Origin of the sequence: Brachybacterium atlanticum (assembly GCF_025669985.1) — a bacterium.
In the GTDB taxonomy this organism is placed as follows: domain Bacteria; phylum Actinomycetota; class Actinomycetes; order Actinomycetales; family Dermabacteraceae; genus Brachybacterium; species Brachybacterium conglomeratum.
In genome coordinates this window covers 1-56,340 of record NZ_JAKJJW010000008.1, presented here as the reverse complement: position 1 = coordinate 56,340, position 56,340 = coordinate 1, and the positions used below count along the sequence as shown (strand labels likewise).

The 56,340-nt window shown below is 72.7% G+C and carries 49 protein-coding genes, 1 tRNA gene and 1 riboswitch (1 of these 51 only partly in view); of the genes, 15 read left to right on the top strand and 35 right to left on the bottom strand.

All coding sequences use genetic code 11. The features are described from left to right. The 9 genes from L3K22_RS05715 to L3K22_RS05675 all read right to left on the bottom strand — a co-directional run. Positions 1–3,868: the 5' portion of a DNA-directed RNA polymerase subunit beta' gene (locus L3K22_RS05715; protein ID WP_263310548.1), read on the bottom strand. Its footprint begins 17 nt before the window's first position; only the first 3,868 of its 3,885 coding nucleotides appear in the window; it begins with the start codon at positions 3,866–3,868; its stop codon lies off the left edge, out of view. A 117-nt stretch (positions 3,869–3,985) separates the two neighbouring features. Beyond that, positions 3,986–7,474: a DNA-directed RNA polymerase subunit beta gene (rpoB, locus tag L3K22_RS05710; protein ID WP_263310547.1), complete on the bottom strand. Its 3,489-nt coding sequence runs from the start codon at positions 7,472–7,474 to the stop codon at positions 3,986–3,988. A 584-nt stretch (positions 7,475–8,058) separates the two neighbouring features. Next, positions 8,059–8,448, bottom strand: coding sequence for a 50S ribosomal protein L7/L12 (gene rplL / locus L3K22_RS05705; protein ID WP_062947591.1), 390 nt, complete (start codon positions 8,446–8,448; stop codon positions 8,059–8,061). 146 nt (positions 8,449–8,594) lie between these two features. Then, the gene (gene rplJ, locus L3K22_RS05700; protein ID WP_263310546.1) at positions 8,595–9,113 is read right to left on the bottom strand and encodes a 50S ribosomal protein L10; all 519 of its coding nucleotides are present in this window, start codon (positions 9,111–9,113) and stop codon (positions 8,595–8,597) included. 778 nt (positions 9,114–9,891) lie between these two features. Beyond that, positions 9,892–10,611, bottom strand: a complete 720-nt coding sequence (gene rplA, locus L3K22_RS05695) for a 50S ribosomal protein L1 (protein ID WP_263310545.1) — start codon at positions 10,609–10,611, stop codon at positions 9,892–9,894. 5 nt (positions 10,612–10,616) lie between these two features. Beyond that, the gene (gene rplK, locus L3K22_RS05690; protein ID WP_010550349.1) at positions 10,617–11,048 is read right to left on the bottom strand and encodes a 50S ribosomal protein L11; all 432 of its coding nucleotides are present in this window, start codon (positions 11,046–11,048) and stop codon (positions 10,617–10,619) included. A gap of 262 nt (positions 11,049–11,310) precedes the next feature. Beyond that, positions 11,311–12,246, bottom strand: a complete 936-nt coding sequence (gene nusG / locus L3K22_RS05685) for a transcription termination/antitermination protein NusG (RefSeq protein ID WP_263310544.1) — start codon at positions 12,244–12,246, stop codon at positions 11,311–11,313. A gap of 76 nt (positions 12,247–12,322) precedes the next feature. Continuing rightward, entirely contained in the window at positions 12,323–12,589 is a 267-nt protein-coding gene (secE, locus tag L3K22_RS05680; RefSeq protein ID WP_263310543.1) for a preprotein translocase subunit SecE, read from the bottom strand. A gap of 62 nt (positions 12,590–12,651) precedes the next feature. Further along, positions 12,652–12,724, bottom strand: a tRNA-Trp gene (locus L3K22_RS05675). 221 nt (positions 12,725–12,945) lie between these two features. On the opposite strand from L3K22_RS05675, the gene L3K22_RS05670 reads away from it, so the two are divergent. Next, a complete protein-coding gene (locus tag L3K22_RS05670) occupies positions 12,946–14,172 on the top strand; it encodes a pyridoxal phosphate-dependent aminotransferase (RefSeq protein ID WP_263310542.1) in 1,227 nt (408 codons plus the stop codon). Then, a complete protein-coding gene (locus L3K22_RS05665; RefSeq protein WP_263310541.1) occupies positions 14,169–15,218 on the top strand; it encodes an adenosine deaminase in 1,050 nt (349 codons plus the stop codon). The genes L3K22_RS05670 and L3K22_RS05665 overlap by 4 nt, the downstream gene beginning before the upstream one ends. A gap of 110 nt (positions 15,219–15,328) precedes the next feature. Here L3K22_RS05665 and galK read toward each other — a convergent pair whose 3' ends face one another. From galK to L3K22_RS05645, 4 genes are all read right to left on the bottom strand, one after another. After that, a complete protein-coding gene (galK, locus tag L3K22_RS05660; protein WP_263310540.1) occupies positions 15,329–16,570 on the bottom strand; it encodes a galactokinase in 1,242 nt (413 codons plus the stop codon). Positions 16,571–16,744: 174 nt separating this feature from the next. After that, entirely contained in the window at positions 16,745–17,821 is a 1,077-nt protein-coding gene (locus L3K22_RS05655) for a lactonase family protein (protein WP_263310539.1), read from the bottom strand. Next, a complete protein-coding gene (locus tag L3K22_RS05650) occupies positions 17,818–19,320 on the bottom strand; it encodes a threonine/serine exporter family protein (RefSeq protein WP_259881361.1) in 1,503 nt (500 codons plus the stop codon). Before L3K22_RS05650 ends, L3K22_RS05655 begins: the two co-directional genes overlap by 4 nt. A 92-nt stretch (positions 19,321–19,412) precedes the next feature. Next, positions 19,413–19,703: a DUF3017 domain-containing protein gene (locus tag L3K22_RS05645; protein WP_263310538.1), complete on the bottom strand. Its 291-nt coding sequence runs from the start codon at positions 19,701–19,703 to the stop codon at positions 19,413–19,415. Between the two features lie 84 nt (positions 19,704–19,787). On the opposite strand from L3K22_RS05645, the gene aspA reads away from it, so the two are divergent. Beyond that, entirely contained in the window at positions 19,788–21,320 is a 1,533-nt protein-coding gene (gene aspA, locus L3K22_RS05640; RefSeq protein WP_263310537.1) for an aspartate ammonia-lyase, read from the top strand. Between the two features lie 74 nt (positions 21,321–21,394). Here the strand turns inward: aspA and ppk2 are convergent, their stop codons facing one another. From ppk2 to purN, 3 genes are all read right to left on the bottom strand, one after another. Then, the gene (gene ppk2 / locus L3K22_RS05635; RefSeq protein WP_263310536.1) at positions 21,395–22,300 is read right to left on the bottom strand and encodes a polyphosphate kinase 2; all 906 of its coding nucleotides are present in this window, start codon (positions 22,298–22,300) and stop codon (positions 21,395–21,397) included. A gap of 183 nt (positions 22,301–22,483) precedes the next feature. Beyond that, positions 22,484–24,139, bottom strand: coding sequence for a bifunctional phosphoribosylaminoimidazolecarboxamide formyltransferase/IMP cyclohydrolase (gene purH, locus L3K22_RS05630; RefSeq protein WP_263310535.1), 1,656 nt, complete (start codon positions 24,137–24,139; stop codon positions 22,484–22,486). A 29-nt stretch (positions 24,140–24,168) separates the two neighbouring features. After that, positions 24,169–24,250, bottom strand: a riboswitch (ZMP/ZTP riboswitch). A 123-nt stretch (positions 24,251–24,373) separates the two neighbouring features. Further along, the gene (gene purN / locus L3K22_RS05625) at positions 24,374–24,946 is read right to left on the bottom strand and encodes a phosphoribosylglycinamide formyltransferase (RefSeq protein ID WP_259881355.1); all 573 of its coding nucleotides are present in this window, start codon (positions 24,944–24,946) and stop codon (positions 24,374–24,376) included. Positions 24,947–25,103: 157 nt separating this feature from the next. On the opposite strand from purN, the gene L3K22_RS05620 reads away from it, so the two are divergent. Beyond that, positions 25,104–25,532, top strand: coding sequence for a hypothetical protein (locus tag L3K22_RS05620; protein WP_126986329.1), 429 nt, complete (start codon positions 25,104–25,106; stop codon positions 25,530–25,532). Here L3K22_RS05620 and L3K22_RS05615 read toward each other — a convergent pair. Continuing rightward, positions 25,510–26,979, bottom strand: a complete 1,470-nt coding sequence (locus tag L3K22_RS05615; protein ID WP_263310534.1) for a cell division protein PerM — start codon at positions 26,977–26,979, stop codon at positions 25,510–25,512. The genes L3K22_RS05620 and L3K22_RS05615 overlap by 23 nt on opposite strands. Before the next feature lie 159 nt (positions 26,980–27,138). Between L3K22_RS05615 and L3K22_RS05610 the strand changes: the two genes are divergently transcribed. Next, positions 27,139–28,437, top strand: coding sequence for an isochorismate synthase (locus tag L3K22_RS05610; protein WP_263310533.1), 1,299 nt, complete (start codon positions 27,139–27,141; stop codon positions 28,435–28,437). Positions 28,438–28,549: 112 nt separating this feature from the next. Here the strand turns inward: L3K22_RS05610 and L3K22_RS05605 are convergent, their stop codons facing one another. The 3 genes from L3K22_RS05605 to L3K22_RS05595 are packed head-to-tail and all read right to left on the bottom strand — an operon-like array spanning position 28,550 to position 32,835. Then, positions 28,550–29,983: a S1C family serine protease gene (locus tag L3K22_RS05605; RefSeq protein ID WP_263310532.1), complete on the bottom strand. Its 1,434-nt coding sequence runs from the start codon at positions 29,981–29,983 to the stop codon at positions 28,550–28,552. Positions 29,984–30,005: 22 nt separating this feature from the next. Then, positions 30,006–31,823: a 2-succinyl-5-enolpyruvyl-6-hydroxy-3-cyclohexene-1-carboxylic-acid synthase gene (gene menD / locus L3K22_RS05600; protein WP_263310531.1), complete on the bottom strand. Its 1,818-nt coding sequence runs from the start codon at positions 31,821–31,823 to the stop codon at positions 30,006–30,008. Between the two features lie 34 nt (positions 31,824–31,857). Beyond that, positions 31,858–32,835: an o-succinylbenzoate synthase gene (locus L3K22_RS05595; protein ID WP_263310530.1), complete on the bottom strand. Its 978-nt coding sequence runs from the start codon at positions 32,833–32,835 to the stop codon at positions 31,858–31,860. 174 nt (positions 32,836–33,009) lie between these two features. Between L3K22_RS05595 and L3K22_RS05590 the strand changes: the two genes are divergently transcribed. From L3K22_RS05590 to L3K22_RS05575, 4 genes are all read left to right on the top strand, one after another. Then, positions 33,010–33,177: a hypothetical protein gene (locus tag L3K22_RS05590; RefSeq protein WP_263310529.1), complete on the top strand. Its 168-nt coding sequence runs from the start codon at positions 33,010–33,012 to the stop codon at positions 33,175–33,177. Then, positions 33,174–34,169, top strand: a complete 996-nt coding sequence (locus L3K22_RS05585) for a 1,4-dihydroxy-2-naphthoyl-CoA synthase (protein ID WP_263310528.1) — start codon at positions 33,174–33,176, stop codon at positions 34,167–34,169. Before L3K22_RS05590 ends, L3K22_RS05585 begins: the two co-directional genes overlap by 4 nt. Position 34,170: 1 nt before the next feature. After that, positions 34,171–35,529: an AMP-binding protein gene (locus tag L3K22_RS05580; RefSeq protein WP_263310527.1), complete on the top strand. Its 1,359-nt coding sequence runs from the start codon at positions 34,171–34,173 to the stop codon at positions 35,527–35,529. 271 nt (positions 35,530–35,800) lie between these two features. Beyond that, entirely contained in the window at positions 35,801–36,697 is an 897-nt protein-coding gene (locus L3K22_RS05575) for a 1,4-dihydroxy-2-naphthoate polyprenyltransferase (RefSeq protein ID WP_263310526.1), read from the top strand. A 95-nt stretch (positions 36,698–36,792) separates the two neighbouring features. Here L3K22_RS05575 and L3K22_RS05570 read toward each other — a convergent pair whose 3' ends face one another. Continuing rightward, the gene (locus L3K22_RS05570) at positions 36,793–37,161 is read right to left on the bottom strand and encodes a DUF4229 domain-containing protein (RefSeq protein ID WP_263310525.1); all 369 of its coding nucleotides are present in this window, start codon (positions 37,159–37,161) and stop codon (positions 36,793–36,795) included. Positions 37,162–37,372: 211 nt separating this feature from the next. Between L3K22_RS05570 and L3K22_RS05565 the strand changes: the two genes are divergently transcribed. After that, positions 37,373–37,759, top strand: coding sequence for a PLD nuclease N-terminal domain-containing protein (locus L3K22_RS05565; RefSeq protein ID WP_263310524.1), 387 nt, complete (start codon positions 37,373–37,375; stop codon positions 37,757–37,759). 453 nt (positions 37,760–38,212) lie between these two features. On the opposite strand, the gene ccsB is transcribed toward L3K22_RS05565, so the two are convergent. From ccsB to L3K22_RS05535, 6 genes are all read right to left on the bottom strand, one after another. Continuing rightward, the gene (gene ccsB, locus L3K22_RS05560) at positions 38,213–39,367 is read right to left on the bottom strand and encodes a c-type cytochrome biogenesis protein CcsB (protein WP_263310523.1); all 1,155 of its coding nucleotides are present in this window, start codon (positions 39,365–39,367) and stop codon (positions 38,213–38,215) included. Beyond that, a complete protein-coding gene (resB, locus tag L3K22_RS05555; protein WP_263310522.1) occupies positions 39,364–41,145 on the bottom strand; it encodes a cytochrome c biogenesis protein ResB in 1,782 nt (593 codons plus the stop codon). Before resB ends, ccsB begins: the two co-directional genes overlap by 4 nt. Then, complete coding sequence (locus tag L3K22_RS05550) at positions 41,145–41,966, bottom strand: cytochrome c biogenesis CcdA family protein (RefSeq protein WP_263310521.1); 822 nt, start codon at positions 41,964–41,966, stop codon at positions 41,145–41,147. The genes resB and L3K22_RS05550 overlap by 1 nt, the downstream gene beginning before the upstream one ends. Beyond that, positions 41,963–42,562, bottom strand: coding sequence for a TlpA family protein disulfide reductase (locus L3K22_RS05545; protein WP_263310520.1), 600 nt, complete (start codon positions 42,560–42,562; stop codon positions 41,963–41,965). The genes L3K22_RS05550 and L3K22_RS05545 overlap by 4 nt, the downstream gene beginning before the upstream one ends. After that, positions 42,559–43,206: a histidine phosphatase family protein gene (locus L3K22_RS05540; protein WP_263310519.1), complete on the bottom strand. Its 648-nt coding sequence runs from the start codon at positions 43,204–43,206 to the stop codon at positions 42,559–42,561. The genes L3K22_RS05545 and L3K22_RS05540 overlap by 4 nt, the downstream gene beginning before the upstream one ends. Before the next feature lie 69 nt (positions 43,207–43,275). Beyond that, entirely contained in the window at positions 43,276–43,881 is a 606-nt protein-coding gene (locus L3K22_RS05535; protein WP_263310518.1) for a MarR family winged helix-turn-helix transcriptional regulator, read from the bottom strand. A 132-nt stretch (positions 43,882–44,013) separates the two neighbouring features. Between L3K22_RS05535 and L3K22_RS05530 the strand changes: the two genes are divergently transcribed. Further along, complete coding sequence (locus L3K22_RS05530) at positions 44,014–44,544, top strand: YceI family protein (protein ID WP_263310517.1); 531 nt, start codon at positions 44,014–44,016, stop codon at positions 44,542–44,544. Between the two features lie 117 nt (positions 44,545–44,661). Next, the gene (locus L3K22_RS05525; protein ID WP_263310516.1) at positions 44,662–44,967 is read left to right on the top strand and encodes a glutaredoxin family protein; all 306 of its coding nucleotides are present in this window, start codon (positions 44,662–44,664) and stop codon (positions 44,965–44,967) included. 176 nt (positions 44,968–45,143) lie between these two features. Here L3K22_RS05525 and L3K22_RS05520 read toward each other — a convergent pair whose 3' ends face one another. The 4 genes from L3K22_RS05520 to L3K22_RS05505 form a co-directional block, all read right to left on the bottom strand. Further along, on the bottom strand, positions 45,144–45,242 hold the full coding sequence (locus L3K22_RS05520) for a 30S ribosomal protein bS22 (protein ID WP_019174583.1): 99 nt from the start codon (positions 45,240–45,242) through the stop codon (positions 45,144–45,146). A 153-nt stretch (positions 45,243–45,395) separates the two neighbouring features. Continuing rightward, positions 45,396–47,072 (bottom strand): dynamin family protein, encoded by a 1,677-nt coding sequence (locus tag L3K22_RS05515; RefSeq protein WP_263310515.1) that lies wholly within the window; start codon positions 47,070–47,072, stop codon positions 45,396–45,398. Next, a complete protein-coding gene (locus L3K22_RS05510) occupies positions 47,069–48,835 on the bottom strand; it encodes a dynamin family protein (protein WP_263310514.1) in 1,767 nt (588 codons plus the stop codon). The genes L3K22_RS05515 and L3K22_RS05510 overlap by 4 nt, the downstream gene beginning before the upstream one ends. 145 nt (positions 48,836–48,980) lie before the next feature. Beyond that, on the bottom strand, positions 48,981–50,240 hold the full coding sequence (locus L3K22_RS05505) for an acetoin utilization protein AcuC (RefSeq protein ID WP_263310513.1): 1,260 nt from the start codon (positions 50,238–50,240) through the stop codon (positions 48,981–48,983). A 101-nt stretch (positions 50,241–50,341) separates the two neighbouring features. On the opposite strand from L3K22_RS05505, the gene L3K22_RS05500 reads away from it, so the two are divergent. Further along, positions 50,342–51,757, top strand: a complete 1,416-nt coding sequence (locus tag L3K22_RS05500; protein ID WP_263310512.1) for a TrkH family potassium uptake protein — start codon at positions 50,342–50,344, stop codon at positions 51,755–51,757. Positions 51,758–51,831: 74 nt separating this feature from the next. Continuing rightward, entirely contained in the window at positions 51,832–52,497 is a 666-nt protein-coding gene (locus L3K22_RS05495; protein WP_263310511.1) for a potassium channel family protein, read from the top strand. A 478-nt stretch (positions 52,498–52,975) separates the two neighbouring features. Here the strand turns inward: L3K22_RS05495 and proC are convergent, their stop codons facing one another. Beyond that, positions 52,976–53,815 carry a pyrroline-5-carboxylate reductase gene (gene proC / locus L3K22_RS05490; RefSeq protein ID WP_263310510.1) on the bottom strand — a complete coding sequence of 280 codons (840 nt, stop codon included), beginning with the start codon at positions 53,813–53,815 and terminating at the stop codon, positions 52,976–52,978. Between the two features lie 64 nt (positions 53,816–53,879). Then, the gene (locus L3K22_RS05485; protein WP_263310509.1) at positions 53,880–54,794 is read right to left on the bottom strand and encodes a DUF368 domain-containing protein; all 915 of its coding nucleotides are present in this window, start codon (positions 54,792–54,794) and stop codon (positions 53,880–53,882) included. 48 nt (positions 54,795–54,842) lie between these two features. Here L3K22_RS05485 and L3K22_RS05480 point away from each other — a divergent pair, with 48 nt between their 5' ends. Further along, entirely contained in the window at positions 54,843–55,352 is a 510-nt protein-coding gene (locus L3K22_RS05480) for a P-loop nucleotide/nucleoside kinase family protein (RefSeq protein ID WP_263310508.1), read from the top strand. 36 nt (positions 55,353–55,388) lie between these two features. Here L3K22_RS05480 and L3K22_RS05475 read toward each other — a convergent pair whose 3' ends face one another. Together L3K22_RS05475 and L3K22_RS05470 are read right to left on the bottom strand one after the other, a co-directional pair. Next, on the bottom strand, positions 55,389–55,649 hold the full coding sequence (locus L3K22_RS05475; RefSeq protein ID WP_263310507.1) for a hypothetical protein: 261 nt from the start codon (positions 55,647–55,649) through the stop codon (positions 55,389–55,391). Beyond that, positions 55,646–56,340: PDDEXK-like endonuclease domain-containing protein (locus L3K22_RS05470; RefSeq protein WP_505661134.1), on the bottom strand; the 695-nt coding region annotated here is incomplete at its 5' end. The genes L3K22_RS05470 and L3K22_RS05475, both read right to left, overlap by 4 nt.

The following is a 56,340-nucleotide window of genomic DNA, read 5'->3' as shown; positions in this document are numbered from 1 at the left end:
GGAAGGGATCGGCGTAGTCGATGTCGTCGAGGTTGACCGCGCCGGTCTGGCCGAAGCCGGAGAAGTCCAGCTCGTCGTAGCCCGGCACCTGGTACATCTGCGCCTTCGCCTCGTCGGTGGGCTCGACCGCGATGCGGCGGAACCGCGACAGGCCGGTGCCCGCCGGGATGAGCTTGCCGATGATGACGTTCTCCTTGAGCCCCATGAGCTGATCGCTCTTGCGGTTCAGAGCGGCCTCGGTGAGCACCCGGGTGGTCTCCTGGAAGGAGGCCGCCGAGAGCCACGACTCGGTCGCGAGCGACGCCTTGGTGATGCCCATCAGCTCCGGACGACCCGAGGCCGGCTGACCGCCCTCGGAGAGGACCCTGCGGTTCTCCCGCTCGAAGGTGACGCGCTCGGCGAAGTCGCCCGGCAGCAGATCGGTGTCGCCGGACTCGATGACCGTCACGCGACGGAGCATCTGGCGCACGATGACCTCGATGTGCTTGGCGTGGATGTCCACGCCCTGGGAGATGTACACCTTCTGGACCTCGTCCACGAGGTGCTGCTGCACCTTGCGGGGGCCGAGGATGCGCAGCACCTGCTTGGGATCGACGGAGCCCTGGGTGAGCTGCTGGCCGACCTCGATGTGGTCGCCGTCGGCGATCAGCAGGGTGACGCGCTTGGAGACGGTGTAGGTGACCTCGTCCGAGCCGTCGTCCGGCGTGACCGTGATCCGGCGCTGCTTGTCGTTCTCCTCGATCGCGGCGCGACCGGAGAACTCGGAGATCGGCGCGAAGCCGGCCGGGGTGCGGGCCTCGAACAGCTCCTGCACACGCGGCAGACCGTGTGTGATGTCGCCGTCGGCGCTGGCCACACCACCGGAGTGGAAGGTACGCATGGTCAGCTGCGTGCCGGGCTCGCCGATGGACTGGGCCGCGACGATGCCGACGGCCTCGCCGATGTCGACCAGCTGGCCGGTCGCGAGCGACTTGCCGTAGCACTGGGCGCAGGTGCCCACCGCCGAGTCGCAGGTCAGCACGGAGCGGATCTTCACCTCGCGCACGCCCGCCTCGACGAGCTGCTCGATGACCACGTCGCCGAGCTCGGTGCCCGCCGGCGCCGCCTCGGTGCCGTCGGCGCCGATCGCGGCGGTCGCGAGGACACGGCCGTAGACCGTGGACTCCGCGTGCTCGTGCGTGCGCAGCACGCCGCCCTCCTCGACCGCGATCGGGAGCACGAGGCCCTTGGTGGTGCCGCAGTCGTCCTCGCGGACGATGACGTCCTGGGAGACGTCCACCAGACGACGGGTCAGGTAGCCCGACTGGGCGGTCTTCAGCGCCGTGTCCGCCAGGCCCTTGCGGGAGCCGTGCGAGGCGACGAAGTACTCCAGGACCGAGAGCCCCTCCTTGTAGTTGGACAGGATCGGGCGCGGGATGATCTCGCCCTTCGGGTTGGTGACCAGACCGCGCATGCCGGCGATCTGGCGGATCTGCATCCAGTTGCCTCGGGCGCCGGAGTCCACCATGCGGTAGATGGTGTTGGTCGACTCGAAGTTCGCCCGCATCGCCTGGTCGACCTCGTTGGTCGCCTCGGTCCAGATGTCGATGAGCTCCGCGTTGCGCTCGGACTCGGAAATGAGGCCGAGGTCGCGGTTCTCCTGGACCTGGGCGGCCTTCGTCTCGTGCTTCGCGATGATCTCCGCCTTGGCCGGCGGGGTCACCACGTCGGACAGTGCGAAGGACGCGCCCGAGCGGGTGGACCACGAGAAGCCGTAGGCCTTCAGCGCGTCGAGGGACGCGGCGACCTGGCCCTTGTCGTAGCGCTCGGCGAGGGCGTTGACGATCCCGCCCAGACGCTTCTTGCCGACCTGGCCCTGCACGAAGGGGAAATCCTCCGGCAGCGTCTCGTTGAAGTGCACCGCGCCGAGGGTGGTGGTGAGGGTGATCGGGTCGCCCTCGGTCCAGCCCTCGGGGGCCTCCCAGTCGCTCGGCGGGACGATGTCCTCGAAGCGGAGGGAGACGGGCGCGTTCAGGTGCAGCTCACCGCGGTCGAAGGCCATGATCGCCTCGGCCACGGAGGAGAAGGAGCGACCCGCGCCCTCGACGTCCTCGCGCACCGTGGTGATGTGGTACAGGCCGATGATCATGTCCTGCGCGGGCATGGTGACCGGACGGCCGTCGGACGGCTTGAGGATGTTGTTCGAGGACAGCATCAGGATGCGGGCCTCGGCCTGCGCCTCCGCCGACAGCGGCAGGTGCACGGCCATCTGGTCGCCGTCGAAGTCCGCGTTGAAGGCGGCGCACACCAGCGGGTGCAGGTGGATCGCCTTGCCCTCGACGAGCTGCGGCTCGAAGGCCTGGATGCCCAGGCGGTGCAGGGTCGGCGCACGGTTCAGCAGCACCGGGTGCTCGGTGATGACCTCCTCGAGCACGTCCCAGACCTCGGGGCGGGCGCGCTCGACCATGCGCTTGGCTGCCTTGACGTTCTGGGCGTGGCTGAGCTCGACCAGGCGCTTCATCACGAAGGGCTTGAACAGCTCCAGCGCCATTCCCTTGGGCAGACCGCACTGGTGCAGCTTCAGCTGCGGGCCGTTGACGATCACGGAGCGGGCGGAGTAGTCCACGCGCTTGCCCAGCAGGTTCTGGCGGAAGCGGCCCTGCTTGCCCTTGAGCATGTCGGAGAGCGACTTCAGCGGACGGTTGCCGGGGCCCGTGACCGGGCGGCCGCGACGGCCGTTGTCGAACAGCGAGTCGACCGACTCCTGCAGCATGCGCTTCTCGTTGTTCACGATGATCTCGGGGGCGCCGAGATCCAGCAGCCGCTTGAGGCGGTTGTTGCGGTTGATCACGCGACGGTACAGGTCGTTGAGGTCGGAGGTCGCGAAGCGGCCGCCGTCCAGCTGCACCATCGGGCGCAGGTCCGGCGGGATGACCGGGACCGCGTCCAGCACCATGCCGACGGGCGAGTTGGTGGTGGTGAGGAAGGCGGAGACGACCTTGAGGCGCTTGAGCGCACGGGCCTTCTTCTGCCCCTTGCCGGTGGCGATGACCTCGCGGAGCGTCTCCGCCTCGGCCTCGAGGTCGAAGTCGGAGAGACGGCGCTGGATCGCCTCGGCGCCCATGCCGCCCTCGAAGTAGGTGCCGTAGCGCAGCTTCATCGCGCGGTAGAGCTGCTCGTCGCCCTCGAGGTCGGCGACCTTGAGAGTCTTGAAGCGCTCCCACACGCGGGTGATGCGGTCGACCTCCGCGTCGTACTTCTTGCGGATCTGGGCCTGCTCGCGCTCGGAGGAGTCGCGGACCTTGCGCTTCGCGTCGGCCTTGGCACCCTCCTCCTCGAGCTGGGCGAGGTCCTTCTCCGCGGTGACGGCGCGCTGGTTGATCGCGGCGTCGCGCTCGTTCTCGAGCTCCTTGACCTCGAGGTCGAAGCGGGCCTGCAGATCGGGCATGTCGTCGTGGCGGGCCTGCTCGTCCACGTCGGTGATCATGTACGCCGCGAAGTAGATGATCTTCTCGAGATCCTTCGGGGCCAGGTCCAGCAGGTAGCCGAGTCGGCTCGGCACGCCCTTGAAGTACCAGATGTGGGTGACGGGGGCCGCGAGCTCCACGTGGCCCATGCGCTCACGGCGCACGGAGGACTTGGTGACCTCCACGCCGCAGCGCTCGCAGACGATGCCCTTGAAGCGGACGCGCTTGTACTTGCCGCAGTAGCACTCCCAGTCCCGGGTGGGACCGAAGATGCGCTCGCAGAACAGGCCGTCCATCTCGGGCTTCAGGGTGCGGTAGTTGATGGTCTCGGGCTTCTTGACCTCGCCGTGGGACCAGCCGCGGATGTCATCGGCGGTCGCGAGGCCGATGCGCAGCTCATCGAAGGTGTTGACGTCGAGCACAGGTGTCCTTCTCTCGATCGGAAGTCGTGGTGTCTGAGGGAACGGGGGTCGAGGGCGGGGCCGGAAGGCTCGTCGGCGGCGCGGCGCGGCCGACGGGACCTCCCGGTCCCCCGTCCGTCAGACCTCTTCGATGGAGCCGACGCCCTCGTGGGGCCGGCGGGACAGGTCGATGCCGAGCTCCTCCGCGGCGCGGAAGACCTCCTCGTCGCTCTCCTGGACCTCCTGGGCGGTGCCGTCGCTGGACAGCACCTCCACGTTCAGGCACAGCGACTGCATCTCCTTGAGCAGCACGCGGAAGGACTCCGGGATCCCGGGCTCGGGGATGTTCTCGCCCTTGACGATCGCCTCGTACACCTTCACGCGGCCCGAGATGTCGTCGGACTTGATGGTCAGCAGCTCCTGCAGGGCGTAGGCGGCGCCGTAGGCCTCCAGGGCCCACACCTCCATCTCGCCGAAGCGCTGGCCGCCGAACTGGGCCTTACCGCCCAGCGGCTGCTGCGTGATCATCGAGTACGGACCGGTCGAGCGGGCGTGCAGCTTGTCGTCCACCAGGTGGTGGAGCTTCAGCATGTACATGTAGCCCACGGAGATCGGGTCCGGGAACGGCTCGCCGGAGCGGCCGTCGAACAGGCGCGCCTTGCCGTTCTCCTTGACCATCCGCTCGCCGTCGCGGTTGGGCAGGTGGTTGGCGATCAGGCCGGTGACCTCGTCGGCGGTGAGGCCGTCGAAGACCGGGACCGCGACCGGGGTGCCGGGCTCGCCGTGCAGCGCGGCCTCGGGCAGGTCCGCGGCGGTCGGGTCCTCGGGATCGAGCTCCCAGCCGGACTTCGCGACCCAGCCGAGGTGGGTCTCCATGACCTGGCCGATGTTCATTCGGCCGGGCACGCCCATCGGGTTGAGGATGATGTCGATCGGGGTGCCGTCCTCCAGGAACGGCATGTCCTCGACCGGCAGGATCTTCGCGATGACGCCCTTGTTGCCGTGACGGCCGGCGAGCTTGTCGCCGTCGGTGATCTTGCGCTTCTGGGCCACGTAGACGCGGACCATCTCGTTGACGCCGGTGGGGAGGATGTCCCCGTCCTCGTCGTCGGTGAAGACGCGCACGCCGATGACGGTGCCGGACTCGCCGTGCGGGACGCGCAGCGAGGTGTCGCGCACCTCACGGGCCTTCTCGCCGAAGATCGCGCGCAGCAGGCGCTCCTCCGGGGTCAGCTCGGTCTCGCCCTTCGGCGTCACCTTGCCGACCAGGATGTCGCCCGGCTCGACCTCGGCGCCGATGCGGATGATGCCGCGCTCGTCGAGATCGGCCAGCACGTCGTCGCCGACGTTCGGGATGTCCCGGGTGATCTCCTCCTTGCCGAGCTTGGTGTCGCGGGCGTCGACCTCGTGCTCCTCGATGTGGATCGAGGTGAGGACGTCGTCCTGGACCATGCGCGAGGACAGGATGATGCCGTCCTCGTAGTTGTGACCCTCCCAGGACATGAACGCGACCAGCAGGTTCTTGCCGATGGCGAGCTCGCCCTGGTCGGTCGAGGGGCCGTCGGCCAGGATGGAGCCGGCCTCGACGCGGTCGCCCTCGTCGAAGAGGACGCGCTGGTTGTAGGAGTTGCCGGCGTTGGAGCGCTGGAACTTCCCGATCGGGTAGGTCTGACGGGTGCCGTCGTCGGCCATGACCATGATGAGGTCCGCCGAGAGCTCCTCGATGACGCCGCCCTTCTGCGCGACGACGACGTCGCCCGCGTCCACCGCGGCGCGACGCTCCATGCCGGTGCCGACCAGCGGCATCTCGGAGCGGAGCAGCGGCACGGCCTGGCGCTGCATGTTCGAGCCCATGAGCGCACGGTTGGCGTCGTCGTGCTCGAGGAAGGGGATCATCGCGGTCGCGACGGAGACCATCTGACGTGCGGAGACGTCCATGTAGTGCACGTCCGAGATCGGCACGAGGTCGGGCTCGCCGCCGGGGAGGCGCACGAGCACCTCGTCGGCGAGGAAGTGGCCGTCCTCGTCGATCTTCGCGTTCGCCTGGGCGATGATGTGGCGATCCTCGTCGTCCGCGGTGAGGTAGACGATCTCGTCGGTCACCACGGAGTCGACGACCTTGCGGTACGGGGTCTCCACGAAGCCGAAGGGGTTGATGCGGGCGAAGGTCGCCAGCGAGCCGATCAGGCCGATGTTCGGGCCCTCGGGGGTCTCGATCGGGCACATGCGGCCGTAGTGGCTCGGGTGGACGTCACGGACCTCCATGCCCGCACGGTCGCGGGAGAGGCCGCCCGGGCCCAGCGCCGAGAGGCGACGCTTGTGGGTCAGGCCCGACAGCGGGTTGTTCTGGTCCATGAACTGCGAGAGCTGGGAGGTTCCGAAGAACTCCTTGATCGCCGCGGTGACCGGACGGATGTTGATCAGCGTCAGCGGGGTGATCGCCTCGACGTCCTGCGTGGTCATGCGCTCGCGGACGACGCGCTCCATGCGGGACAGGCCCGTGCGGACCTGGTTCTGGATCAGCTCGCCGACGGCGCGGATGCGACGGTTGCCGAAGTGGTCGATGTCGTCGGTCTCGACGCGCACCGGACGGTCGTCGACGCTCGTGTACTCGGAGACGCCGTCGTGCAGGGCGACGATGTACTTGATGGTCGCGACGATGTCCTGCAGGCGCAGGGTCGACTCGGAGAGGCTGCCCTCGAGGCCGAGCTTCTTGCCGATCTTGTAGCGGCCGACCTTCGCCAGGTCGTAGCGCTTGGCGTTGAAGTAGAGGTTGTTCAGCATCGCCTCGCCCGCATCGCGCGTGGGCGGCTCGCCCGGACGCTGCTTGCGGTAGATGTCGATGAGGGCCTCGTCCTGGGAGGCGATGCGGTCCTTCTCGAGGGTGGAGCGCATCGACTCGAACTCGCCGAACTCCTCGAGGATGTCGCTGTGGGACATGCCGAGGGCCTGCAGCAGGGTCGTGACGGACTGCTTGCGCTTGCGGTCGATGCGCACGCCGACCTGGTCGCGCTTGTCGACCTCGAACTCGAGCCAGGCGCCGCGCGAGGGGATGACCTTGGCGGAGAAGATGTGCTTGTCCGAGGTCTTGTCGATCGACTCCTCGAAGTACACGCCCGGTGAGCGGACGAGCTGCGAGACGACGACGCGCTCGGTGCCGTTGATGATGAAGGTGCCCTTGTCGGTCATGAGCGGGAACTCGCCCATGAAGACCGTCTGGGTCTTGATCTCGCCGGTCTCGTTGTTCATGAACTCCGCGATGACGTACAGCGGAGCCGCGTAGGTGAGGTCCTTCTCCTTGCACTCCTCGACCGTGTACTTCGGGTCGTCGAAGGTGTGGTCGCGGAACGACAGCGACATGTTGCCGGCGAAGTCCTCGATCGGGGAGATCTCCTCGAGGATGTCCGCGAGACCGGAGGTCTGCGGCACGTCCTCACGGCCGGCGGCGGCGGCCTCGGCCGCACGCTCCTGCCAGCGCTCGTTGCCCAGCAACCAGTCGAACGAGGTGGTCTGCAGACTCAGCAGATCCGGGACCTCGAGAGGGTCGCCGAGCTTCGCGAAGGTGACGCGAGGGGAGGCGGTGCGAAGTGCGATGTCGGTGGTGCGATCGGTGCTCGAGGCAGCCAAAGGGGGGTCCTTCCACAGGCCGATGACGGAATCCCAGGCGCGGCGAACACCCGTCAGGAAGTGGAGAGAACGGCGTCGAGGTCAATCGACGGAACCCACGGGAGACGCGCAGCGCAAGGACCGAGCATACACAAAATCGCGGATGGAGACAAGGCCCCCGGAAGGGCTCCTCCATCCGCGTCGGCCGCTATATGCCTGGCGCGGGGTTCTCGTCGGCGCGTCCTGCCCGTCTGTCTCGACCGGCCCGGCGGTGTCCTCACACCGGGCGCATGCGGCAGGATCAGCCCCGTACGGGAAAAATTGTGGACGGAAATCGTCCCGCAGTCAAGCAGACGGGGCCCGTGGCGGGGTGTCGGGCCATGTCAGAGGCGGATCCTCGGAGCCTCGCGCAGGGATCGTGCCGGCGCTGCGCCCCGATGCCGCAGGGTCGAGAGCCGGCCGAGCGCGGGCCCGGATTGTGCCCGTGCGCGCCGCTCCCCCGCTGCGGACATGCGGAAGGGCCGCCCCGCGCGATGCGGGACGGCCCTTCCAGGGGCAGTGCGACTGCCGTCAGGTGAGGCGCACGCCGGGGCGTGCGCCGGAGATCACTTGACGGAGACGGTCGCGCCGGCCTCCTCGAGCTTCGCCTTGGCGGCCTCGGCGTCCTCCTGCTTGACACCCTCGAGGACGGGCTTGGGGGCCTCGTCGACGAGCGCCTTGGCCTCCTTCAGACCGAGGGAGGTCAGGCCGCGCACCTCCTTGATGACGGCGATCTTCGCGGAGCCGGCCGACTCGAGGATGACGTCGAACTCGGTCTTCTCCTCCTCGGCGGCGGCCTCGCCACCACCGGCGGCGGGAGCGGCACCGGCGACGGCCACGGGGGCGGCGGCGGTGACGTCGAAGACGTCCTCGAACTGCTTCACGAACTCGGAGAGCTCGATGAGGGACATCTCCTTGAAAGCTTCGATGAGCTCGTCGTTGCTGAGCTTCGCCATGAGGGCGTTCCTTCCTGTAGGCGGGACCTGCGTCCCTGCGGTGTTGAGCGGCGCTCACGCGCCGGGTCTTGCGATCCGGATGCTCCGACGGGGCAGCCGGGGGACAGCGCTGTGGCTGTGGTGCGGAAGCCGGTGAGCCGGGAGGCTCAGGCGGCTTCCTGCTTGGCCCGCAGCGCGTCCACGGTGCGCGCCGTCTTGGACAGCGGTGCAGCGAACACTGCGGCGGCCTTGGACATCGACGCCTTCATGGCGCCGGCGGCCTTGGCCAGCAGGACCTCGCGGGACTCGAGGTCCGCGAGCTTCTGGACGTCCTCCTGCGAGAGCAGCTTGCCCTCGAAGTAGCCGGACTTGACCACGAGGTTCTCGTGGGTCTTGGCGAAGTCACGCAGAGCCTTCGCAGGCTCCACCGGCTCGCCCTTGATGAAGGCGATCGCGGTCGGCCCGCTGAGCGTGCCGTCGAACACGTCGATGCCGGCCTCGCGGGCGGCGATCTCCGTGAGCGTGTTCTTCACCACGGCGTAGGTCGTCTCGGAACCCAGCGCACGACGGAGCTCCTTGAGCTCCCCCACGCTGAGCCCGCGATACTCGGTGATGACGGCGGCGTCGGACTCACGGAACATGTCCGCGATCTCCGCGACGGCGTCCACCTTCTCGGGATTCGCCATGGCCCTCCTTCCAGAGGTCTCTCGCCACCGGGTGAAGGGCCCTGGAACGGAAAAAGGCCTCGACACGCAGGTGTCGAGGCCAGCACGCACGATCCGGCTCCCCGGGAGCAGCTGCTCCTCGGAGGGCGCGACCGTGCGGGTCGCGTTCGTTCACCTGCGCAGGCCGTCCCGTGGGGACTTCTTCGGTCGCTCTCCGGGTGGAGGGCGACGACCGGCGGTCTTCGGTAGGTCCAGAGTAGTGCAGGGACGGGTGTGCGCGCCACGGTGCGGGCGGCGGTCTCCGTCACAGTTCGGCGACGAGCGGCGGGCGCCGGGTGGTGGGCGGCGGGCGCCGAGAGCTGCGCGGCTCGAGGCGCCCGGCGGCGGGAGGCCGTCGTCCTGCCCACTGCGGGACCGGGTTCACCCGATGCTCAGCCCTCTGCGTTCTCTCCCCCAGCGGCACCGGATCTCCGGACCGCGCAGCCCTCGGCGCACTTGTTCGACGAGAAGTACCAGCGAAGCGGTACCGGACGTCGATCAACTCCCTTGCCGGCGGCGATGCGCCCCGCGACGTGGCCGGTGACTGACTTGATCGACGGGAGGTACCAGTGAAGCGGTACCGGACGTCGAACAACCCGACAACCGGGGCGGCCCCGCGCATTTGTTCGACGGGACGTACCAGCAAAGCGGTACCGGGCGTCGAACAACTCCCTGCCAGTGGCGATGCGTCCCGCACAGCACGGCGCCCCGCCCACCTGAGCGGTGGGCGGGGCGCCGAGATGCGAGGATTCGAGGAGGCTCAGGCCTCGTCGGTGTCCTCGAGGAGGTTGCGGGTGCGGTTCACGTCGACCGGGATGCCGGGGCCCATGGTGGTGGACACGGTGATCTTCGTGATGTAGCGCCCCTTGGACGCGGACGGCTTGAGACGGAGGATCTCGTCCAGCGCCGCGACGTAGTTCTCGACGAGCTGCTTGTCGGTGAAGGAGACCTTGCCGACGATGTAGTGCAGGTTCGCCGCACGGTCGGTGCGGAACTCGATCTTGCCGCCCTTGATGTCGTTCACGGCCTTGGTGACGTCCATGGTCACGGTGCCGGTCTTGGGGTTCGGCATGAGGCCGCGGGGGCCGAGCACGCGGCCCAGCTTGCCGACCTTGCCCATCAGGTTCGGGGTGGCAACGGCCGCGTCGAAGTCGGTCCAGCCGCCGGCGACCTTCTCGATCAGGTCGTCGTCGCCGACCTCGTCGGCGCCCGCCGCGAGAGCGGCCTCGGCCTGCGCGCCGGACGCGAAGACGATGACGCGCGCGGTCTTGCCGGTGCCGTTGGGCAGGTTGACGGTGCCGCGCACCATCTGGTCCGCCTTGCGGGGGTCGACGCCGAGACGCATCGAGACCTCGACGGAGGCGTCGAACTTCGCCGGGCTGGACTTCTGCGCGAGGCGCAGGGCGTCCAGCGGGGAGTAGGTGCGGCCCTCTTCGATCAGAGCGGCGCCGTTCTTGTAAGCCTTGCTACGGAATGCCATCGTTCTCAGCCCTCCACCGTGATGCCCATGGAACGAGCGGTGCCCTCGACGATCTTCGCCGCGGCCTCGATGTCGTTCGCGTTCAGATCAGGCATCTTGGTCTCCGCGATCTCGCGGACCTGAGCCTGGGTGATCTTGCCGACCTTGTCGGTGTGCGGGACGGCCGAGCCCTTCTGGAGGCCGGCGGCCTTCTTGATGAGCTCCGCCGCCGGCGGGGTCTTCGTGATGAAGGTGAACGAGCGGTCCTCGTAGACCGTGATCTCGACGGGGATGATGTTGCCACGCTGATCGGCAGTGCGATCGTTGTAGGCCTTCACGAACTCCATCATGTTCACGCCGGCAGCGCCGAGCGCGGGACCCACGGGCGGCGCAGGGGTGGCCTGGCCGGCCTGGATCTGGAGCTTGATGATGCTCGCGATCTTCTTCTTGGGAGCCATTGCTCTTCCTTACTGTGGTGTGGTCCGGGCGGAGCTCATCACGCGCTCCTCCCACTGCAGGAGCCGCGCCCCGAGGGGCACGGATCCGGGATGCGACGTTACCTGCACGTCGCGGCGGCGTCGACCTCGATCAGGCGTGATCTCGGTCGTACTCCCCACCGGGGAGCCCGTCCGGCCGGAGCCGGGCGCGCCGCGGGGATTCGGGGCGGACGCGGGCGAGGGGCCGCGCGTCCGAGGGCCCGCACGAGGCGGACCGGGCTGCTCAGATCTTGGCGACCTGGTCGAAGCCGAGCTCGACCGGGGTCTCGCGGCCGAAGATCGACACGAGCACCTGCAGCTTCTGGGCCTCGGCGTGGATCTCGGAGATCGTGGCCGGCATGGTCTCGAAGGGGCCGTCCATGACGGTGACGGACTCGCCGACCTGGAAGTCGGGGACCTTCTGCGCGGCCGCGGGCTTCGAGGAGGAGCCGGACGAGCCGGAGGAGCGCTTCTTCTCGGGCAGGCCGACGGACGGCGCGAGCATCGAGAAGATCTCGTCGAAGGTGAGCGGGGTGGGCTCGGTCGCGTTGCCGACGAAGCCGGTCACGCCGGGGGTGTCGCGCACGACGCGCCAGGACTCGGTGGTCAGGTCCATGCGCACCAGCACGTAGCCGGGGATGCGCACGCGGCGGACGATCTTCTTCTGGCCGTTCTTGACCTCGGTCGCGTCCTCCATCGGGACCTGGACCTCGAAGATGAACTCCTCCATGTCCATGGTCTCGGTGCGCGTGGCGAGCTGGGTCTTCACGCGGTTCTCGTGCCCGGAGTAGGAGTGGATGACGTACCACTCGCCGAGCGCGGAGCGCAGGTGCATGCGCAGCTGCTGGACCGGGTCCTCCTCGGGCTCCTCGGCCGCGGGGGCGTCCTCGGCGGCCGGGGCCTCGTCGGCGTCGGCCGACTCGTCGGTGTCGGCAGGCTCGTCGGAGTCGTCGGTGTCGGCAGGCTCGTCGGCCTCGTCGACGGGCGCCTCGGCGCTCTCGTCCCCGGCCGGCGCGTCGTCGTCGGAGAGCTCCACGTCGAGCTCGGCGTCCTCGGCCGCGGTCTCCTCGGCGGCGACGTCCTCGCCCGCGGCATGGCCGGTCGGGGCCGAGGCGGAGAAGGAGAGGGTGTCGTCGACGTCGTCGAAGGACTCGTCGGGGGTAGAGGTCGTCTCGCTCATCGGCGGGAACCTGCCTTCCTGGCTGCGGTGGACTGGTCGGTCACAGGGCTGTGCGAGGTGCGGATCAGGCGCCCGCTCACACGTCGGGGACCGTGAAGGCGATCCGCGAGATCCAGCTGAAGGCCGCGTCGAGCCCGAAGATCAGCAGGATCATGAAGGCGACGAACAGCAGCACCGTGATCGAGTACAGGACCAGCTCGCGCCTGCTGGGGACGACCACCTTGCGCAGCTCGGCGATCACCTGACGGATGAACAGACCGACGGCCAGGAACGGGTTCTTCGACCCGGAGCCCTGGACGTCACCGGTGCGCGGTGCCGACGGGGCGTTCTGGCTGGAGTTCACAGGGAGCTATCCGATCTCGTCGAGGTCATCCGCATCCGGCCGGGTGACCCCGGCCGGACCGGCAGGGCAGACAGGGCTCGAACCTGCAACCTGCGGTTTTGGAGACCGCTGCGCTACCAATTGCGCCACTGCCCTTCACGGGGACGAGCCCCGCGCGGTCGTCTCGCCCGGTCCCGGGACGTGCCCGGAGAAGCCTGAGCGATTCTGACCAGCGACCAGCATACAAGCCGATGGGGACTCGTGCGAATCGACCCGGATCACGTCACATTCCGGCGCCTCGGGGAGTCCCGGCGCGCCCCCGTTCCCGAGGGACGTCCATCCTGGCGGCGCGGGGCGAGCTCTGCCACGATAGTCGGGTGACCACCGACGACGCACGCACTCCCGCCTCCCGTTCCCGCATCTCGCAGCGCATCGGCGCGATCGAGCCCTCCGCGACCCTCGCGGTCGACGCGACCGCCAAGGCGCTCAAGGCCGCCGGTCGACCCGTCATCGGCTTCGGCGCCGGAGAGCCGGACTTCCCCACCCCCGCGCACATCGTGGACGCCGCCGTGGAGGCCGCGCGCGATCCGCGCAACCACCGCTACTCCGCGACCGCCGGCCTGCCCGAGCTGCGCGAGGCCCTCGCCGCGTCGGTCTCGGCCACGACGTCGCTCGAGATCGAACCGGCCCAGGTGCTGGTGACCAACGGCGGCAAGCAGGCCGTGTTCCAGGCCTTCGCGACCGTGCTGGACCCGGGGGACGAGGTGCTGCTGCCCGCCCCGTACTGGACCACCTACCCCGAGGCGATCCGCCAGTCCGGCGCGGCCGAGGTCCCCGTCCTGGCCGGCGCCGACCAGGGCTACGTCCCCACGGTCGCGCAGCTCGAGGCCGCCCGCACCGACCGCACCCGAGCCCTGGTGCTGTGCTCCCCCTCGAACCCGACCGGCGCGGTGCTCTCCCCCGAGCAGGTCGAGGAGATCGGCCGCTGGGCGCTCGAGCACGGGCTGTGGGTGATCACCGACGAGATCTACCAGTCCCTCACCTACGGCGACATGCCCTTCACCTCGGTGCTGAAGGCCGTCCCCGAGCTCGCCGACACCACGATCCTGCTCGGCGGCGTGGCGAAGTCCTTCGCGATGACCGGCTGGCGAGTGGGCTGGATGGTGGGTCCCCTCGACGTCATCAAGGCGACCTCGAACCTGCAGTCCCATCTCACCTCCCACGTCAACAACATCGCCCAGCGGGCGGCGCTCGCGGCGCTGACGGGGCCGAAGGAGCCCGTCGAGGAGATGCGCCTCGCCTTCGACCGGCGTCGGCAGCTGATCGTCGAGAAGCTCTCCGCGATCGACGGCTTCACCGTGCCGACGCCCACCGGCGCGTTCTACGTCTTCCCCGACGTCTCGCAGCTGCTGGGCCGGGAGATCCGCGGCCGGAAGGTGATCACCTCGACCGAGCTCGCGACCGTGATCCTCGAGGAGGCGGAGGTCGCCGCCGTGCCGGGCGAGGCCTTCGGCGCCCCCGGCCACCTGCGCTTCTCCTACGCCCTCGGGGACGAGGACATCGTCGAGGGCATCGACCGGGTGGCCGCGCTCCTGGCGGGATGAGCCCCTCCCCCGCCGGATCGGGCCGCGACCTGCGGACCCTGCCCAAGGCGCATCTGCACCTGCACTTCACGGGCTCGATGCGTCCGACGACGCTGTGGGAGCTGGCCGCGGAGCGGGGCATGCGACTGCCCCGCTCCCTCATCGACGATGTGGCGCTGCAGGTCGAGGCCGACCGGCGCGGATGGTTCCGCTTCCAGCGCCAGTACGACACCGCCCGCGCGGTCGTCGACTCGGAGTCGGCGATGCGGCGCCTGCTCCACGAGGCGGTGGAGGACGACGCCGCCGAGGGCTCGGGCCGGCTCGAGCTGCAGGTGGACCCGACCAGCTATGCGCCCTTCGTCGGCGGGATCACCCCCGCCGTCGAGATCGTCCTGGACCAGGCCGAGCGCTCCGAGACGGAGACCGGGGTCAGCGTCGGGATCGTGGTGGCCGCCTCCCGCACCCGGCATCCGCTGGACGCGCGCACCCTGGCCCGGCTCGCTGCGCGCAGCGCCGGCCGGGTGATCGGCTTCGGGCTCTCCAACGACGAGCGGCGCGGTGACACCGAGGACTTCGCCCCCGCCTTCCGCATCGCGCGGGAGGCCGGGCTGCTGTCGGTGCCGCACGGCGGGGAGCTGCTGGGGCCCGCGCACGTGCGGGAGGTCGTCGAGCACCTGCGTCCGGACAGGCTGGGCCACGGGGTGCGCGCCGCCGAGGACCCGCAGCTGCTGGAGCAGGTGGTGGCAGCCGGGATCGGGTTCGAGCTCTGCCCGGCCTCGAACGCCTCCCTCGGGGTGCTCGAGCACGCCGAGGACGTGCCGCTGCGCCGGCTGATCGAGGCCGGGGCGCAGATCGCGCTCGGCGCCGACGACCCGCTGCTGTTCGGCTCCCGGCTGCTGGACCAGTACGAGACCGCGCGGCGGATCGGGCTGGACGACGCCGAGCTCGCCGACCTCGCCGCCTCCTCGATCCGTCTCTCGGCCGCTCCCGCACCGGTCCGCTCCCGGCTCCTCGCGGGGGTGCGGGACTGGCTCGCGGCCCCCGCGCCGGGCGACGCGACGCGCTGACGACGGTGCCGCACGGGCGGCGGGGAGGCACCGGCGACGGCGTCGCGCGGACAGCGGGGAGGCGCCGACGGCGGCAGGACGTCGTCAGCCGGTGCTTCCGGCGTCGCGGCTCAGCGGTCCTGTCCGGCGCCCTCCGAGGGCAGGGCCAGGAAGAACTCCGGCGCGGTGAAGCCGGCGGCCTCGAAGGCGGCGGCGATCGCCTCGGCGACCTGCTGCGCCTGCTCCGCCTCCACCAGCGCGATGGTCGAGCCGCCGAAGCCGCCGCCGGTCATGCGGGCGCCGTGCGCACCGGCCTCGCGGGCGGTGTCCACGGCGAGGTCGAGCTGCGGGACCGTCACCTCGTAGTCCTCGCGCAGCGAGTCGTGGGAGGCGTTCAGCAGCGCGCCGAGCTCCGTGACGTGCGCGCGCACCGTCCCGGCGGCGAGCAGCGCGTCGAACTCCTGCACGCGCTGGATCTCGGTGATCACGTGGCGGGCGCGGCGGCGCACGACCTCGTCGTCGATGCTCGCCAGGAGCTCCTCGAGCCGGGCCGGGTCGGCGTCGCGCAGCGTCGGCACGCCGAGCGAGTCGGCGGCGCGCTCGCTGTCGGCGCGGCGCGCCGTGTACTCCCCGTCGACATGGGAGTGCTCGGCACGGGTGTCGGTGATGAGCAGGGCGAGGCCCTGGGAGGCGAGGTCCCACGGCACCGCGCGGGTGGAGAAGTCGCGGCAGTCCAGGAACAGAGCGTGTCCCTCGCGGGAGAGGACCGACGCGGACTGGTCGAGCCCGCCCGTGGAGGCGCCGGCGAAGTCGGTCTCGGCGGTGATCGCGGCGCGCACCCGCTCCAGCGGCGTGGTGCCCAGGGTCAGCAGCGACTCGATCGCCTCGGCGGCGGCGCACTCGAGCGCGGCCGAGCTGGACAGGCCTGCGCCGAGCGGGACCTGCCCGTCGATGAGGATGTCCATGCCCTGGGTGACGGCGCCGGAGATGAAGGGGCGCAGCGCCCAGAGCACGCCGGCGACGTAGGCGGGCCAGCCCTCGACCGCGCCGGGCTCGAGCGCGGCCGCGTCGAGGTCGAGCTCGAGGTCGTCCTGGGCGGAGCGCAGACGCACCCGCGAGGTGGGGGTGCGGGCGGCGGCGGCGAAGCAGCGGTGCGAGATCGCCATCGGCAGGCAGAGGCCGTCCTGGTAGTCGACGTGCTCGCCGATGATGTTGACGCGGCCCGGCGCGGACCAGACGCCGTCGGGCGCGTAGCCGAAGGACTGCTCGAACCTCTCGGCGGCGCGGTCGGCGGCCGCGGAGCGCTCCGGTGCGGCCGAGAGCACCGCTCCCTGCGAGGCGGGAGCGGTCCGGGAGTCAGCGGCAGCGGTCATCGGGAAGGGTCCTTCCGGGACGGGGCGAGGGCACGACGGAGCCCACCGGCCGACCGGTAGGGCGCCGGTGAGTCTATCCGTCTCGTGGCCACCGGCGGCAACAGGTCCGGTGCGGGGCCGCTCACTGGAGCCCCGGGAGACCGCTCCCGGGACGCGGTCCTCAGGCCGCGGTCCTCAGGCCACGGGACGCACCGCGAGGCACGCGACCGACGGAGCGGGGATCGGCTCCCCGACCCGAGACAGCTCCTCGCCGCGACGGCGCAGCACGTCGATCCGGTCGCCCTCCTGCGCGGCGACCAGCACCAGGTCGCCCCACTGGGTGAAGTGACGCGGGTGCGCGCCCACCTCGACCTCGGCCACGCGCTGCGGCCGCATCGCGTCGAGGGAGAGCAGGGAGAGGGTGTCGGGGCCGCGGTTGGCGACCAGCAGCGCGGACTCGTCGGCGACGAGCTCGATGTGGGAGAGCGCGGCGGCGGACTCGCTGCCGCTGGCCGGCATCATCGAGCGCACGGCCCAGCGGCGCGGCGCCTGCGGCATGACGGCGGGGACGGAGCGGGGCGAGGCCTCGTGGGCCCGCACGGCGGTGGCGACCATGCCGGAGAGCTCGCAGGCGATGTGGATCTGCTCGGACTCGTGGTCGGCCACGAGATGGCGCGGCCCGTTCCCCCGGCTCAGCGAGATCTCCCCAGCGATGTCGATCATGCCGCCGGCGCCCTGGCGGTACAGCATCACGCGGTCCAGGCCGAGGTCGGGGACGGCGAGGGCCTCCGTGCCGGGCAGCGCCACGACCTGGTGCGGGTGCGGCGCCGTCTCCGCGATGCCGTCGATCAGCTCGTGGTGGTCGTCGAGGTCGATCTGCGCGGTGGGCAGGCCCTCCTCGTCCAGGCCCACCGTCGCCACGGAGCCGGAGCCGTACTGGGCGATCACGAGGGAGCGGCCGTCGCTGCCGTGGGCGAGGTGGCAGCCGCCCGCCCCGTCCAGCGCGAGGTCCGCGACGACCTCCGCCCGTGCTCCGTCCTCGTCCACGCGCAGGGTGACCACCCGCGTCGGCTCGGTCTCGAGCACCGCGTGCAGCAGGGTGCCGTCCTCGCTCCACAGCACGAAGGAGGGGTCGGGCAGGTCGACGGCGGCACGACGCTCGACGGCGAGGCCCTGCTCGTCGGACCGCAGGGCCAGCAGCTCGATGCCGCGGCCGCGTCCGGTGCCGCTGGTGGAGTAGCCGGCGACGGCCAGCAGTGCGTTCTCGGTCATGGGACCTCCTCGTCCTCGTCGCGGCGCTCCCCGCGGTCGCGGTCCACGAGATCCGCGGGGGGCTCGAGGTCGTCGAGCAGGTCCGCGTCCTCGAACAGAGCCGGTGACAGCGCCGTCATCTCTCCGGTCATCGTAGACGGCTCGATCACCGCAGTGCCGCGACGGCGCCGCATCGACCGCGTCCCGAGCGAGAGGCGGCGACGGCGCAAGGTGGTGAAGGGCGAGGAGATCGCCGGGGTGTAGGCGATGCCGCTGCGGCGGAAGTAGGGCATGATCCGCGAGGAGATGAGCTGGCCGAGCACCACGCCCGCGGCGATCGCGATCGCGATCTGCGCCGCCTCGAGCAGCTCGGAGATGCCCACCGAGAGGTCGTCCTGCAGCCCGAGCAGGCCGCGGTAGATCCGGCTGCCGGGCACCAGCGGGATCACCCCTGCCATGACGAAGGCGAGCGAGGGGGCGCGCACCCGGTCGGCGAGCGCGGTCGCGACCAGGCCGGTGAGGAAGGCGGCGACGCCGACGGCGACGGTGCGGTCGTGCAGCGTCCCGGCGATCAGGTGCGAGACGAGGCCCGAGCCGGCGGCGACCAGCGCGGCCATCAGCAGCAGCCGGGGCGGGGTCTGGGTGCCGACGCCGTAGCCGAGCCCCATGCCGAGCCCCGAGATCAGCACCACCAGCGCCGTCGTGATCGACAGCGGCATCGACGCGGTCACGGAGATGTCCGCGCCGATCGCGTCGGCCGCGAGCAGCCCGGCGCGCACGCCCACCACGATGCCGACGGTGAGCATGAGCGTCTCGAGCATGCGTCCCGCGGCGGTGATGTACCAGCCCGTCACCGCGTCCTGCACGGCGCTGATCGAGGAGAGCCCCGCGAGCTGCACGATCAGGCACGAGACCACGACGATCGAGGAGTTCTCGGTGGGGTCGATCGCGCTGACCCCGATCGCGGCGGCGACGGCGACGAGCCCGCCGAGCGCCTGGCTGTAGAACGGCGGGATGCTCCACCGGGCCAGCAGCTCCGCCGCCGCGATCAGCAGCCCGGCGGCGAGGGTCGCGGCGACCACGACGAGGCTGCCGGCGCCGAAGCTGAGCGCGGCCGCGCCGCCCATCACCGCGAAGCCCGCGACCACGAGCACGAGCCGGTACAGCGGCTGGCGCTGCGGGATCGCGGCGGCCCGGTGCCGGGCCTCGTCCAGCGGCAGCTCCCCGGAGAGGTACTGGTGGGAGATGTCCTCGAAGGCGGCCAGGCGCGCGAAGTCCTGGGTCCGCTCCCCTGCCGAGCGGACCCTCGTGAACGGGGTCGCGGACTCGTCGGCGAGATAGGAGATCGTGACCTCGTTGAAGGTGACCTGCACGGAGACGTTGCGCAGGCCGGACGAGCTGGTCACCCGCAGCACCGTCGCGGTGACCTCCGAGGCGGCGGCACCGTTGGTGAGCAGGCCCTCCCCGATCCTCATCGCGAGGTCGAACACGGCATGGAGCCGGGCGGAGTCGGTGGGCACGGACCGATCGTCCCACACCGCGGGCGGGCCCCGCTCCCGCCGGCGGGCCGACGAAGCTCACACCCCGACGGGCCCTCCCGGAGCGCTTCGGGTCAGAGGTTCGGCGAGGTGCTCAGCACCGCGATGCCGAGCGCGAGAGCGAGCAGCACCGCGACGTCGAGGCCGCGGGAGCGGACGGCGAGCGCGCCGACCGCCCGCACCGGCAGCAGGGCCCGCATCAGCGCGAGGACCAGCAGCAGGGCCGCCAGGAGCACGCCGGCCAGCGGCGCCGATAGCGTCGCCCCGATCAGGACGATCAGCGCGAGCGCGGGCAGGGCGAGGGCGAGCACCGTCTGCCGCCGGAAGGCGGCGCGGAGCGTGTGGGGGGATCGGGGCGCGCGCACCCGGCCATCGTACGGTCCCCGCCCCGCTACCCTGGCAGGGGCCGGCAGAGCCGTCGGCCACAGCGACATCCGGAGGATCCCACGATGACCAGCCCCGGTGCGACGTCGACCGGCACCCGCCGTGAGCACGACCTGCTCGGAGACCGCGACGTCCCGGACGATGCCTACTACGGCGTCCAGACCCTGCGTGCGAACGAGAACTTCCACATCACGGGGGTGCAGCTGCAGCACTTCCCCCGGATGATCGAGGCCCTCGCCCAGGTCAAGCGTGCCGCCGCCCGCGCCAACCATCGCCTGGGGGCGCTCGACGACGAGCGCTTCGCCGCGATCGACCGCGCCTGCGAGGAGATCATCGGCGGCGCCCTCCACGAGCACTTCATCGTGGACATGATCCAGGGCGGGGCCGGCACCAGCACGAACATGAACGCCAACGAGGTGATCGCCAATCGCGCGCTGGAGATCCTCGGGCACGAGAAGGGGCAGTACGACCGGCTGCACCCCAACAACCATGTCAACCTCGGCCAGTCCACCAACGACGTCTACCCCACGGCGATCCGGCTGACGATCATGCTGTCCTTCCCTGCGCTGGCCGAGTCGATGGACCACCTGATCTCCACCCTGCGCGCCAAGGGGGAGGAGTTCTCCTCCGTCCTGAAGATGGGTCGCACCCAGCTGCAGGACGCGGTCCCGATGACCGTGGGCCAGGAGTTCCACGCCTGGGCCACCACGATCGAGGAGGACGTCCAGCGCCTCACCCGCACCGCGACGCTGTTCCAGGAGATCAACCTCGGCGCGACGGCGATCGGCACCGGCATCACGTCTGATCCGCGCTATGCGGCGATGGCCACGGCCGAGCTCGCCGAGCTGACCGGGGTGCCCTTCGTGGTCTCCGCCGATCTGGTCGAGGCCACCAGCGATACCGGCGCCTTCGTGACGTTCTCCGGGATCCTCAAGCGCATCGCGGTGAAGATCTCGAAGATCTGCAACGACCTGCGCTTGCTGAGCTCCGGGCCGCGTGCCGGCCTGCACGAGATCAACCTGCCGGCCGTGCAGCCGGGCAGCTCGATCATGCCCGGCAAGGTGAACCCGGTGATCCCGGAGGTCGTCAACCAGGTCGCCTACGAGGTGATCGGCAACGATCTCTCGGTGACCTTCGCGGCCGAGGGAGGTCAGCTGCAGCTGAACGTGTTCGAGCCGGTGATCGCCTTCAACATCCTCGAGTCCACGCAGATCATGACTCGGGCGATGAACACCCTCGCCGACCGCTGCGTCGCCGGGATCACCCTGAACGAGCAGGTGCTGGAGGACTATCTGCACCGCTCGATCGGGGTGGTCACGGCACTGGTGCCGGTGATCGGGTACGCGGCCGCGACGGAGGTCGCGGAGGAGGCGCTGGTGACGGGCCGTCCGGTCCGGGACCTGGTGCTCGAGCGCGGCCTGCTGGACGAGGCACGTCTGGCCGGGCTGCTCTCCCCCGCCTCGATGACCTCGCCGCACCGGGCGACGGCCACCGGCACCATCCCGGCGCTCGACGAGGAGCCGGAGCCGGCCGCCGCGCCGGAGCAGCCCGACTCGGGCGAGGTGGCGCTGCCGCCCACGGAGCGCCTGGACTTCTGAGCCGCACCGGAGAGCCGACGGGCCGGTCACCCCGGGGGTGACCGGCCCGTCGCACGAGCGGCGCCGTCAGCGGCTCACTCGTCGGCCTCCTCCATCTTCCCGCGCATGACCAGCTTCGGGTCCGGGCTCCCCACGGTCTCGTGGTCCTTGTCCTCGTACTCGAACTGGGAGAGGAAGTAGCGCATCGCGTTCAGACGGGCGCGCTTCTTGTCGTTGGAGCGGATGATCGTCCACGGCGCGTACTTCTTGTCCGTGCGGCGGAACATCTCCTCCTTGGCCTCGGTGTAGGCCTCCCAGCGGTCCAGCGACTCCAGGTCCATCGGGGAGAGCTTCCAGCGCCGCACCGGGTCCAGCTGCCGGATCGCGAAGCGGGTGCGCTGCTCCTTCTGCGAGACGGAGAACCAGAACTTGGTGAGGTGGATGCCGGAGTCCACCAGCATCCGCTCGAAGTGGGGGACCTGGTTCATGAAGGTCTCGTACTGCTCGGGGGTCGCGAAGCCCATCACCCGCTCGACGCCGGCGCGGTTGTACCAGGAGCGGTCGAAGAGCACCATCTCGCCCTCGGTGGGCAGGTGCTGGACGTAGCGCTGGAAGTACCACTGGCCGCGCTCGCGGTCGCTGGGCTTGTTCAGCGCGACGACGCGGGCGGTGCGGGGGTTGAGGTGCTCGGTGAAGCGCTTGATCGTGCCGCCCTTGCCGGCCGCGTCGCGCCCCTCGAAGATGATGACGGCCTTCTGGTCGTTGTCCTCGAGCCAGTACTGGAACTTCAGCAGCTCGACCTGGAGCTGGTACTTCTGCAGCTCGTACTCCTCCCGGTCCATCCGGGTCTCGTACGGGTACCCCTCCTGCCAGGTGTAGACCGGGTTCCCCTGCGGGTCGATCAGGTCCGGGTCCGGGGTGTGGCCGTCCTTGACCGAGTACCCCTCCTCGCGCAGGTGCTCGATGTACTCGCGCAGGCTCTGGTTGTCGGGGATCTTCACGGTCACTCCTTCGGCGCTCGCTGGTGGATGCGCCCAAGCTTAGAGGTCACGGATGGACCGGAGGTGAACAGAGGTCCTCCGCCATCGGGGAGCCCTGCCCGGGATCGGCGCAGGCCGACGCGGGCAGGGCGGGGCGGCGCCGCCTGGCCGGGCCGGGAGGCGCGGACGGGCGGTGCCGGGCGGTCAGTGGGCGAAGTGGCGGGTGCCGGTGAGGTAGAGCGTGACGCCCGCGGCACGGCACGCCTCGATCACCTCGTCGTCGCGGATCGAGCCGCCGGGCTGGACGATCGCCCGCACCCCGGCGTCCAGCAGGATCTGCACCCCATCGGCGAAGGGGAAGAAGGCGTCCGACGCGGCGACCGCGCCGCGGGCCCGCTCCGGCGCGGCCTCGCCCTCGGCGTGCTCGCCGAGGGTGTTGGCGCGGGAGACGGCCAGGCGGCAGGAGTCCAGGCGGTTGACCTGGCCCATCCCGATGCCGACGGCGGCGCCGTCCGCGGCCAGCAGGATCGCGTTGGACTTCACGGCGCGCACCGCGCGCCAGGCGAACTCGAGGTCGGCGAGGGTCGCCTCGTCGGCCGCCTCGCCCGCGGCGAGCGTCCAGCCGGCGGGGGCGTCGCCGCCTGCGTCGATGCGGTCCGCGTCCTGGATCAGCATGCCGCCCCAGATCTCGCGCATCTCGACGCCGCGGGAGTACTCCCCCTCGAGCTTCAGGATGCGGAGGTTCTTCTTGGTGCGCAGCAGCTCGAGGGCCTCGTCCTCGTAGCCGGGGGCGAGGATCACCTCGGTGAAGATCGGCTTGACCTGCTGGGCCATGGTGAAGGTGACCGTGCGGTTCGCGGCGATCACGCCGCCGTAGGCGGAGACGGGGTCGGTGCCGTGGGCGCGGGCGTGGGCGAGGGCGATGTCCTGGCCCTCGTCGACCACGGCGACGCCGCAGGGGTTGTTGTGCTTGACCACGGCGACGGCGGGGCGAGCGTGGTCGTGGGCGGCGCGCACCGCGGCGTCGGCGTCGACGTAGTTGTTGTAGCTCATGGCCTTGCCGCCGAGCTGCTCGGCGCCCGCGATCCCGGGGACGGTCTCGTCGGTGACGGCGAGCCGGGCCCTCTGGTGGGGGTTCTCGCCGTAGCGGAGGGTCGCGGTGATGCCGAGCTCTGCGGCGTCCGCGTCGGAGAGGTCGAGGATCGAGGGGATCTCGACGTCGTCGGCCTCGACCTCGGGCTCGGCGGACGCGTCGTCCTCGGCGAGCTGGCCGAGCATCCAGTCGCTGATCGCCTCGTCGTACTCGGCGGTGCGGGTGAAGGCGATGGTGGCGAGCTCCTGGCGCTCGGCGAGGGTGAAGCCGCCCTCCTCCGCGGCCTCGGCCGCGATCGGGTAGCCCTCGGGGTCCACGACCACGGCGACGGAGGCGAAGTTCTTCGCGGCGCCGCGCACCATGGTCGGGCCGCCCACGTCGATCTTCTCGATGATCTCGGCGAAGCTGCCGCCGGCGGCGACGGTCTCGGCGAAGGGGTAGAGGTTCACGACCACGAGGTCGAAGGGGGCGATGTCGTGCTCGGCGAGCTGGTCGCGGTGGGACTCCAGGCGCTGGTCGGCGAGGATCCCGCCGTGCACGCGCGGGTGGAGGGTCTTGACGCGGCCGTCGAGCATCTCAGGGAAGCCGGTGACGGTCTCGACCTCGGTCACGGCGATGCCGGCGTCGCGGATCGTGGAGGCGGTGGAGCCGGTAGAGACGATCTCCGCGCCCTGCTCGGCGAGGGTGCGGGCGAGGTCGACGATGCCGGTCTTGTCGAAGACGGAGAGGAGGGCTCGGCGGATCGGGCGGCGTTCTGCGGTGCTCACGTGGCGTGCTCCTGTTCGGATCTGCTTGCGGAGGGCACCCAGGCGGTCGATGCCCCCGACGTCACAACACTCCCCGGTGGTCCCCCACCTGCGCCAGTCGTGTGGGGCCCAGCCTAGCGGTCCGCGCGCCCGTCCCCGACCCCGGCGGGCATCGACGAGACGGGGCGCGGGTCCCGGCGGGCGGGAGCGGAACGGTGCCGCGTGCTTCCGCCGGGACGGGGCGGGCCGGAGGCGTCAGCGGGCGGCGGTGAGGCGTCGCACGACCTCGACCAGCAGCGGCTGCTCGACGGCCTTGATCCGCTCGTGGAGGGCCTCCTCGGTATCCTCCTCGAGCACGTCCACGGCGCGCTGGGCGAGGATCCGCCCGGTGTCCACGCCCGCGTCGACCTCGATCACGCTGCAGCCGGTGACCTTCACGCCGTGGGCGAGGGCGTCGCGCACGCCGTGGGCGCCGGGGAAGGCGGGCAGCAGGGCGGGGTGGGTGTTGATGATCCGGCCGCCGAAGGACTCGAGCAGCGGGGGGCCGACGAGCTTCATGAATCCGGCGAGCACCACGAGCTGCGGGTCGTGGGCGGCGACGGCGGCGGTGAGGGCGCGGTCCCAGGCGGCGCGGTCGGGGTGGTCGCGCAGGGCCACCACCTCGGTGGGGATGCCGGCGGCGCGGGCGTGCTCGAGGCCGGAGGCCTCGCGGTCGGCGAGGACGGCGACCACCTCGTAGGGGCACTGCTCCTCCGCCGCGGCGGCGAGGAGGGCGGCGAGGTTAGAGCCGGTGCCGGAGATCAGGACGACGACAGGGGTGCGGGTCACCGTCCCAGGGTAGTGCGCGGTGCGGCCGGGGCCCGCTGAGACGGCGGGGCCGGGGGCAGGGGCCCGCGGCGGCGGTGGAGCCAGGGGCCCGCCGCGGCGGCGGTGCGGGACGCCGTCACGCCGGCCGGCTGACAGCGTCTTCCGCGGGCACGGCACAATGGGTGGGGTGAACAGCGATCCCGACTCGTCCCCGCGCTCCGACGTCACCCCGGAGAGGCGCCATCGCCGCCGGGTGGGCGCGCTCGCGATCGCGCTGCTCGCCTCGTGGCTGCTGATGATGATGCCGCTGCCGCTCTCGCTGCTGGCGGGGGTGACCGGGCTGGTCGCGCTCGTGCTGCTGGTGCCGGTGATCGTCCAGTCGGTGAAGGACCGGCGCTGGTCGATGGTGGTGATCGGGGGTCTGCTCGGCGTCCCGGCGACGCTGATGATCATCTCCGGGGCGCTGCTGAGCACCCTCTTCTACGGCCCGCTCGCCGAGCTCGAGGAGTGCCGCGCCTCGGCGATCACGGAGCAGTCGCGCACCGCCTGCGACTCCGAGGCGCAGGGGTCGATGGTCGACTGGCTCAGCGGCCTGCTCGGGGGCTGAACGGGTCCTCGTCCGCGTCGTCCGCGCTCGAGGCGTTCCGTTCCCGGTCGCGGTCGAGATCCTCGTACTGATCGTCGCGGTCCTCGGCGCCCTCGTCCCGGGCGTTCAGGTCCGACGAGTGCTCGTCGTCGGCCGTGTCCGCGACCTCGTCCCTCGCGCCGTCGGCGCCCTCTCCGCGCTCCTCGGACTCGGCGGCGTCCACGCGCTCGCGCAGGGAGGCGATGGTGCGCCGCGTCCACGGCACGAGGTCCGTGGCGAGGACGGCGAGCACGAGCCCGGTCGCGAGCACGACCACGCCCAGCAGCGGCAGCACGAGGGTGCCCATGGCGGGGCCGAGGTGCACCAGGCGGCCGTCGCCGATCCCGCCGGTGGTGAGCCCGGCGAGCAGCAGCACCGCGACGACCACCACGACCGGGTAGGTGATCCAGGCCGTGATCTGCTCGCGCCGCTCGAGCTCGGCCACGTCCCGCACCAGGGAGACGGCGCCGAGGCCGACGGCGAGCGCGGGCACCAGCATCAGCGCCCAGGTCGCTCCCGGCAGGTCGCCCGGCTCGGGCAGCGCACCGAGGATCGGGAGGGCCGGCAGCACGCCGGTCTGGACCTCGCCGAGGGAGATCCCGGTGGAGGTGCCCACCACGACCGTGCCGCCCAGCAGCACCACCAGCGCCCACACAGCCAGCAGCGGCAGCAGCGCGAGCTGCAGCAGCGTGAGCACCAGGCCGCCGACGATCCCGGGGTCGAGCTGGTCGAAGAGCGCGGACTGGGCCGGCACGTGCGTGAGCATCAGGACCAGCACCAGCAGCATCCCGGCGCCGAACAGGCCCAGCACCGCCAGCAGCGCGGAGCGGGCGACCGCGCCGTAGGGGGCGGGCAGCAGCTCGAGCACCCGCACGCCCGGCACCGCCGTGGTGGGCTCGCGCCGCAGCGACCACAGCAGGCCGATCAGTCCGCCGCCGACGGCGACCAGCGCCCCGGAGACGACGCCGGAGGTCACCATCGGCGCGGCATCGGCGCTGCGGCCGATCGCCGCGAGCACGGCGAGACCGATCGCATGGGTCCCGCCGAAGGCGGCGAGGGAGACGCCCGCATCCCGCAGCGCCCCGACGCGCAGCACGCCGTCGCCGCGCACGAGCTCGAGGCGGTGGCCGACCCGGCGCAGCGACAGCGCGGCCAGGAGCACGAGCAGGATCTGCAGGCCGACGGGGGTGAGCGTCACCGCCCCGTCGATCACGCCGGTGCTCAGCACGACCCCGCCGCCGTGCCCGAGCACCAGGACGTTCAGCGCGATCAGCACGGCGTCCAGCGCGGTGGCGCTCGAGGCGGTGCCGGCGGCCTGCGCCGCCAGCGCCGGCACGACCACCACGGCCAGGCCGATCCCGAGCACGGACAGCGCCGCGAGGAGCCCGCGCACCAGGGGCGTCGTGATGCTGTCGCCGTCTGTGCTCACGCGATGCTCCTCGGGAGGTGGGGGGAAGGCGCCCGGTCGGTGCCGGGCCCGCGGTCTCTCGCCGGACCATGGTCGCACCTCGCCCCCTCCGCAGGACGCATCCGGGGACGGGACGCGGGTCACGGCGCGGCGGCGCGGGGGTGTCGCATAATGACACGGATGTCCGCTCCTCTCACTCTTCCCGACCTCTCCGCGCCCGCCTCCGCGACGCCGCTCGTGCGCACCGTGCGGATCGAGGAGCCGGTGGACCTGCTGGGCCATGTCCCCGCGGAGGTCTCCGGCGCCTGGCTGCGGCACGGCCAGGGACTGGTGGCCGTGGGCCGGGCCTGGTCGGTGCGCACCACCGGCCCGGACCGCTTCGCGGCCGCGAGCGCCGCCTTCCGCGGCCTCGCCTCCCGCGCCCGGATCGACGACGAGGTGCGGGTGCGCACCAGCGGCCTGATCGCGCTGGGCTCCTTCTCCTACGCGGGCGCCTCCGAACGCCCCTCGACGCTGCTGGTGCCGCGCGCGCTGCTCGGCGTCCACGACGGGGAGGCCTTCCTCACGGTCGTCGGGATCGACGAGGAGCCGGAGCTGCCGGCCTCCTGGCGCGACCTGTTCCCCTCCTCCCCCGTCGACGTGCCCGCGGCCGCGCCGCTCGAGCTCGAGGCGGACCACACGCCCGACGAGTACCAGGCGCTGGTCCAGCAGGCCGTGGAGGAGATCCGCTCCGGCGCCGCCGAGAAGGTCGTGCTCTCCGAGCGCACCTCGGTGCGCACCCCGGAGCCGCTCTCCCCCGCCCTGCTGCTCACGCGGCTCGCCCGCGCCTACCCGAGCACCTGGGTGTACCACCTCGAGGACGTGATCGGCGCGAGCCCGGAGATGCTCGCCCAGACGGAGGACGGGAGGGTCTTCTCGCGCGTGCTGGCAGGGTCCCGGCCGGCGGACGACGACGGCGAGCTCGACGAGGCGGACCGTCGGGCGTTCCGCGCCGATCGCAAGGAGCGCTCCGAGCACGCCTATGCGGTGGACTCCGTGGTCGAGCGGCTCGAGGACCTCGCCGCGGAGATCGAGGTCTCCGCGGAGCCGTTCGTGCTGCGCCTGCCGGGGCTCGAGCACCTCGCTTCGGACGTCTCGGCCCGCCTGCACGAGGGGGTGACGAGCCTGGACGTCGCCGCGCGCCTGCATCCCTCGGCGGCGGTCTCCGGCACCCCGCGCGAGCAGGCCGACGAGATCATCGCCCGCCTCGAGCCGCGCGACCGCGGCGGGTACGCGGCCCCCGTGGGCTGGATGGACGCGAGCGGCGACGGCCAGTGGGCGATCGCGCTGCGGATGGCGCATCTGACCGGTGAGCGCTCCGCGGTGCTGCAGGCCGGGGGCGGTCTGGTCGCGGCCTCCGACCCGGTCTCCGAGCATGCCGAGGCGCTCGCGAAGTGCCGTCCGATGCTGCGGGCCCTGCGCGGCGACGCCGAGGCCTGAGGTCCGGGGCGCGGCGCCCGAGGGCACGACGCGAGAGCACAGCACGAGGGACCGCGCCGCCCGGCACGTCGCCGCCCGAGCGACGGCCGGGCGGGCACGAGGTCTCCGCTGCTCAGCCCTCCCGGGCTGCGAGGGTGATCTCGAGCGTCTGCACCTTCCCGTCGCGCACCAGCTCGAGCGTATGGGTGGAGCCGACCTCGAGGCCGCGCACGATGCCGGTCAGGGCGCCCGCCCCGCCGACGGGGGTGTCGTCGATCCCGGTGATGAGGTCCCCCTCGGCCAGTCCCGCCTCCGCCGCGGGGCTGCCCGGCTCCACGGCGACGACCTCCGCGCCGCGGTAGCCGGCGCTGCCGTCGTCGGCCGTGCCGTCGGTGGTGGTCACGCCGACGAAGGCGTGCTGGACGGTGCCGCCGTCCTGGAGCTGCTCGGCGATCAGCATCGCCGTGTTCGCGGGGATCGCGAAGCCGAGCCCGATGCTGCCGGCCTGCCCGGACTCGTTGGGGATCGAGGCGATCGCGGTGTTGATGCCGATCACCTGCCCGGCGGCGTCCACGAGCGGTCCGCCGGAGTTGCCGGGGTTGATCGCGGCGTCGGTCTGGATCGCGGAGGTGAACGTGGTGTCGGAGCCGTCGGTCTCCTCGCCGGTGGCGCTGACCGGCCGGTCCAGCGCCGAGACGATGCCGGTGGTGACCGTGTTCTCGAGGCCGAGCGGGGTGCCCAGCGCCATCACGGGCTGGCCCACGACCACGGTGGAGGAGTCCGCGAAGGTCGCGGGCTGCAGATCCTCGGGCGGGTCCTCCAGGCGGATCACGGCGAGGTCGGTCGAGGGGTCGGTGCCCACGACGCTCGCGGCGAAGCTGCGTCCGTCGCTGGTGGTGACCTGCAGGGACTCGGCGTCGCCGGCGACGTGGTCGTTGGTGAGGATCGTGCCGTCCTCGTCGAGGACCACGCCGGTCCCCTGGCTGGTGCCGGAGCCGGTGGAGGAGAGGATCGAGACGGCGCTCGGGGAGACCTGCTCGGAGATCGCGGCCCAGTCCGGGTCCTCCGCAGTGGTCGTCGCGGCAGGTCGCGCCTCGGAGGTCTGAGAGCCCTGCGCGGCGGCGACCGGCTCGTCGCCCTGCAGCTGGTCGTAGGCGACGACGCCGCCGAGGGTGAGGCCGCTGGAGAGCAGCATCCCGGCGAGCACGAGGGCGCTGGTCCCGCCCCAGCCGGGCCCGCGGCGGGGCGCGGCCTTCCCGGCGGCCCCGGCGGCGATCGGCGCAGGGGCGCCGGAGCCGGCAGCGGCGGCCCCGTGGACGGCGTGATCGAACGGGGAGGCGGTGGCCGGGAGCTGCTCGGTCGCCTCGGCCGACGAAGCGCCCTGGACCGGAGCCGCGCCGTAGGCCGGGCCTGCGCCGTAGGCCGGACCTGCGCCGTAGGACGCGGCGTAGGGGGACGCCCCGTCGTCGGGAGCAGGGCTGCCGTAGGCCGGGGTCGTGCCGTACGGGGCATCCGGGGTCCCGGCGCTCGGGTCGCGGGGCGGCTGCGGGGCGTGCTCGTCGTTCATGGGGTCATGTCACCACTCGCGCTCAAGAGTTCCTCGGGACCTCGCTGGGCGGCTCCTGGACGACGAGCACCCGCAGCCCCTGCGTGGGTTCGGCGAGCGCCGTCGGCAGCGCGTCGGCCTCGAGAGTCCGTGCGTCGGCGCCGAGTCCCGCGGCGACCGCGGCGATGTCGGCGCCGTGCGGGGTGGTGAAGAAGCGGCGCAGCAGCGCGGGCGGGGCCGCGGCGTGCTCGAGGCCGGAGAAGATGCGGCCCCCGCCGTCGTCGACGACGATCACGTCGAGGTCGGGGCGCGGCTCCTCGGGGCCGATGAGCAGACCGGTGAGGTCGTGGAGGGCGGTGAGGTCGCCGACGAGGAGCCGGGTGCGGCCCCGCTCCCCCGGCTCGTCCCGCGCGACGCGGGCCAGGGCGAGGCCGCCGGCCATGGCGGTGGTGCCGTCGATCCCGGCGAGGCCGCGGTTGGCGATCACCTGCGCAGAGGTGGGGCCGGCGTGCTGCTCGAGGTCGCGCACGAGACTCGAGGAGCCGAGCACGAGCAGGTCGCCCGGCCCGGAGGCCTCCCACACGGCGAGCGCGGCGCGCTGCTGCCACGGCTGCGGCAGCCGGGCTGCGGCGGCGTCGGCCGCGGTGCGCCACGCCTGGATCCACGCGCGGCGCTGTGCCAGATCGTTCTCCGGGGCGTCGGGCGCGGCCGGCGCGACACCGGGTGAGGCCGCTTCCTGTCCGGGACCGAGTGCGTCCTGCCCGGTCCCGGTCGCCTCCTGTTCCGTCCCGGGGAGCTCCTGCCCGATCGCGGCGGGGACCACGAGGCTCGCGCGGCGGGCCACGTCGGGCCAGTCCGGATGCGGGTCCACGACGACCACCTCGACGTCGGCCGCGCCCAGGAGCGCGCCGACGACCGGCCGGGACAGCGTGGGGTGACCGAGCACGATCGCACGGCGGGGGCGCAGCGGGTGCCCGGGATCGGCCATCACCTCGCGCAGCAGGGCCGTATAGCGGGGGACGAGGCTCTGCGCCGTGAGCGCGCCGGAGCTCGGCTCGGCCAGCAGCGGCAGGCCGTGCGCATCGGCGAGCGCGGCGGCGGCCGGTCCCGCCCCGTCCCCGGCGACGACGACGGTGCGGGAGTCGACCGGGACCGGCTGCGGGGCGGGCGCCGGGGCGGGGACGCGCCGCGTGAGGACGATCCGTTCGGGCACCGCGGTCCTGTCGGGCTGCTCCGATTCCTCTGCGCGAGGCACGAGCGGGTCGCGGAAGGAGAGGTTCAGGTGCACGGGACCGGGGTGCTCCCCGGTCGCGGCGGCGAGGGCGCGGGCGGCGGTGGAGACGGCGGTGCGCAGCTCGACCGGGCTCGCCGCCTCGGCGGTCGGGGCGGGCAGGTCCACGGCCAGGCGCACCAGCGAGCGGAACATGCCGGCCTGGCGAGTGGTCTGGTTCGCGCCGACCTCGCGCAGCTCGGCAGGCCGGTCCGCGGTGAGCACGAGCAGCGGGATCCGCGAGTGGTGCGCCTCCATCACGGCGGCGTGGAGGTGCGCGGTGGCGGTGCCGGAGGTGGTCACGACCGCGGCGGGCCGGGCGGGATCCAGGCGGCCGAGACCCAGGGCGGTGAAGGCGGCGGCGCGCTCGTCGATCCGCACGTGGGCACGGATCCGACCGGCCACCTCGTCGGCCGCGAGGCCGTAGACCAGCGGCGCGGAGCGGGAGCCGGGGGCGAGCACCGCCTCGGCCAGTCCGAGCTCCGCGAGTGCGGACCAGACCGCGACCTCCTGGTCCACCGCGCCGGAGCCGGTGGGTCGGGGCGCGGGGATCGTCAGCGGTGCGGGGATCGGGGCGGAGGGCTCGTGCACCCCGTCAGGGTAGTCCCGGCCTGCTCACGTGCTGTCAGAGCAGGCCGGCGCAGGCCGCGAGCCGCTCCTCCCAGCGTGCGGCGAGGGCGTCGTCGGCCGCGTGGCGGGCGAGCAGCTCCTCGCTCGGCGCCGTCCGGCCGACGCGCAGCGTGCCGCCGGTCGCGTGCAGCGGCTGCGGGGCGAGGTCGCCGGTGAGCAGGGTCGCGGTCGCGAGGCCGCAGGCGTGCGGCAGCTCCGGCAGCGCCGCGGCGAGGGCGAGCCCCGCGCCGAGGCCGATGCTCGACTCGAGCGCGCAGGAGACCACGACCGGCAGCCCCGCCTCCTCGGCCAGCTCGAGGCATCGGGTGACGCCGCCGAGCGGCTGGACCTTCATCACCAGCAGGTCGGCGGCCTCGGCCCGCGCGACCCGCAGCGGGTCCTCCGCCCGGCGCACGGACTCGTCGGCCGCGACCGGGATGTCGAGGGCGCGGCGCAGCGCGGCGAGGTCCTCGAGCGCGGCGCAGGGCTGCTCGGCGTACTCGAGCCCGCCCGCGGCCCGGTCCAGGACGGGCAGCGCCTCGAGCGCCTCCTCGTACGTCCAGGCGGCGTTCGCATCGATGCGGATCCGGGCGTCCGGGCCCATCGCGTCGCGGACGGCCTCGAGCCGCTGCACGTCGGAGGCGAGGTCGGAGCCGGGATCGGCGACCTTCACCTTCGCCGTCCGCGCCCCGCCGACCGTCGCGATCCGCGCCGCGAGCACCGGCGGGAGCACCGGGATCGTGGCGTTGACCTCGATCCGATCGCGCAGCGGGGCGGGGCGGGGCGTCGTCGCGTCCTCGAGGGCGGCGCGCAGCCAGGCCGTCGACTCGGCCGCGTCGTAGTCCCAGAACGGGGAGAACTCCGCCCAGCCCTCCGGGCCGCGCAGCAGCAGGCCGTCACGCTCGGTGATCCGGCGGAACCGGGTGGTCATCGGGATGGACCAGGAGTGGACGCGGTCGATGCCGCGCTCGCGGAGGGCAGGGGGAATGAGCATGTTCCCGAGAGTAATGAGCGTGCGCCGCGCGTACGAGGCACGGCACGATGAGGCGATGCAACCCATCGCGGTCGTGGACTCGCGTCCCGGGCGGCCGCCACCGTCGCGGACCAGGCGCTGACGCCGACGGCCGGCGGCGGATGGGGCCTCGAGAGGCTCGAGCTCGGACACCGGGTGAACAATCCCGCCTCCGCGGCGGTCGCCCGCGCGGCAGGCTTCGTCGACGAGGGGGTCGAGCGCGGGAAGTTCCTGATCGACGGCGAGCGCCTCGACGTGCGCATCTGCGGAAGGCTGCGCAGCGATCCGCGGCCCGCGCTGCCCGGACTACCCTGGAGGCCATGACGACCCCGCCCTCTCCGCTGCCCCGTCGGGTCTCCGACACCTTCGACCCCCGCCGCTGGCGGGAGGTGCCGGCGCAGGAGCACGGCGGGCCCGAGCTCACCGACATCACCTACCACCGCGCCGTGGAGCGGATCGAGTCGCCCGACGGAGAGCTGACCTCCCGGGACCTCCCGACGGTGCGGATCGCCTTCGACCGTCCCGAGGTGCGCAACGCCTTCCGCCCCCACACGGTCGACGAGCTGTACCGGGCGCTGGACCATGCCCGGCTCGACACCGGGGTGGGCGTGATCCTGCTGACCGGCAACGGCCCCTCCCCCAAGGACGGCGGGCACTCCTTCTGCTCCGGCGGCGACCAGCGGATCCGCGGCCGTGCCGGCTACGAGTACGCCGCAGAGGAGGCTGTGGAGGAGACCGGTTCCGTGCGCACCCGTTCCGCCGGCCGCCTCCACATCCTCGAGGTGCAGCGCCTCATGCGCACCATGGGCAAGGTCGTGATCGCGGTCGTGAACGGCTGGGCAGCCGGCGGCGGGCACTCCCTGCACGTGGTCGCGGACATGTCGATCGCCTCCCGCGAGCACGCCCGCTTCAAGCAGACCGACGCGAACGTCGGCTCCTTCGACGGCGGCTACGGCTCCGCCTATCTCGCCAAGCAGGTCGGTCAGAAGCGCGCGCGGGAGATCTTCTTCCTCGCCGAGGAGTACTCCGCCCAGGACGCCTACGACTGGGGTGCCGTGAATCGGGTCGTCGACCACGCACGGATCGAGGAGGAGGCCCTCGCGATGGCCGCGACCATCGCGACGAAGTCCCCGCAGGCGATACGGATGCTGAAGTTCGCCTTCAACCTCGCCGACGACGGCCTCATGGGCCAGCAGGTCTTCGCCGGGGAGGCGACGCGGCTGGCGTACATGACCGACGAGGCCGCCGAGGGCCGCGACGCCTTCCTCGAGAAGCGCGACCCCGACTGGACCTCCTTCCCCCACCCGCAGGGCTGAGATGGCCGCGCCCGTGCCCGACGGCCCCGCCTCCCTGCCCTGGCTGGTCCCGCCCGGCTACGACGCCTCCGCCGCCTCTCTCGCCGCGCACTCCGAGGCGATCGACGAGGTGATGGCGGGCCGGGCGCGCCTGTGGCTCGGGCCCTTCCCCGCCCCCGACACTCTGCCCGCCGGACTCGAGGACACAGCGCTGGTGGTCCCGACCTCCGGATCGACCGGGACCGCGAAGGCCGTCGCGCTCAGCCTCGCCGCGCTGACGGCCTCGCAGGACGCGACCGCGCAGCTCTTCGCCGCCGACGGCACCGCCCCGGACTCCCGCGGGCACGGGTTCTGGCTGCCGCTGCTGCCGCCGACGCACATCGCCGGGGTGCAGGTCCTCGCCCGCGCCCATCGCACCGGCCAGGTGCTGGGCCTTCCGGGGCCCGCCCTGCCGGATCCGCTGCCGGACCTGCGCGGCCATTTCGACGCCGCCGCCTTCGTGGAGCTCGCCGGACCCGTCCTCGAGCAGGCGGAGCGGGCCGGGCTGCCCGCGTTCACCTCCCTCGTCCCCACCCAGCTCACCCGCATCGTCACCGGCGCGACCGGGGACGACGCCCGCGCCCGCAGCCTGCTGAAGCGCTTCGCCGCCGTGCTCGTCGGCGGAGCGGCGACCAGCACCGACGTCCTCGCCCGCGCCCGCGGCCAGCGGATCCCGGTGCGCACCACCTACGGCTCCTCCGAGACCGCGGGAGGCTGCGTCTACGACCGTCGGCCGCTGCCCGGGGTGTCCCTGTCGGTGCTCGACCCCGACGAGTCCGGCGCGGGCCGGCTGCGGATCTCCTCCCCCACCCTCGCCCTCGGCTATCTCACCGAGGGCGGCGGCACCGACGGCGGAGTGTTCGCCGGCGCCTCCCCGTCGGCCGACGGGCCGGCCGCCGACGCCGCAGTCTCCGGCGCTGTGGTCTCCCGCGAGAGCGCGGACCGCGCCTTCCTCACCTCCGACCTCGCCGAGATCGGGGACGACGGTGCGCTGACCGTGCTGGGCCGGGCCGACGACGTGATCAACACCGGCGGACGCAAGGTCCTCCCCCAGGACGTCGAGCGCGCGATCGACCACTCCCTCATGCTGCGCGGTCTGGTCCGCGCCGCCGTCGTGGTCGGGGTGCCCGATCCGGAATGGGGCCAGCGGGTCGAGGCGCTGGTCACCCTCGAGGAGGGCACAGACCCCGCGGAGGCCTCGGCGCTCGTCCGCTCCGCGCTGCGCACCACCGAGGTGCCCGCGCACATGATCCCCAAACGGGTCCACGTCGTCGAGGAGCTTCCGCTGCTGGGCATCGGCAAGGTGGACCGCGCCGCCGCCCGCCGCCTCGCCGGCGGCTGAGGGTCCGCTGCCCCGCCCTGCCCGTCGGCCGCGCCGTCGGAGAGGCCGCGGAGCCCGTGCGCCACAGCCGTCGAGCAGAGCGGCGGCGGAACATCGGAGCTGCCCGGCATCGGGCCGATCTTTTTCTGCATCGCGGCGGCCCGGCATCCGGGTGGCCCGGTGCTCGTCACTCGGGTCACGACTCACAGTCGACGGGACGGTCCGGGGCCGCGCCGCGGCGTAAGCTCGTCGGGGCCGTCGACCGCCGGCCCTAGCACGCGTGAGGAGCACGATGGCCAGCCTGCCGCAGTGGGTGGAGGGCGCCCGCCCGAAGACCCTCCCCGCCGCCCTCGCCCCCGTCGCCGCCGGAACCGGCGTCGCCGTGTGGCAGCTCGGCGAGCTCACCGGATCGGTCGACTGGGCGCTGGTGATCCCCCGGGCGCTGCTGGCCCTCGCCGTCTCCTTCTCGCTGCAGATCGGCGTGAACTTCGCCAACGACTACTCCGACGGGATCCGCGGCACGGACGACGACCGGGTCGGTCCCTTCCGCCTCACCGGCTCCGGCGCCGCCCGCCCCGCGACCGTGAAGCGCGCCGCGATCATCTCCCTCGCCCTCGGCGGCCTGTTCGGCGTCGGGCTGGTGGCCGTGGCGCAGATGTGGTGGGCGCTGGTCGTCGGTGCCGCCGCGATCGCCGCAGCCTGGTTCTACACCGGCGGCAGGAAGCCCTACGGCTACCTGGGCCTCGGCGAGCTCTTCGTGTTCGTGTTCTTCGGTCTCGTCGCCGTCAACGGCACGGCGCTCGCGATCACGGGCCGCCCCTCCTGGGCGGCGCTGCTCGCCTCGGTCGCGATCGGGCTGCTCGCCGTCGCGCTGATGCTCACCAACAACCTGCGCGACATCCCCACCGACGCCGCCTCCGGCAAGAGGACCCTCGCGGTCCGGCTCGGCGAGCGCGGCACCCGCCTGCTCTACACCACGACGCTGCTGGCGCCCTTCATGCTCATGGTGCCGGTGATCATCGCGCACCGGCCCGCAGCGCTCGTGCTGCTCGCCCTGCCGCTCGCCATCGGTCCGGTGCGGAAGGTGCTCGGCGGGACGGGGGGCCGGGACCTGATCCCCGTGCTCGGCGCGACCGGACGGCTCGAGCTGGTGTTCTCGCTGCTGCTGCTCGTCGGCCTGGTGCTCTGACCTCGTCGGCCCGCGCGACGCAGCATTCGGGGAGCGACGGGCCCCTAGCCGAGGGCACAGGGCACAGGGCAGCGCGCTGAGCGCCCTGGGAGGGCTCAGGCCCTGGTGTCCCCGTCGCTCGTGCCGTCCTCGGGGAGGTCGGGCAGGTCCGCGGGGCCTGCGGCGGAGCCCCCCGCCCGGGTCTCTCCGTCGATCCGGACCTCGTCGGCGAAGAGCCCGTCCTCGTACTGGGCGTCCTCGTCCACGGTCTCGCCGCGCTTCTCGACCCTGCGCTCGTGCGCGAGCTTCCAGCGCATCGCCGCGGCGTCCCGCAGACGGTCCAGGAACAGGATCGAGATCAGCATCGCGATCAACGCCGCGAGCACGCCGGCGAGCATCACGCCCACCCCGATCACGGTGAGCACCCACCACAGGGCTATCCACAGGCCCAGGCGGATGACGGCGTAGAGCAGGAACTGTCGCATCGCTCCAGACTAGGTCCCCCGCCCGGGAACCCGCTGTCCGCGGAGGCGGCTCGGGGCCAGGATCACGCCGCGGGACTGCGGGCCGCGAGCCGTGCCGCGGGCGCGACGGGCAGCCCTGCCTTTCTCCGGTCCCGTCCCGCGTTCCCGCTCGGTCCCCGGTCCGGTCCACAGTCCCCGGCCCCGTCCCAGGTCCGCGCCCTAGACTGTCCCCATGGCCCGCGGCATCCTGGCAGTCCTCTCGATCGCCCTGACCGTCTTCGCACTCGCCGACTGTGTGCAGACCCAGGACGACAAGGTCAGAGGTGTGCCGAAATGGGCATGGATCGCGTTGATCGTGCTGATCCCCTGGGTAGGACCGCTCACCTGGCTGTTCGTGGGCAAGGAGCGCTCCTGGGGCCGAGGCTCCTCGGGCAGTCCCGGTCCGCGGCGCGACGGCCCCCTCGCCCCCGACGAGGATCCCGAGTTCCTGCGCAAGCTCGACGAGGACATCCGCCGCGAGCGTCGCGAGCGTCGCGAGCGCGGCGAAGGCCCCGGCGACTCCGGCGAGCCCGACGACGGCCCCGGCGACAGCGGGACCGACACCGGCCGCAGCGCCTGAGCAGGCCGGGCCGGGAAGAGTCGCCTCGGCGATCCGCGCTTCGGCGCGTCGCATGCCGTGTCCTGCCGACCGGACCGGTCACCGGGTGTCTGCCGCGACCGCTCTGCGAAGCTCTGCCGAGCTCTCCCCCGGAGTCGATCGACGCCAGGTACCAGAAAGGTGGTACTCCACGTCGACCAACTGCACGTGCGCAGGTACCGACCCCGGCCGCACCACCGCTGCACAGACTTGATCGACGTCAGGTACCAGGAAGCTGGTACCTGACGTCGATCAACTCGTCGCGCTGCGGCCCTGGCCTCGTCCGCACTGCGGCGGCCGGAAACACTTCGACGATCCGTTCCAGGTCCTGGAACGGATCGTCGATGAACTGCTCGCGCGGGCAGAGCCAGGACCGGAGCACCGGCCGAGGCCGGAGAATCAACCGAGGCCGGACGGCCTCCCCTGGCCGCAGTCTCAGCCGAGACCGGAGTAGGAGTGCAGGCCGTTGATCACCGTGTTCACGATCGTGTAGTTGAAGACCACGGCGACGAAGCCGGCCAGGGCCAGGCCCGCTGCACGGGAGCCGCGGAAGCCGCCGGTGGCGCGGGCGTGGAGGTAGGCCGCGTAGATCACCCAGATGATGAACGTCCACACCTCCTTGGGGTCCCAGCCCCAGAAGCGGCCCCAGGCCTCGCGCGCCCAGATCGCCCCGAAGATCAGGGTGAAGGTCCAGCACACGAACGCGACCGAGTGGATGCGGAAGCTCAGCGCCTCGAGGGAGGACGAGGAGGGCAGGCGGTCCAGCACGTGCCCGAAGCGGCCCCAGTGCTCGGGGAACTCCTCGGTCGCGGCACGCTCGGCGAGGACGCGCTCGTGCTTCGCCTGGAGCAGCTGCATCGAGGCGACGACCGCGCCGAGGATCGACAGCGCCGTCGCCATGATCGCGACGCCGATGTGGATGTAGATCCAGTGGGAGTTCTGGAGGCTCGGGGTGAGCTCGGCAGCGGGCACGATCCAGAACGTCTGCGCGAGCAGCAGCACGAGCAGCACGGGGCCGACGACGAAGGTGCCCAGCGCCCGCAGCTCCGTGCGGCGCACGCTGAAGGCGAGGAAGGCGACCATCACGATCGCGGTGGAGGTGGTCGCGAACTCGTACATGTTCGCCCACGGGACGCGCTGGGTGGCAAGCGCACGGGAGATCACGCCGATCAGGTGCAGCACGGTCGCGGCGGAGGCCAGCAGGAAGGCGAAGCGCTGCGCGGACATGCCGCCGGACGCGGCGGGAGCCTCCCCCGCGGTGCCCGTACCGGCGGTGCCCGGGGCGAGGGAATCCGAGCCGCCGGCGCCGGAGCCTGTGGAGCCGGCGCTCGCTGCGCCGGGGCGAGCGACCACCGCGGTGCCGCCCACGGCGGTCGCCCCCGCCGCCTCGGCGCCCGAGGCGCCGACGCTCGCGGGGCTCATTTCCCTCTCCTGCGCCTCCTTTCGCTCCTGGGCGGCGAGGCGGGCGTCGCTGCGGCGCTGGGAGGACGAGGCAAGATCGGCGCCGAAGCCGATCAGGGCGAGCACGTAGAGCACGATCGTCACCACGATGGCGAGGTTCGAGAGCTCTGCCAGCTGCTGGTTGATCACTGGGCACTTCCTTCTCGGGGTCCGCCCGAGGCGTCCGCCTCGGGGTGCCCGGACGGTGCGGCGTCCGGGAGCCGTTGTCCATCGTGCGCCTCCGAGAGCCGGGACGCCAGGGCCTTCACGTCGTCCGCGAGCGCGGGATCGTCGCTGCGGGCGAGCCCGGCGACCTCGAGCACGGTCGTGCCGCCCTGCTCCCGCACCCGCACCCACAGGCGCCGGCGCGGCACGAACAGGGAGAGGATCAGGCCGCCGACGGCGACCAGCGCGCTGATCAGGATCCAGCGCTCGAAGGGGTTGTGGGCGATGTCGAAGGCGGCGTAGCGCTTCAGCCCGTCGAAGCTGACGGTGGTGCCGTCGGCGAGGCTGTACTCCTGGCCGGGGTACAGCCGGATCAGCACCGGGTCGCCGTCCTCCCCCGGGACCTGGGTGAGGGTGGTGAGGTCCACCTCGTAGGCGTTCTGCGGCACGCCGGAGTCCAGGCCCAGGTCGCCCTGGTAGACGGTGAGGGCGAGCTGCGGGTCCAGCGCGTCGGGGTAGAGGGAGCGCGGTCCCTGCTCGTCGATGGTGCCGGTGGGCAGGAAGAAGCCGACCACGGCGGTCTGCTCGGGCTGGGCGTCGGGCGCCTTGAGCACCACCTGGGAGGTGTAGTTCGTGTCCCCCATCGGGACGGTGATCAGCGGCCCCTCGGCGACGACGGTGCCCTCGGGGTCGGTCACCGTGATCTCGGGGGCGTAGCCGTTGCCGAGCAGGTACATCGACGCGCCCGGGACGTGCAGGGGCTTGTTGACCTGGACCGTGCGGGACTCCTGCTCCTGACCGGGGGTGGTCACCTGCACGTCGGCCTCGAAGGAGCGCGGCTCGCCGACCTTCCCCGCCTCGCCGGGCTGGACGTAGGTGGCGCGGAAATCCTCGAGGGTGAAGCGGAAGTCGGGCAGGTCGTTCTCGTCGAACCAGGCCCCGGACTCGAAGGAGTCGTACTGGGTCAGGGAGTTCGCGAAGCCGCCGCCCTCGACCACCGTGACCTGTCCGCGGTAGCTGGTCAGGGTGCCGCCGGCGATGCACACCAGCACGCCGACCAGCGCGATGTGGAACAGGAGGTTGCCGGTCTCGCGCAGCAGCCCCCGCTCGGCGCTGACGGAGCGGCCGGCCTTCTCCTCGCGCACCTCGGTGCGGTAGCGGGAGCGGCGCAGGCTGCGATGGGCCGTCTCGATCAGGGAGTCGGCCTGCGCGCCGGGCAGCTCGAGGCGGGTGTACCCGGTGAAGCGGGTCAGACGGGAGGGGGTGCGGGGCGGCTTCGCGCGCAGCTGCCTCAGGTGCACGCCGACGCGCGGGACGATGCAGCCGATCAGGGAGATGAACAGCAGCAGGTAGATCGCGGAGAACCACGGCGAGGAGAAGACCTCGAAGAAGCCCAGCGCGTCCAGGATCTCGCCCCAGCGGCCGTTCTCCTCGAGGAACTGCTCGGTCAGGGCCGGGTTCACGCTGCGCTGCGGGTAGAGCGAGCCGGGGATCGCGGCGACGGCCAGCAGCATGAGCAGCACGAGCGCCGTCTGCATGGAGGTCAGCTGCCGCCACAGGAACAGCAGCGTGCCGCGCAGGCCCAGGGAGGGCACGGCGGCGCGCTTCCCGTCGACCTCGGGCTTGCTGGACCAGCTGCCGGACTCCGACGGGCCCGTGCCGGATCCGCTCGCCTCGGCGCCTGCCTCGGCGGGGCCCGTGCCGGGACGCTCTGCGTCGTCGGTCCGGACGCCGCGGTCCGGACGGGGGTTCTTCTCGCTCATCACACCACCGGTTCGAAGGTCGCGATCAGGCCCTGCAGCTCGCTCATCCAGCTCGCCCACACCCCGGTCATCAGGAGCACGCCGATCGCGATCAGCAGCGCGCCGGAGAGCAGGCCGATGCTGCGGCGGTGGGCCGACAGCTTCCTGCTCAGCCCGAGCGCGCGCTCGAACAGCAGCGCGAAGAGCACGAAGGGGATGCCGAGGCCCAGGGAGTAGGCCAGCGCCAGGACGCCGCCGCGCACGGCCGCGCCGTCGCCGCCGCCGTCCAGGGACAGCGCCACGATGGCGGCGTAGGTGGGGCCGATGCAGGGGGTCCAGCTCAGGCCGAACACCAGCCCCATCAGCGGTGCGCCGAGCAGGCCCGCGTCGGGCTTCTTCGAGGAGATCGGCTTCGTGGCCGACAGCCCCGGGATCAGGCCCATGAACACCAGGCCCATGACGATCACGATCGCGCCGGCGACGCGGTTGATCCACACGGCGTGCTCCTGGAGGAGGTAGCCGACGGCGCCGGCGAAGCCGCCGAGCGCCATGAACACCACCGCGAAGCCGGCCACGAACAGCAGGGAGCCGGCGAGCATCCGCCCGGTGCCGGGCCGCTGCGGGCGGGCGGCGCGGCGGCCGGTGCCCTTCGCGGCGGGAGCGGGGCCGGGGCCCTGTCCGGCGAGGCCCGAGACGTACCCGAGATAGCCGGGGACCACCGGCAGCACGCACGGCGAGAGGAAGGCGACCAGGCCCGCTGCGGCGGCGACGGCGATCGCGAGCAGCAGCGATCCGGACAGGGCGGTCGCCTGGAAGGCGGCCCCGATCTCGGCGAGCATCATTCGGCGACCACCGCGTCGATCATCGCGCGGAGCACGGAGGGGTCGGCGGCGCCGGAGATGCGGGCGGCGACGCGCCCCTCGCGGTCGAGCACGAGCGTGGAGGGGACGGCGTTCGGGGCGACCTGGCCGCGCAGGGCGTACATGATCTCCGCGCTGGTGTCGGGCACGGAGGGGTAGGTGATCCCGTACTTCTCCTCGAAGGCCTGCGCGGGGCCGGCGGCGTCGCGCACGTTGATGCCGAGGAAGGAGACGCCCTTCTCGGCGTACTCCTCGTGGATGGCCTGGAGGTCCGGGGCCTCCTTGCGGCAGGGCGGGCAGGAGGCGTACCAGACGTTCAGCACGAGCACCTCGCCGCGGGTGTCCGCGAGGTCGACCGGCTCCTCGTCGAAGGTGGTGCCGGTGAAGGCGATCGCCTCGCCGCGCTCGGCGGCGGGGATCTCGACCGAGACGCCGTCACCGGAGACGTAGCCGGCCTCCCCGGAGGCGTAGCGGTCGGAGGTGTCGGTCCCGCAGGCGGCCAGCAGCACGCCCAGCGGCGCCGCGGCGGCCACGCGGAGGAGGCCGCGCCGGCTCGGGACGGGGCGCGGGGTCCTCATGTGAGCTTCCCTCCGGTCGCGTCGACGGCGCCTTCGTAGAGGGCGGCGGCGGGCTCGGCGTAGCCGACGTCCGACAGGTGCGGGCCGACGAAGCGCAGGCTCGTCACCGAGCAGAGGCCGCACTCGCGCCGGCGCGGGTCGTGGAACAGGGGCTTGCCCTCGGCGCTGCGCCGGGTGACCCAGATCGGCAGCTGGTGCAGGACCAGCACGGCCTCGCGTCCCTCGGCCTCGGCGCGGGCCTCGTGCACGGCGGAGACCACGCGCGCGACCTGCTCCCGGTAGGGCTCGCCCCAGGAGGGGCGGAAGGGGTTGACGAACCAGCGCCAGTTGCGCGGGTCGGTGAGCTTCGCGTCGCCGTGGCCCATGCGCTGGCCCTCGAAGCGGTTGCCCGATTCGATGAGGCGTTGGTCCGTCGAGATCTCGAGGTCGTGCGCGGCGGCGATCGGGGCGGCGGTCTGCTGGGCGCGCAGCAGCGGCGAGGAGCGCACGAGGGCGACGTCGGCGCCGGCGAGGTGCTCGCCGACGCGCTGCGCCATCTGCTCACCACGGGCGCTGAGCCGGTATCCTGGCAGGCGCCCGTACAGGATGCGCTCCGGGTTGTGCACCTCGCCGTGGCGGACGAGGTGCACCGTGGTGGTGGTCATCGCTGGGGGCTCCCTCTCGCTGTCGCAGGCTCTCGCGAGCCGCCTCACGGTACCAACCCCACCTCCGGATCAGCTCCGAGCCGGGGCGTCCTCGTGAGGTGCCGGACATCCGACGGCGATCGGGGCGTCCTCCGCGATGGTCCGGCCGAGGATCCTGCCGAGCTCGAGCAGGTCGTCGTGGCCGATGACGTCCAGCAGGAGATCGCGGACGGAGCGCACGTGCGTGGGCGCGGCGCGCTCGAGGAGGGCCTGGCCCTCGGCGGTCAGCTGGGCCTGTCGGCCGCGACCGTCGGAGGAGCAGCGCACGCGCTCGACGAGGCCCCGCTTCTCCATGCGGGTGATGGTGTGGGTGAGGCGGGAGCGGGAGTGGACGACCTTGTCGGCCAGCTCGGACATGCGCAGGAACCCGCCCTCGGCCTCGTTCAGGCGCACCAGGATCTCGTACTCCCCCAGCGCCAGGCCGATCTCGGGGTCGGACTGCAGCGCGTCGCCGAACCGGTCGGTGAGCAGGGTGGTGGCGTAGAGGAAGGTGCGCCACGCCTCCTGCTCCTTCGCCGTCAGCCACAGCTCCTCGGGCGTCGAGGCGCGGTCCGCCTCGTCCTGCGCGCCATCGACCGCGGGGCTCACCGAAGCCGCCGCGACCGCCTGCTCCTCGCTTGACGTCGTGTCATGCATCACGTTTCCTCTTTCCGGGGACTCTTCCTCTTGCCATCATCCCCCATTTTAGTTTAGCTTTCAAGCAATACGGTGCGGAACAGCCCGACCGCCGCCCGTCACCACCGGACCACCACCAGAAGGAGACATCCCATGAGCGACCTCACCCCCGGCACCTGGACCCTCGACCCCGCCCACACCTCCGTGGCGTTCACCGTGCGCCACGCCGGCATCTCGAAGGCCCGCGGCCAGTTCACCGATGTCGAGGGCGAGCTCGTCGTCGCCGAGGGCGGCGAGGACCTGGCCTTCACCGCGACCTTGAAGACCGAGTCGGTCTCCACCTCCAACCCCGACCGCGACGCGCACCTCAAGAGCGCCGACTTCTTCGACGTCGAGAACAACCCGACGATCACCTTCCGCTCCACCGAGCTCAAGGGCGACACCCTCCACGGCGAGCTGACCATCAACGGCATCACCAAGCCGGTCGAGCTCGACTTCGCCTACGAGGGCGCCGCGACCGATCCCTTCGGCGTCTACCGCGCGGGCTTCACCGGCGAGACCACCATCTCCCGCAAGGAGTTCGGCCTGACCTGGAACGCCGCCCTCGAGGCCGGTGGCGTGCTCGTCGCCGACTCCGTGAAGATCTCCATCGAGGCCGAGTTCACCGCGCCGACCGCGGCCTGATCTCCTGCTCTCCGGGGCGCCCCGCGCCGCCTGGTCCGACGGGCCGTCCGCTGCATGCGGGCGGCCCGTCGTCGTCCCCGTCATCCGTCCGCTCCTCCGCCCGATATGGTGCCGCTCATGACCTCGCAGCACGTCCCCTCCCCCAGCGATCCCGACGCCCGCGTCCTGTACCTCACGCGGGAGGGCTGCCATCTGTGCGACGACGCGCTGCCGGTGGTGCGGGCCGAGGCCGATCGCGCCGGCACCGCCGTCGAGGTGCGGGACATCGACGCCGACGAGCGTCTGCGCGAGCAGTGGGATCACGACGTGCCGGTCATCATCGTGGACGGGAAGGTCCACGCCCGCTACCGGGTCGATGCTGAGCAGCTGCGCACCGCGCTGCGCCGTTGGCCCTGGTGGCGCCGCCTCGCCGGCCGCGCCTGAGGATCGCGGCAGGGCGCCGGCGCCCGCCGGCCGCGGCCCACGGCCCGCGCGGTCGCGGCCCACGGGCCCCGTTCCCGAGGCGCGCACCGGACCGGCCGCATGCCCGCCCGACCGGCAGCGCCTGACATGCGAGAGCCCCCGCCATGCGGCGGGGGCTCTCGCATGTCAGGCGTCGCTCACTTCTTGTTGCGGCGCTGGTGACGGGTCTTGCGAAGCAGCTTGCGGTGCTTCTTCTTGGACATGCGCTTGCGTCGCTTCTTGACGACAGAACCCATAGGTAGCCTCTGTTCTGCAGGACGAGCCTGCGGTGTGATGCTGCGGATCTCAGATGCGCGGCCGGTCAGCGTGCGGGGCAGGCTGAGCAGTCTCCCGGGCCGACGCCCGGCCGACGCCACGGTCGACGATCCACTCTACACCGTCCCGCCGCCTCACTCACCGTGCGCGCGTGCGAGATCGCTCGCAGCCTGCCGTGCCCGGTGCAGCGTCTCGTCGACCGGCTCGACGACGAGGTCCTGCGCGGTCTCCCGCACCCGGGCGGTGAGCAGGCGCCGGGCCCGACGACGGTGCCACGCGCCGCTCATCGCGGCGATCGCGGAGCCTGCGACCCCCAGCAGGATCCCCGCCGCGATCGCGAGGACCAGCATCACCGTGGGCAGGGGGATCGGGATCCACAGCTCCTCGACCATCGGCATCGGCGGCGGGGGCACCCCGAGGAAGGCGAGCGCGGCGTTCAGGCCCAGCCAGCCGAGGCCCACCACGCCGATCAGCAGCGCGAGCCACTGCAGCACGTCCAGCACCCGCCACCACCAGGAGGTCTCCCCCGCGCGGAGGTCCGCCTCCGCGACCGCCTGGTCCAGGGCGTCCGGGAGCGCCTCCTCCTCGGAGCGGGCCGCGGCGCGGACGGCGGCGCGCCAGGGATCGCTGCCGCCGGCGGAGGCGTCGTCGGCGAATCGGCGCACGCCCCCGGAGGCGCGCGCGGAGGCCGCGGCGTCCGGGGCGGGCAGGGAGGTGCGCTCGAGGCCCTCCCCGTCGCGACCTCGGCCGATGCCGAGCCGGGCCAGGGGGTCCGCGCGCACGGAGCGGATCCAGCGCAGCGGCGGCCAGCCGACGCGGCGCGCCGCCCGATGGCGGTAGGAGCCGCCGACGGCGCGCGCGACGGGCTCGACCCGGGCGGCGAGGGAGAGGTCCCGGGCGAGGGTGTCGATCGCGGCGGGGCTCGAGCGCTCGGCCATGCCGCCGGGATCCGCGGCCTCGCGCAGCCGTGCGGCGGCTCCGCGCACGTCGGCCCGGTGCCGCTCGACCACGGCCTCGCGGCTGCGGGCGATGCCGAGCAGGTGCTCGCGCAGCTCCTCGATCCCCTCCCCGGTCTCGGCGGAGGCGGCGAGGACGGGCGCGCTCCCGAGCCCGTCGGCGCGGGCGATCGCGGCGAGGGAGGCGAGCACACCCTCGCGCTCGGCCTCGCGGAGCCGGTCCACCTGGTTCAGGACCAGCACGGTGACGGCGTCGTGGCCGGCGAAGGGACGCACGAACTCGTGGTGCAGCAGCGCGTCGGCGTACTTCTGCGGGTCGGTGACCCAGACGATCACGTCGACCATCCCGGTCATGCGCTCGGCGATGTCGCGGTGGGCGGACTCGACCGAGTCGAGGTCCGGCAGATCCAGCAGCACGACGCCGGGAGTGCCGGCGTCGGTGCGGCGGGCACGACGGCCGCGGGCAGGCTTGTCGGCCGCCCGGGCCAGCGCCGTGCCCTCGTCGAGGGCGTGGCGCTCCTCGACCTCGAGCCAGTCCAGCAGCGCCTCGCTGCCCGCGTCGCCGAGCACGGCGGCGAGCGGCGCGGAGGTGGTGGGGCGGCGCACCGCCGCGCGGGCCACGTCCTTGCCGATCAGGGCGTTCAGCAGCGAGGACTTCCCGGAGCCGGTCGCGCCGAACAGTCCGATCACGGTGTGCTCGGCGGAGAGGGCGCGGCGGCGGTCGATCCTCTCCAGCAGCTCGGTCGTTCCGGTAAGGGCCTCGCCAGGGGCGATCCCGTCGAGCGCGGCGAGCGCCCGGTCCAGGGCGTCGAGCCGCTCGTGCAGCGGGGTGGTGCGGGGGCGGCGGAGGCTCATCGGGTCTCCTCCCGGATGTCGCGGGCGAGGGCGGCGAGCGCCTCGGCGTCGGCCTCGAGCTCCTCCGCGGCGTCGTCGTCGCCGAGCGCGTCGAGCCGGTCGAGGAAGGGGGCGGAGCGCTCGGCGACCAGGGCGTCGAGCCGGCCGGTGAGCGACTCCCGGGCGGCCTTCGCCATGCGCCTGACCGCCTCGTCGCCGAAGATCGCCTCGAGCAGCCGCTGGCCGACGACGGCGGTCGCGGCCCCGGCGCCGACCTCGAGGCCGGTGGGGATGAAGGCGGTGGAGGCGAAGACGACGACCATCAGCGCGACGCCGACGACGTTCACGCCGAGGGAGAGCACCCGCGCCTTCGTGCGGCGGTCGGCGCCCTCGGCACGGACCAGCTCGAGCACGTCGCCCTGCCAGGCGCGCACTGCGGCGCGGACCTGCTCGGGGTAGCCCTCGTCGATCCGGGTGAGGTCCTGGCCCTCGGCGAGGAAGCGTCCGGCGGCGCTCGCGCGCCAGGCGGCGTCGGCCCGCTCGGCGCCGCGCGCCGTCTCGTCGACGACGACGTGGACGAGTCCGCTGCCGAGCGCCTGCTCGGCCTCGACCGCGGGGGCGGGGCGGCCCGAGAGCATCTGGCCGAGGCGGTCCCGGGCGCGGGTCACGAAGGACTCCACGCCGCGGAAGAACTCGCCGGTCCCCACCACGTCCTGCCAGCGGGCGAGCACCTCGCCGCGCAGCAGGGAGCCGTCGCCGAGGGCGGCGTCGATCCGCTCCCGGGAGCCGGAGAACGCGGCCACGGCCTCCTCGCGCAGCCGCCGGCGCTCGTCGTCCTGGAGCGCGGCGTGCTCGGCGATGTCGTGGGCGGAGGCGGCGAGGCCGTCGACGGCGCCGGCGAGGGTGCGCCGGGCGATGCGGCGCCGTCCCTCCCCGTCGGCCGCGAGCGCGGCGAAATGCGCGGCGAGCTCGGCGATCACCTCGGGCGGGAGCATGCCGTCGTCGTCGATCGTGGTCTCGGGGACCAGGAAGAGTCGGTCCACCTCGACGCCCTGCCGCTCGAGCATGGAGGTGAGGTCGGCGGCGAGCTCCTCGGCCACGCCGTCGCGGTCCGGGATGCGGTTCATGACCACGTCGACGGTCACGTCACGCTCGGCGGCGGTGCGCAGCACCTCCCAGGGCACGGCATCGGCGTAACGGTTGGCGGTGGTGACGAAGAGCCACAGGTCCGCGGCGCGCAGCAGCTGCCGGGCGAGCTCGCGATTGCCCTTCGCGACCGAGTCGATGTCAGGGGCGTCCAGCAGCGCGAGGCCCTGCGGGATCCGCTCCTCGGCGTGGAGGGCCAGCGAGGTCGCGGGGTCCACGTCGCCGGTGGTGTCCTGCGCCCCGGGCGCCTCGGCATCGGCGGCGCCGGGGCTCGTGCCTCCGTGGACGCGGGCGAGGCCGGGGAGGATGCGGGTGCCGGTGAACCAGGGCTCGTCGGCCGGATGGTGGAGGAGCACGGGCCGGCGCGTGGTGGGGCGGATCGCGCCGGAGCGGCTGACCGGTGCGCCGACCAGGGCGTTGACGAGCGTGGACTTGCCGGCGCCGGTGGAGCCGCCGATCACGACCAGCAGCGGCGCGTCGAGGGAGGCCAGGCGGGGGGTGACGTGGTCGGCGAGCTGGGAGAGGGCGGCGCTGGCCTCGGTGCGGGCGGCCTCGGCGCCCTCGACGGGCAGCGGCAGCGTGAGCGTGCGCAGGTGCTCCGCGAAGGTGTCGAGCACCTGGGTGGTCCGATCGGTCATGGCTCCCCCGGGATGGTCGAGTGCGGGCCCCGGGCACGGGGCGCCTGCACGTCATTGTGGCAGGTCGTCGGGAGCGTCGTCCCTGGAACCCGGGTCGTGCCGGCGAGGCGGGGCCGACGGATCGGCCGGCCCGTCCCGGGACCGCTCAGTCCAGGAAGGGGTGCAGTCCCCACTCGGGGAAGGCGCCGCGGCGCGCTGCCTGGACCGCCCGGTCGAGCGGGTCCTCGGGGTCGAAGCCGTGCTCCCAGTCGCGCACGGCCAGGGGGCGGTCGTCGCCGAAGCGCCGCACCGACGGCTCCGGTGAGAGGCCGTGCTCGGTGCGGGCGCGGTCGGCCGCCTCGACGAACTCCTGCGGCAGCGGGGCGGCCGGGTCGATCGGCTCGCCCGTCGCGACCGCGAGCAGGTGGGTCCAGGAGCGCGGGACCACGTCGATCACCGCGTACCCGCCGCCGCCGAGGGCGAGCCAGCGCCCGCCGCACACCTCGTCGGCCAGCTCCTTCATCAGCATCATCACCTCGCGCTGCGCCTCGAGGGTGACGGAGAAGTCGGCCAGCGGGTCGCTGCGGTGGGTGTCGGCGCCGTGCTGGGTGACCAGCAGCGTGGGCTTCACCGCCCGGACCAGGGCGGGGACCGTCGCACGGATCGCCCGCACCCAGCCGTCGGCCGTGGTGCGGGGCGGGAGCGGGACGTTGATCGCGGTGCCCTGCGCGGAGGGTCCGCCGGTGTCCTGGACGAAGCCGGTGCCGGGGAAGAGCCTCTCCCCCGTCTCGTGGATCGAGAGGGTCACGGCGCGCGGCTCGCCCCACAGGGCGCGCTCGACGCCGTCGCCGTGGTGGACGTCGACGTCGACGTACATCACCCGCTCCTCGCCCGCGTCCAGGGCCCGGCGCACAGCGAGGGCGGCATCGTTGTAGACGCAGAAGCCGGAGACGCTGGTGGGCTTGGCGTGATGCATGCCGCCGGCGACGTTGACCGCGCTGCGCACGTGGCCGGCGAGGATCGCGTCGACCGCGGCGAGGGAGCCGCCGGCGATGCGGGCGGAGGCGGTGTGCATGCCGGAGAAGGGCGGGACGTCGTCGCCGCCGATGCCGAAGGAGATCAGCTCGTCGAGGTCCTCGGCGGTCAGCCCCTCGAAGCCGGGCGAAGACCGCCTGACCGCCTGGACCAGGGCGGGGTCGTGGACGGTCTGGAGCTCCTCGTCGCTCGCGACGGGGGCGGGCAGGGTCCGCACGCACTCGCGGTCCAGCACCCCGGCCGCGCCCGCGAGGATCCGGGTGAGCGTGAGCCGGATCGGGGCCATCGGATGGTAGGGCCCGAAGTCGTACTCGCACAGGGCGTCGTCCCAGACGATCCCGATGCCGTCGGGGGCGGGGACCTGGGCAGGGGCGGGCACGTCGGCGGGCATGGGGTGAGCGTACCGATGATCGCGAGGGACGGGTGTTCGCGCGGGACGGGTCTAGACTGCCGCGGACGCGACCGCCGGTCGCCACGAGGACGAGGGATGCGATGACCGAACGGGGTACCCGGCCCACCCGCCGGCGGCTGTCCGGCCCTGCCCCGCGCGCCCGCCGGCAGGGCCTGCGCGATCACGCCAGGTCGCTGTCCAAGGCGACCCCGGCCCGTATTGCGCTGGGCGTGTTCACCCTGCTGATCGGCGTGTTCACGGCGCTCCTCTCGCTGCCGATCGCGACGCGCGACGGTCAGGGCACCGACCTCATCGACGCACTGTTCACCGCCGTCTCCGCGATCTGCGTGACCGGCCTCGTCACCGTCGACACCGGCACCCACTGGTCGACCTTCGGGCTGACCGTGATCATGGTCGCGGTGAAGCTCGGCGGCCTGGGGCTGATGACCGTCGCCTCCCTGCTGAGCATCTCGGTGATGCACCGGCTCGGTCTCGCCCAGCGGGTGATCACCGCGCAGGAGACCCGCGCCGAGCGGCTCGCCGAGGTGGGCGGGGTGCTGCGGGTCATCCTCATCACCTCCACCGCCTTCGAGATCGCGACCTTCGTGGCCCTGACCCCGTACATGTTCGTCACCGAGCACGGGGTCGGGGAGTCGCTGTTCCTGGGTCTGTTCTATGCGATCAGCGCCTTCAACAACGCGGGCTTCGTGCCCGAGGCCGCGGGCACCGCGCAGTACCTCGGCGACCCGTTCTTCACCATCCCGATCGGTCTCGCCGTGCTGGTCGGCTCCCTCGGCTTCCCCGTGATCCTGGTGGTGGTGCGGAAGCTGCGCACCCCGCGGAAGTGGAGCGTCCACGCGAAGCTGACCCTCACCACGACGGCGCTGCTGCTGGTGGTCGGGTTCGGCGGCTATCTCACGATGGAGTGGTCCAACCCCGCCACCCTGGGGAACGAGGACGTGGGCACGAAGGTGCTCGCCGCCGGGTTCGCCGCGATCATGCCGCGATCAGGTGGCTTCGCGACGCTGGACGTGGGCCAGCTGACCACCGAGTCGCGCCTGCTGACGGACCTGCTGATGTTCATCGGCGGCGGCTCCGGCTCCACTGCGGGCGGCATCCGTGTGACGACCTTCGCGCTGCTGATGCTGTCGATCTGGGCGGAGATCCGGGGCAACCCCGACGTCGAGGTGTTCGGCCGGCGCATCCCCCACGACACGATCCGCCAGGCCATCGGCGTGCTCGTCATGAGCGCCGCGATCGTGTTCGCGGCGTCCTTCGTGCTGCTGCGGATGACCCCGTACTCGCTGGACCAGGTGCTCTTCGAGTCGCTGTCCGCCTTCGGCACCGTGGGGCTGTCCACCGGGATCACCCCGTCGCTGCCCACCGAGGCGAAGGCCGTCCTCGCGGCGTGCATGTACGTGGGACGACTCGGGCCGATGGCCCTGGGTGCCGCCCTCGCCGTCCGTTCCCGGGTGCGGATGATCCAGTACCCCGAGGAGCGGCCGATCGTGGGCTGAGCCCCGACGCGGACCGGCCTAGACTGAGCCGGCCCGACTCGATCCCCGACCGCGCCCGACCTGAAGGAGCCGACATGCCCCGCACCGCCCGCGACGAGGGCGCCCTCGTGATCGGCCTGGGCCGCTTCGGCGCCGCGATCGCCCTGACCCTCGAGAAGCTCGGCACGCAGGTGCTCGCGATCGACACCGATCCGGACCTCGTCCAGAAGTACTCCGGCCAGCTCACCCACGTGGTGAGGGCCGATGCGACCCAGCCCGAGGTGCTCGAGCAGGTCGGTGCCGGCGGCTTCCGCACCGCGGTGGTGGGCGTGGGCACCTCGATCGAGTCCAGCGTGCTGATCGCGACGAACCTCGTGGACCTCGGCAAGCCCGTGATCTGGGCGAAGGCGATCTCCCCCGCCCACGGCCGGATCCTGCAGCGCATCGGCGCCCACCACGTCGTCTACCCCGAGGCCGATGCCGGCAAGCGCGTGGCGCACCTGGTCAACGGCCACCTCATGGACTTCATCGAGTTCGACGACGACTTCGCGATCGTGAAGATGCGCCCGCCGCGCGAGGTGCAGGGCATGACCCTCGCCGACTCCGACATCCGCAAGCGCTTCGGCGTGACCGTGGTGGGCGTGAAGTCACCGGGCAAGGACTTCACCTATGCGGTGCCGGAGACGGTGGTCGCCGCGCACGACCTGCTCATCGTCTCCGGCCGCACGGGCCAGATCGAGAAGTTCTCCCAGCGCGCCTGATCCCCACGGGCACCATGCGCGCCGACCAGGGCGAGCACCGGCTCTCCCGGGCCTGGGCCAGTGCTTCCGGGGCCGGACCGGCCGTGGCAGGTCCGCTTCGGGCCTGGCGTGGCGGGGTGTGGTCAGGTGCCGGCGCGTGGCGTGCCTCTATGCCTATATCGGCGTAGTGGTACGCCACGCGCCAGCAGCTGACCATCTGACGGTGTCGCGGCCTGAGGGCCAACGGTGACCGGTGCCGACGGGACGTCGGTGACACGCTGCGGCATATGTGCCACAGCGTGCCGCCAGGAGCCTGTCCACCACAGTCCTCCCCACAGCACCCGGTCCCGCCCCTCCCCTCAGGCGGCCGTGCGCGACGGTCGGAGCTCAGCCAGCACCCTCCCTGCTGATCTCCTGCCGCTCGCAAGCTCGCAGCACGTCGATCAGCCAGCACCCTCCCCGCTGATCTCCTGCCGCTCGCAAGCTCGCAGCACGTCGATCAGCCTTTGCTCATCGCGCGGGAGGAGTCGGCCGCGGCGGCCATGGCGGCGGCGACGCCGGCGCGCACGCCCTCCCGCTCGAGGGCGGCGAGGCCCTGCACGGTGGTGCCGCCGGGGCTGGAGACCGCGTTCTTCGCGACGGCCGGGTGGGTGCCGCTCTCGGTGAGCATGGTCGCGGCGCCGCGCACCGTCTGCTGCACGAGGGAGGCGGCGAGGTCGCGCTTCAGCCCGAGCCGCACTGCCTCGTCGGTCATCGCCTCGATGATCGTGAACACGAAGGCGGGCATCGAGCCGGCGGTGCCGATGAAGGCGTGGACCTGCTCCTCGGTGATGTCCACGGCCACGCCGGCGCTCGAGAACAGGGCGTGCAGCAGCGCATGCTGCTCGTCGGAGACGGCGTCGCCGCGCATGAGGCCCACAGCCCCCTCCCCCACCGAGATGGGGGTGTTCGGCATGGCACGGGCGACGGCGGCGCCCGACGGGAGCGCGTCCTGGATCTGCGCGAGGGTGGTGCCGGCGGCGAGGGAGAGCACCACAGCGCCGCCGGGGAGGTCATCCCGCAGCTCGGCGACGAGGTCGAGGATCTGGTAGGGCTTCACGCCGAGGACGACGACGTCGGCGCCCTCGACCGCGTCGGCCCGGGAGGCGGTGGCGGTCGCGCCGAGCTCCTCCGCGGCGCGCTCGCTGCTGGCCGGGCTCGAGTTCGCGATCCGCAGGTTCTCGGGACGCACCCCGGCGTCGAGCATGGTGCTGCCGACGGGTCCGCCCATGTTCCCGGCCCCGATCAGGGCGACGCGGACGGCGGAGAGGTCGATGCTGTCGGTGCTCGTGTCAGTCATGCCGCCAGGGTACGGCGCAGGCGTCGGACCGTGGGGGCCGTCCCGGCGCGCGCCCTCGGGCCTACTACGCACGGGCGGCGAGGCGGGACTCGACGATGACGAGCAGCTGCACGGCCGCCACGCCGACGAGGGCGAGGAGCAGCATCAGCGGCCAGTCCGCGCCCGGACGCTGCAGGGCGCCCGAGACGTCCTGCCACGGCCAGAGGCTGCGCAGGGCGCCGATCATGACGCCTGCGAGCACCACCATCGTGCCGCGGTGGTGACGGGTCAGCAGGATCCGCATGAGCTTCACGATGACCACGAGCCCCACGAGGGCCCACAGCCCGAACCACGCGATGTAGCCGAGGTCCCGCTGGTCCACGGCCTGCAGGGTGGGCTGGTAGAGGCCGATGCTCAGCAGCAGGAAGGATCCCGAGACGCCGGGCAGCACGAGCGCGCACACGGCGATCGCGGCGGCGGGGGCGACCACCCACGGGCTCGGCTCGAGGGAGGTCGAGGGCAGGGAGGCCAGCAGCAGCCCGCCGACCGCGCCGAGGGCGAACAGGCCGAGCTCCGCTCCGCGCCACGCCCCGCCGGAGAGCCGCACTGGCACCAGCACGGAGCCGGCGACGAGGCCGAGGAACAGGGCGCGCATCGTCTCGGGGTGGTCCTCGACGAGACCTGCGATAGGCCCGGCGATGGTGAGGACGGCGGCCGCCATGCCGACCAGCAGCGGAAGCACGAGCAGCCAGTTCACGCCGCGCAGCTGCTCACGCGCTCCGACGACGCGCTCCGGCCCGGTCACGAGGCGACGGGCGGCGGCGGTGATCCGGTGCCCCGCCTCGATCAGCTCGTCGTAGATCCCGGTGACCAGCGCCACGGTGCCGCCGCTGACGCCGGGCACGGTCTCGACCACCCCGATCAGCGCGCCGCGCAGGAGGTTCCCGAGCGGATTGCGGTGGCGCGGGAGGTCGGTGTCGGCGGCGGCGGTGTCCGTCATGGCCCGAGCCTACGGAGGCGCAGCGCCAGCACCGATATCGTCGACGGCGTGAGTGACGCATCCGGCCCCGATACCGCTCGACCGCGTCTTCATCTCCTGTGCGGTCTGGTCGGTTCGGGGAAGTCCACCCTCGCCCGCCGCCTGGAGGCGGAGTCGCCCGCAGTGCGCCTGACGCTGGACGAGTGGATGCTGCGTCTGAATCCGGAGCTCACCGTGGAGGACACGGCGTACGGCGAGCGAGCGGCCGTCGTGAGGGCACTGCTGGGCGACATCGCCGAGCAGGTGCTGCGCACGGGGAGCAACGCGATCCTGGACTGGAACGCCTGGTCGCGGGAGCGCCGGGCCGACGGGATCGCGCGGGCCCGACGGGCCGGCGCCGAGGTGCTGCTGCACCGTCTGACGACCCCGCTCGAGGAGTCCACCCGACGGGCCCGAGCCCGGACCGAGGCGGGCACGGCGTATGCACATGAGGTGGAGCTGGCGGGGAACACCCACCTGGCCGGTCTGATCGAGGAGCCTTCGGAGGACGAGGGACTTCGCCTGATCGTCCATCCCTGACCGAGTCGGGCACCCAGCGCCCGTTCGTGCACCGCCTCAGCACCCCCAGTGCGGGGGCACGTCGCCGCTGAGGCGGGCGTCGTTGGACTCGTCGGCCCCGGGCTCGGGGGCGTCCTCGGCGAGGCGGTCCGGGAGCACCTTCGGCTCCTTCCCGCGGGAGGCGGCGGGGGTGGACGCGTCCTGCGCCTCCCAGTCGATCGGCTTACCGGTGACGGAGGAGACGACGACCCGGCGGGCGGGCCTCGCCGCTCTCCCGCGGGCCGACGCTTCCCCGTCGGCCGGGGAGCCGGTGCTCACTGCCGCTCCTGGTAGCGGCGGATCGCGCTGGAGACGGAGACATCCAGCAGCACGGAGCGCTGCTCGAAGCCGAGGAAGCTGCGCACCTCGGTGGCCAGGTGCTCCTCGAGCCGGGCGCGGCCATCGGAGCAGATGTACTCCACCACCGCGTCGAAGTCGTCGCTGGAGTAGAAGCTCAGCGGATGACCGGCAGGAATCTGGGGGCGGGGCAGGCGATGGCGGATCGTGCCGACGCCGGAGGGCGAGTCGGAGCTCTCCTCCTCCTGGACCAGGCGCAGCGCCCGGTCCAGGGCGCGACGGATCCGCTCGGCCTCCCCGTCGGGGTCGATGAACAGGGCCCAGGACCACACGCGCTCGGTCGCCCAGCCGGCGGCCTCGAGGCGCTCGGCCCGCAGCCGGTCGCGCTCGCGCTGGCTGGGGGTGTCGACGTAGTGGGCGCCGTCGGTGTCCACGGCCAGCAGGAGTCGGCCGGGCATGTCCGGGTGGCCGAGCGCGAGCTCGATCCGGTCCGCGGACAGGCCGAAGTCGCGCTCGACCAGCAGGCCGAGCCGGCGCAGGCGGTCGGCGAGGTCCTGGACGAGGGCGTCGGTCTCGAGCTCGCGCGGGGCCCGCTCGGCCTCCGGCTCGGGCCGCGCGGCGGCGGGCTCATCGGCGTCGGACGCCGCCTCGGCGCCCGCGGGCGCGCCGGAGC

Bases quoted from the DNA above. Each gene is read 5' to 3' on its own strand.
- rplL (WP_062947591.1), bottom strand. From the start codon at position 8,448: ATGGCGAAGCTCAGCAACGACGAGCTCATCGAAGCTTTCAAGGAGATG.
- rplJ (WP_263310546.1), bottom strand. From the start codon at position 9,113: ATGGCGAATCCCGAGAAGGTGGACGCCGTCGCGGAGATCGCGGACATG.
- rplA (WP_263310545.1), bottom strand. From the start codon at position 10,611: ATGGCATTCCGTAGCAAGGCTTACAAGAACGGCGCCGCTCTGATCGAA.
- rplK (WP_010550349.1), bottom strand. From the start codon at position 11,048: ATGGCTCCCAAGAAGAAGATCGCGAGCATCATCAAGCTCCAGATCCAG.
- nusG (WP_263310544.1), bottom strand. From the start codon at position 12,246: ATGAGCGAGACGACCTCTACCCCCGACGAGTCCTTCGACGACGTCGAC.
- L3K22_RS05665 (WP_263310541.1), top strand. From the start codon at position 14,169: ATGAGCCCCTCCCCCGCCGGATCGGGCCGCGACCTGCGGACCCTGCCC.
- galK (WP_263310540.1), bottom strand. From the start codon at position 16,570: ATGACCGCTGCCGCTGACTCCCGGACCGCTCCCGCCTCGCAGGGAGCG.
- L3K22_RS05655 (WP_263310539.1), bottom strand. From the start codon at position 17,821: ATGACCGAGAACGCACTGCTGGCCGTCGCCGGCTACTCCACCAGCGGC.
- aspA (WP_263310537.1), top strand. From the start codon at position 19,788: ATGACCAGCCCCGGTGCGACGTCGACCGGCACCCGCCGTGAGCACGAC.
- L3K22_RS05620 (WP_126986329.1), top strand. From the start codon at position 25,104: ATGGGTGGGGTGAACAGCGATCCCGACTCGTCCCCGCGCTCCGACGTC.
- L3K22_RS05610 (WP_263310533.1), top strand. From the start codon at position 27,139: ATGTCCGCTCCTCTCACTCTTCCCGACCTCTCCGCGCCCGCCTCCGCG.
- L3K22_RS05605 (WP_263310532.1), bottom strand. From the start codon at position 29,983: ATGAACGACGAGCACGCCCCGCAGCCGCCCCGCGACCCGAGCGCCGGG.
- L3K22_RS05595 (WP_263310530.1), bottom strand. From the start codon at position 32,835: ATGCTCATTCCCCCTGCCCTCCGCGAGCGCGGCATCGACCGCGTCCAC.
- L3K22_RS05585 (WP_263310528.1), top strand. From the start codon at position 33,174: ATGACGACCCCGCCCTCTCCGCTGCCCCGTCGGGTCTCCGACACCTTC.
- L3K22_RS05580 (WP_263310527.1), top strand. From the start codon at position 34,171: ATGGCCGCGCCCGTGCCCGACGGCCCCGCCTCCCTGCCCTGGCTGGTC.
- L3K22_RS05575 (WP_263310526.1), top strand. From the start codon at position 35,801: ATGGCCAGCCTGCCGCAGTGGGTGGAGGGCGCCCGCCCGAAGACCCTC.
- L3K22_RS05570 (WP_263310525.1), bottom strand. From the start codon at position 37,161: ATGCGACAGTTCCTGCTCTACGCCGTCATCCGCCTGGGCCTGTGGATA.
- L3K22_RS05565 (WP_263310524.1), top strand. From the start codon at position 37,373: ATGGCCCGCGGCATCCTGGCAGTCCTCTCGATCGCCCTGACCGTCTTC.
- resB (WP_263310522.1), bottom strand. From the start codon at position 41,145: ATGAGCGAGAAGAACCCCCGTCCGGACCGCGGCGTCCGGACCGACGAC.
- L3K22_RS05550 (WP_263310521.1), bottom strand. From the start codon at position 41,966: ATGATGCTCGCCGAGATCGGGGCCGCCTTCCAGGCGACCGCCCTGTCC.
- L3K22_RS05545 (WP_263310520.1), bottom strand. From the start codon at position 42,562: ATGAGGACCCCGCGCCCCGTCCCGAGCCGGCGCGGCCTCCTCCGCGTG.
- L3K22_RS05540 (WP_263310519.1), bottom strand. From the start codon at position 43,206: ATGACCACCACCACGGTGCACCTCGTCCGCCACGGCGAGGTGCACAAC.
- L3K22_RS05535 (WP_263310518.1), bottom strand. From the start codon at position 43,881: ATGCATGACACGACGTCAAGCGAGGAGCAGGCGGTCGCGGCGGCTTCG.
- L3K22_RS05530 (WP_263310517.1), top strand. From the start codon at position 44,014: ATGAGCGACCTCACCCCCGGCACCTGGACCCTCGACCCCGCCCACACC.
- L3K22_RS05525 (WP_263310516.1), top strand. From the start codon at position 44,662: ATGACCTCGCAGCACGTCCCCTCCCCCAGCGATCCCGACGCCCGCGTC.
- L3K22_RS05520 (WP_019174583.1), bottom strand. From the start codon at position 45,242: ATGGGTTCTGTCGTCAAGAAGCGACGCAAGCGCATGTCCAAGAAGAAG.
- L3K22_RS05515 (WP_263310515.1), bottom strand. From the start codon at position 47,072: ATGAGCCTCCGCCGCCCCCGCACCACCCCGCTGCACGAGCGGCTCGAC.
- L3K22_RS05510 (WP_263310514.1), bottom strand. From the start codon at position 48,835: ATGACCGATCGGACCACCCAGGTGCTCGACACCTTCGCGGAGCACCTG.
- L3K22_RS05505 (WP_263310513.1), bottom strand. From the start codon at position 50,240: ATGCCCGCCGACGTGCCCGCCCCTGCCCAGGTCCCCGCCCCCGACGGC.
- L3K22_RS05500 (WP_263310512.1), top strand. From the start codon at position 50,342: ATGACCGAACGGGGTACCCGGCCCACCCGCCGGCGGCTGTCCGGCCCT.
- L3K22_RS05495 (WP_263310511.1), top strand. From the start codon at position 51,832: ATGCCCCGCACCGCCCGCGACGAGGGCGCCCTCGTGATCGGCCTGGGC.
- proC (WP_263310510.1), bottom strand. From the start codon at position 53,815: ATGACTGACACGAGCACCGACAGCATCGACCTCTCCGCCGTCCGCGTC.
- L3K22_RS05485 (WP_263310509.1), bottom strand. From the start codon at position 54,794: ATGACGGACACCGCCGCCGCCGACACCGACCTCCCGCGCCACCGCAAT.